At 62.6% G+C, this 56,950-nt stretch carries 51 protein-coding genes (2 of these 51 running past the window's edge); 31 read left to right on the plus strand and 20 right to left on the minus strand.

Annotated elements, in window-relative coordinates; translation table 11 throughout:
- Positions 1-335, plus strand: partial view of an HAD family hydrolase gene (locus FN060_RS21900; protein WP_142590030.1) — the 3' end only. It extends 382 nt beyond the left edge of the window; only the last 335 of its 717 coding nucleotides appear in the window; its start codon lies beyond the left edge, outside the window; it ends in the stop codon at positions 333-335.
- Positions 336-413: 78 nt separating this feature from the next.
- Positions 414-1,475 carry a tetraacyldisaccharide 4'-kinase gene (gene lpxK / locus FN060_RS21905; RefSeq protein WP_142590031.1) on the plus strand — a complete coding sequence of 354 codons (1,062 nt, stop codon included), beginning with the start codon at positions 414-416 and terminating at the stop codon, positions 1,473-1,475.
- Here the strand turns inward: lpxK and FN060_RS21910 are convergent.
- Both FN060_RS21910 and mutL read right to left on the minus strand, forming a co-directional pair.
- On the minus strand, positions 1,466-1,702 hold the full coding sequence (locus FN060_RS21910; protein WP_142590032.1) for a DUF2093 domain-containing protein: 237 nt from the start codon (positions 1,700-1,702) through the stop codon (positions 1,466-1,468). The two genes, lpxK and FN060_RS21910, sit on opposite strands and share 10 nt — an antisense overlap.
- 60 nt (positions 1,703-1,762) lie before the next feature.
- Complete coding sequence (mutL, locus tag FN060_RS21915) at positions 1,763-3,574, minus strand: DNA mismatch repair endonuclease MutL (protein WP_142590033.1); 1,812 nt, start codon at positions 3,572-3,574, stop codon at positions 1,763-1,765.
- Positions 3,575-3,835: 261 nt separating this feature from the next.
- Between mutL and FN060_RS21920 the strand changes: the two genes are divergently transcribed.
- Together FN060_RS21920 and FN060_RS21925 are read left to right on the plus strand one after the other, a co-directional pair.
- On the plus strand, positions 3,836-5,482 hold the full coding sequence (locus FN060_RS21920) for a response regulator (RefSeq protein ID WP_183949849.1): 1,647 nt from the start codon (positions 3,836-3,838) through the stop codon (positions 5,480-5,482).
- Between the two features lie 49 nt (positions 5,483-5,531).
- Positions 5,532-6,884, plus strand: coding sequence for a putative bifunctional diguanylate cyclase/phosphodiesterase (locus FN060_RS21925; protein ID WP_142590035.1), 1,353 nt, complete (start codon positions 5,532-5,534; stop codon positions 6,882-6,884).
- Positions 6,885-6,980: 96 nt separating this feature from the next.
- Here the strand turns inward: FN060_RS21925 and FN060_RS21930 are convergent, their stop codons facing one another.
- Both FN060_RS21930 and FN060_RS21935 read right to left on the minus strand, forming a co-directional pair.
- Complete coding sequence (locus FN060_RS21930; RefSeq protein ID WP_244665909.1) at positions 6,981-7,757, minus strand: PRC-barrel domain-containing protein; 777 nt, start codon at positions 7,755-7,757, stop codon at positions 6,981-6,983.
- Positions 7,758-7,929: 172 nt separating this feature from the next.
- Positions 7,930-8,814: an SMP-30/gluconolactonase/LRE family protein gene (locus tag FN060_RS21935; RefSeq protein WP_244665910.1), complete on the minus strand. Its 885-nt coding sequence runs from the start codon at positions 8,812-8,814 to the stop codon at positions 7,930-7,932.
- Between the two features lie 253 nt (positions 8,815-9,067).
- Here FN060_RS21935 and FN060_RS21940 point away from each other — a divergent pair, with 253 nt between their 5' ends.
- The 8 genes from FN060_RS21940 (at position 9,068) to FN060_RS21975 (ending at position 15,482) form a co-directional block, all read left to right on the plus strand.
- Complete coding sequence (locus tag FN060_RS21940; protein ID WP_142590036.1) at positions 9,068-9,799, plus strand: helix-turn-helix transcriptional regulator; 732 nt, start codon at positions 9,068-9,070, stop codon at positions 9,797-9,799.
- A 313-nt stretch (positions 9,800-10,112) separates the two neighbouring features.
- Positions 10,113-11,252, plus strand: coding sequence for an Mrp/NBP35 family ATP-binding protein (locus FN060_RS21945; protein WP_142590037.1), 1,140 nt, complete (start codon positions 10,113-10,115; stop codon positions 11,250-11,252).
- A 156-nt stretch (positions 11,253-11,408) separates the two neighbouring features.
- On the plus strand, positions 11,409-12,554 hold the full coding sequence (locus tag FN060_RS21950; RefSeq protein ID WP_425312208.1) for a cell wall hydrolase: 1,146 nt from the start codon (positions 11,409-11,411) through the stop codon (positions 12,552-12,554).
- Positions 12,555-12,823: 269 nt separating this feature from the next.
- Positions 12,824-13,177, plus strand: coding sequence for an AtpZ/AtpI family protein (locus tag FN060_RS21955; RefSeq protein ID WP_077548160.1), 354 nt, complete (start codon positions 12,824-12,826; stop codon positions 13,175-13,177).
- A gap of 57 nt (positions 13,178-13,234) precedes the next feature.
- Complete coding sequence (locus tag FN060_RS21960) at positions 13,235-13,987, plus strand: F0F1 ATP synthase subunit A (protein WP_077548159.1); 753 nt, start codon at positions 13,235-13,237, stop codon at positions 13,985-13,987.
- Positions 13,988-14,057: 70 nt separating this feature from the next.
- The gene (locus tag FN060_RS21965) at positions 14,058-14,285 is read left to right on the plus strand and encodes a F0F1 ATP synthase subunit C (RefSeq protein ID WP_010026583.1); all 228 of its coding nucleotides are present in this window, start codon (positions 14,058-14,060) and stop codon (positions 14,283-14,285) included.
- An 81-nt stretch (positions 14,286-14,366) separates the two neighbouring features.
- Positions 14,367-14,993 carry a F0F1 ATP synthase subunit B gene (locus FN060_RS21970; RefSeq protein ID WP_142590039.1) on the plus strand — a complete coding sequence of 209 codons (627 nt, stop codon included), beginning with the start codon at positions 14,367-14,369 and terminating at the stop codon, positions 14,991-14,993.
- A gap of 3 nt (positions 14,994-14,996) precedes the next feature.
- On the plus strand, positions 14,997-15,482 hold the full coding sequence (locus FN060_RS21975) for a F0F1 ATP synthase subunit B (protein WP_142590040.1): 486 nt from the start codon (positions 14,997-14,999) through the stop codon (positions 15,480-15,482).
- Between the two features lie 69 nt (positions 15,483-15,551).
- Here FN060_RS21975 and FN060_RS21980 read toward each other — a convergent pair whose 3' ends face one another.
- Entirely contained in the window at positions 15,552-16,217 is a 666-nt protein-coding gene (locus tag FN060_RS21980; RefSeq protein ID WP_142590041.1) for a ribonuclease HII, read from the minus strand.
- Positions 16,218-16,372: 155 nt separating this feature from the next.
- Positions 16,373-17,530, minus strand: coding sequence for a PA0069 family radical SAM protein (locus FN060_RS21985; protein ID WP_142590042.1), 1,158 nt, complete (start codon positions 17,528-17,530; stop codon positions 16,373-16,375).
- Between the two features lie 129 nt (positions 17,531-17,659).
- Here FN060_RS21985 and FN060_RS21990 point away from each other — a divergent pair, with 129 nt between their 5' ends.
- The gene (locus FN060_RS21990; protein WP_142590043.1) at positions 17,660-18,178 is read left to right on the plus strand and encodes a glycosyltransferase family protein; all 519 of its coding nucleotides are present in this window, start codon (positions 17,660-17,662) and stop codon (positions 18,176-18,178) included.
- A 3-nt stretch (positions 18,179-18,181) separates the two neighbouring features.
- Here FN060_RS21990 and moaB read toward each other — a convergent pair whose 3' ends face one another.
- The 4 genes from moaB to FN060_RS22010 form a co-directional block, all read right to left on the minus strand.
- Positions 18,182-18,730, minus strand: a complete 549-nt coding sequence (gene moaB, locus FN060_RS21995; RefSeq protein WP_142590044.1) for a molybdenum cofactor biosynthesis protein B — start codon at positions 18,728-18,730, stop codon at positions 18,182-18,184.
- A 1-nt stretch (position 18,731) separates the two neighbouring features.
- Positions 18,732-19,625 (minus strand): 4-(cytidine 5'-diphospho)-2-C-methyl-D-erythritol kinase, encoded by an 894-nt coding sequence (locus FN060_RS22000; RefSeq protein WP_244665911.1) that lies wholly within the window; start codon positions 19,623-19,625, stop codon positions 18,732-18,734.
- Positions 19,626-19,642: 17 nt separating this feature from the next.
- Complete coding sequence (locus FN060_RS22005; RefSeq protein ID WP_142590150.1) at positions 19,643-21,466, minus strand: tetratricopeptide repeat protein; 1,824 nt, start codon at positions 21,464-21,466, stop codon at positions 19,643-19,645.
- A 97-nt stretch (positions 21,467-21,563) separates the two neighbouring features.
- Positions 21,564-22,580 (minus strand): polyprenyl synthetase family protein, encoded by a 1,017-nt coding sequence (locus FN060_RS22010; protein ID WP_142590046.1) that lies wholly within the window; start codon positions 22,578-22,580, stop codon positions 21,564-21,566.
- A 98-nt stretch (positions 22,581-22,678) separates the two neighbouring features.
- On the opposite strand from FN060_RS22010, the gene FN060_RS22015 reads away from it, so the two are divergent.
- The 8 genes from FN060_RS22015 to glyS all read left to right on the plus strand — a co-directional run bounded on the left by FN060_RS22015 (position 22,679) and on the right by glyS (position 30,891).
- Positions 22,679-22,909 (plus strand): putative signal transducing protein, encoded by a 231-nt coding sequence (locus FN060_RS22015; RefSeq protein WP_052637155.1) that lies wholly within the window; start codon positions 22,679-22,681, stop codon positions 22,907-22,909.
- Positions 22,906-23,685, plus strand: a complete 780-nt coding sequence (locus tag FN060_RS22020) for a tRNA1(Val) (adenine(37)-N6)-methyltransferase (RefSeq protein WP_142590047.1) — start codon at positions 22,906-22,908, stop codon at positions 23,683-23,685. The genes FN060_RS22015 and FN060_RS22020 overlap by 4 nt, the downstream gene beginning before the upstream one ends.
- 77 nt (positions 23,686-23,762) lie before the next feature.
- Positions 23,763-24,626 carry a S49 family peptidase gene (locus tag FN060_RS22025; protein WP_142590048.1) on the plus strand — a complete coding sequence of 288 codons (864 nt, stop codon included), beginning with the start codon at positions 23,763-23,765 and terminating at the stop codon, positions 24,624-24,626.
- Between the two features lie 21 nt (positions 24,627-24,647).
- Complete coding sequence (locus FN060_RS22030; protein WP_052637158.1) at positions 24,648-24,839, plus strand: hypothetical protein; 192 nt, start codon at positions 24,648-24,650, stop codon at positions 24,837-24,839.
- Between the two features lie 110 nt (positions 24,840-24,949).
- Positions 24,950-25,885: a glycine--tRNA ligase subunit alpha gene (locus tag FN060_RS22035; RefSeq protein WP_142590151.1), complete on the plus strand. Its 936-nt coding sequence runs from the start codon at positions 24,950-24,952 to the stop codon at positions 25,883-25,885.
- A gap of 71 nt (positions 25,886-25,956) precedes the next feature.
- On the plus strand, positions 25,957-26,508 hold the full coding sequence (locus FN060_RS22040; protein WP_142590049.1) for a LemA family protein: 552 nt from the start codon (positions 25,957-25,959) through the stop codon (positions 26,506-26,508).
- A gap of 12 nt (positions 26,509-26,520) precedes the next feature.
- Complete coding sequence (locus FN060_RS22045) at positions 26,521-28,446, plus strand: DUF2207 domain-containing protein (RefSeq protein WP_142590050.1); 1,926 nt, start codon at positions 26,521-26,523, stop codon at positions 28,444-28,446.
- Positions 28,447-28,536: 90 nt separating this feature from the next.
- Positions 28,537-30,891, plus strand: coding sequence for a glycine--tRNA ligase subunit beta (gene glyS, locus FN060_RS22050; RefSeq protein ID WP_142590051.1), 2,355 nt, complete (start codon positions 28,537-28,539; stop codon positions 30,889-30,891).
- Between the two features lie 123 nt (positions 30,892-31,014).
- On the opposite strand, the gene FN060_RS22055 is transcribed toward glyS, so the two are convergent.
- Positions 31,015-31,458 (minus strand): plant virulence effector HPE1-like domain-containing protein, encoded by a 444-nt coding sequence (locus FN060_RS22055; RefSeq protein ID WP_142590052.1) that lies wholly within the window; start codon positions 31,456-31,458, stop codon positions 31,015-31,017.
- A gap of 87 nt (positions 31,459-31,545) precedes the next feature.
- Complete coding sequence (gene purD, locus FN060_RS22060; protein WP_142590053.1) at positions 31,546-32,811, minus strand: phosphoribosylamine--glycine ligase; 1,266 nt, start codon at positions 32,809-32,811, stop codon at positions 31,546-31,548.
- A 146-nt stretch (positions 32,812-32,957) separates the two neighbouring features.
- Between purD and FN060_RS22065 the strand changes: the two genes are divergently transcribed.
- From FN060_RS22065 to ubiA, 3 genes are all read left to right on the plus strand, one after another.
- On the plus strand, positions 32,958-35,264 hold the full coding sequence (locus tag FN060_RS22065) for a Tex family protein (RefSeq protein WP_142590054.1): 2,307 nt from the start codon (positions 32,958-32,960) through the stop codon (positions 35,262-35,264).
- 153 nt (positions 35,265-35,417) lie between these two features.
- Positions 35,418-36,674 carry a cyclopropane fatty acid synthase gene (locus tag FN060_RS22070; RefSeq protein WP_142590055.1) on the plus strand — a complete coding sequence of 419 codons (1,257 nt, stop codon included), beginning with the start codon at positions 35,418-35,420 and terminating at the stop codon, positions 36,672-36,674.
- A 58-nt stretch (positions 36,675-36,732) separates the two neighbouring features.
- Positions 36,733-37,686 carry a 4-hydroxybenzoate octaprenyltransferase gene (gene ubiA, locus FN060_RS22075; RefSeq protein ID WP_142590056.1) on the plus strand — a complete coding sequence of 318 codons (954 nt, stop codon included), beginning with the start codon at positions 36,733-36,735 and terminating at the stop codon, positions 37,684-37,686.
- Positions 37,687-37,746: 60 nt separating this feature from the next.
- Here the strand turns inward: ubiA and FN060_RS22080 are convergent, their stop codons facing one another.
- Entirely contained in the window at positions 37,747-38,313 is a 567-nt protein-coding gene (locus FN060_RS22080; protein ID WP_142590057.1) for a DUF6101 family protein, read from the minus strand.
- 278 nt (positions 38,314-38,591) lie between these two features.
- Between FN060_RS22080 and FN060_RS22085 the strand changes: the two genes are divergently transcribed.
- Complete coding sequence (locus FN060_RS22085) at positions 38,592-40,916, plus strand: DUF1217 domain-containing protein (protein ID WP_142590058.1); 2,325 nt, start codon at positions 38,592-38,594, stop codon at positions 40,914-40,916.
- Between the two features lie 24 nt (positions 40,917-40,940).
- Here FN060_RS22085 and FN060_RS22090 read toward each other — a convergent pair whose 3' ends face one another.
- Genes FN060_RS22090 through FN060_RS22100 form a run of 3 tightly spaced genes read right to left on the minus strand, consistent with a single transcriptional unit; the run spans position 40,941 to position 44,028 of the window.
- Positions 40,941-42,374 carry an FAD-binding oxidoreductase gene (locus FN060_RS22090; protein WP_142590059.1) on the minus strand — a complete coding sequence of 478 codons (1,434 nt, stop codon included), beginning with the start codon at positions 42,372-42,374 and terminating at the stop codon, positions 40,941-40,943.
- A 15-nt stretch (positions 42,375-42,389) separates the two neighbouring features.
- Entirely contained in the window at positions 42,390-43,367 is a 978-nt protein-coding gene (locus FN060_RS22095) for an L-threonylcarbamoyladenylate synthase (RefSeq protein WP_142590060.1), read from the minus strand.
- 52 nt (positions 43,368-43,419) lie between these two features.
- Positions 43,420-44,028 (minus strand): DUF6656 family protein, encoded by a 609-nt coding sequence (locus tag FN060_RS22100; protein WP_142590061.1) that lies wholly within the window; start codon positions 44,026-44,028, stop codon positions 43,420-43,422.
- Between the two features lie 155 nt (positions 44,029-44,183).
- Here FN060_RS22100 and FN060_RS22105 point away from each other — a divergent pair, with 155 nt between their 5' ends.
- The 5 genes from FN060_RS22105 to mcpU all read left to right on the plus strand — a co-directional run bounded on the left by FN060_RS22105 (position 44,184) and on the right by mcpU (position 50,285).
- Positions 44,184-44,660 (plus strand): BA14K family protein, encoded by a 477-nt coding sequence (locus tag FN060_RS22105; RefSeq protein WP_142590062.1) that lies wholly within the window; start codon positions 44,184-44,186, stop codon positions 44,658-44,660.
- Between the two features lie 182 nt (positions 44,661-44,842).
- Entirely contained in the window at positions 44,843-45,292 is a 450-nt protein-coding gene (locus FN060_RS22110; RefSeq protein WP_142590063.1) for a BA14K family protein, read from the plus strand.
- A gap of 182 nt (positions 45,293-45,474) precedes the next feature.
- Positions 45,475-47,256: an acyl-CoA dehydrogenase family protein gene (locus FN060_RS22115; RefSeq protein WP_142590064.1), complete on the plus strand. Its 1,782-nt coding sequence runs from the start codon at positions 45,475-45,477 to the stop codon at positions 47,254-47,256.
- Positions 47,257-47,267: 11 nt separating this feature from the next.
- Entirely contained in the window at positions 47,268-48,023 is a 756-nt protein-coding gene (locus tag FN060_RS22120; protein ID WP_142590065.1) for a crotonase/enoyl-CoA hydratase family protein, read from the plus strand.
- Between the two features lie 171 nt (positions 48,024-48,194).
- Positions 48,195-50,285 carry a methyl-accepting chemotaxis protein McpU gene (gene mcpU / locus FN060_RS22125; protein ID WP_142590066.1) on the plus strand — a complete coding sequence of 697 codons (2,091 nt, stop codon included), beginning with the start codon at positions 48,195-48,197 and terminating at the stop codon, positions 50,283-50,285.
- Between the two features lie 63 nt (positions 50,286-50,348).
- On the opposite strand, the gene FN060_RS22130 is transcribed toward mcpU, so the two are convergent.
- From FN060_RS22130 to FN060_RS22140, 3 genes are all read right to left on the minus strand, one after another.
- Positions 50,349-51,923, minus strand: coding sequence for a peroxidase family protein (locus FN060_RS22130; RefSeq protein ID WP_142590067.1), 1,575 nt, complete (start codon positions 51,921-51,923; stop codon positions 50,349-50,351).
- Between the two features lie 132 nt (positions 51,924-52,055).
- The gene (locus tag FN060_RS22135) at positions 52,056-53,300 is read right to left on the minus strand and encodes a class I SAM-dependent RNA methyltransferase (protein ID WP_142590068.1); all 1,245 of its coding nucleotides are present in this window, start codon (positions 53,298-53,300) and stop codon (positions 52,056-52,058) included.
- Positions 53,297-54,049: a TlyA family RNA methyltransferase gene (locus FN060_RS22140; RefSeq protein WP_142590069.1), complete on the minus strand. Its 753-nt coding sequence runs from the start codon at positions 54,047-54,049 to the stop codon at positions 53,297-53,299. Before FN060_RS22140 ends, FN060_RS22135 begins: the two co-directional genes overlap by 4 nt.
- Positions 54,050-54,251: 202 nt before the next feature.
- On the opposite strand from FN060_RS22140, the gene FN060_RS22145 reads away from it, so the two are divergent.
- Positions 54,252-56,312 (plus strand): methyl-accepting chemotaxis protein, encoded by a 2,061-nt coding sequence (locus FN060_RS22145; protein WP_142590070.1) that lies wholly within the window; start codon positions 54,252-54,254, stop codon positions 56,310-56,312.
- 80 nt (positions 56,313-56,392) lie between these two features.
- Here FN060_RS22145 and dxs read toward each other — a convergent pair whose 3' ends face one another.
- Positions 56,393-56,950, minus strand: the 3' end of a protein-coding gene (gene dxs / locus FN060_RS22150; protein ID WP_142590071.1) for a 1-deoxy-D-xylulose-5-phosphate synthase. 1,362 nt of this gene lie beyond the right edge of the window; only the last 558 of its 1,920 coding nucleotides appear in the window; its start codon lies beyond the right edge, outside the window; its stop codon occupies positions 56,393-56,395.

Below are 56,950 nucleotides of genomic sequence, written 5' to 3' on the forward strand. Positions count from 1 at the left end.
GCATCGCCTCCAGCGATAATGAATCCTCGATCCGGCGCACGGCTGCACGGTTCGAGATCGATGGCTGGGTGGATTTCGTCGCCGGTTACGACAGCGGCTTCGGGACCAAGCCGGAGGCCGGCATGCTGCTCGGCTTTTGCGCTTCCACCGGGCTTGAGCCGCGGCAGGTGGCCATGGTGGGAGACAACGCTCACGACCTCCGCATGGGGCAGGCCGCTGGCGCCGGACTGAAGGTCGGCGTCCTTACCGGAACCGGTACACGTGACACTCTCGCGGCACTTGCCGATATCTGCATCGATGACATCACGGTCCTGCAGAGCCTTCTGCAGGGTTAGCGGTCCGTCGCCGGGCTTGCCTTTTTCCTGCGGTTCCCGTTTCAGTGCCGAGAGACCGTGATACTGGGAGTCTTGCGTATGGTTTCGGAAGCGCCGCCGTTCTGGTGGACCAAGGCGGACTGGCGGGCATGGGCGCTCGCTCCCGTCTCCTATGTCTATGGCCGGGTGGCAGGAAGCCGGATGGCGAACGGGAGCCGGGCGAGTGTGCCGGCACCCGTTCTATGTGTCGGCAACTTCACCGTGGGCGGCGCTGGGAAGACGCCAACTGCGCTCGCACTTGCCGTTGCCGCCCGGGAAAAGGGATATACGCCGGGCTTCCTGAGCCGCGGATATGGTGGTTCGCTGGACGTAACGACCCTTGTCGATATTGAGCATCATAGGGCGGCTGCCGTCGGTGACGAGGCGCTTCTGCTGGCTCGCGTCGCGACGACCGTCGTCTCACGCCGACGCGTTGATGGGGCGCGGAAGCTCATTGCCGAAGGCGTCGATCTCATCATCATGGATGACGGCTTCCAGAGCGCGCGCCTGCGGCTGGATTTCGCCCTTATCGTCATCGACAGCGTGCGTGGCATCGGCAACGGGCATCTGGTCCCCGGCGGTCCCGTTCGTGCTCCCATTGGGGAGCAGATGCGCCACCTTTCGGCGATCCTGAAGGTTGGCAACGGAGACGCCGCCGATCATCTCGTTCGGCAGGCGGCGAGAGCCGGCAAACCCGTCTATGTCGCGGCGCTCAAGCCACGCCCCTTGGCTGAGTTGAAGGACAAGCCGGTGCTTGCCTTCGCCGGCATAGCGGATCCGGAGAAGTTTTACCGTACGGTGGAGGCGCTTCAGGCGCGCATCGTCGTCAGGCAGTCCTTCCCTGACCATCACTATTTCGGCGATGACGAACTGGCCGACCTGCTGCGAGAGGCCGATCAACAGAGCCTGGTTCCGGTGACGACAGCCAAGGATGCCGCGCGGCTTGTCGGTGTGCACGGACCGGCTGAAACCCTACTGAAGAAGGTGCAGATCGTGGAGGTGGACATGACCTTCGATGATCCGAATGCGCCGGGCAAGATCATCGATCTTGCGGTGGCAAATTACCAGCGGAGGCGTTTGCAGGAGAGCCGGCAGAAAGATCAGCAGGCTCCTCAGGCCTGAGGAGCCTGGACCGGCAGCGCGCCGGCGCGCTTGTCCGCTTCCAGCGAGGCTGCGGCGTCCACATATGCCTCCTGACGGGCGATGCTCCAGTAGCGAAGTTCGTCGAGGGGGATGGGCCTGCCCGTCATTGCGCAGACGACGTAGGCGCCGGACCTGAGAATCTGGTAGTCGCCGTCCAGGTAGCGGATCTTCGCCTCCCGGCTCCCGCTTCCTTCGAACCGGTTCATCTTGTGTCTCCTGCGGAACATCATCTCTGCTCTACCGCGCAGATGGGTAAAGCGCCACCCTCAACTGCGCCCAAACAGGCGTTCGATGTCGGATAGCTTGAGCTCGATATAGGTCGGGCGGCCGTGGTTGCACTGGCCGGAGCCTGGGGTGGCCTCCATTTGCCTCAGAAGGGCATTCATCTCTTCCGGTCTCAACCGGCGTCCCGACCGCACGGAACCATGGCAGGCCATCGTCGCGGCGACGTTCTCGAGCTTGCTCCGGAGACCCCCGGCGGTATTCCATTCGGCGATCTCGTCCGCAAGGTCTCGCACCAGATGAGCTGCGTCGATCTCCCCGAGCATGGCCGGTGTCTCCCGCACAGCGACAGCACCGGGGCCGAACCGTTCGATCGTCAGCCCGAACCTGTCGAGGTCGCGTGCGTGAGCCATCAGCCGATCACAATCCTCTTCGGGGAGGTCGACAATTTCCGGAATCAGCAACGCCTGGGAGGCAAGCCGGCCCGCGTCCAGGGCCTTGCGCATTTCTTCGAAAACAAGTCGCTCATGAGCGGCATGCTGGTCCACGATGACGAGCCCATCGTCCGTTTGAGAAACGATGTAGTTCTCGTGAAGCTGCGCCCGGGCCGCGCCCAGCCGGTGATTGGCGAAGGAGATTGGCGAAACCGTGTTTTCTGCGCGAGAAATTGCGTCCGGCTGGTCCGGCGCCTCGGTGCGACCGGAAGGCACGGTCAGGCTGTCGAATGCAGCCTGCTGCCCCTCCGAGAATCCACGGCCCTCCGCGAGCGGTCGCGACGGCGATTGGTCCGCGTGCCAAGGTGCCCTCGCCTGGTCGGTGCCGGTCCTGAATGCCCGCATGAGGCCGTAGCCACCCGTCGTCGATGCGCGGCTGCCTTCTCGTGCGAGCGCCTCGCGGATCGCACCGACGATGAGCCCGCGAACCAGACCCGGGTCACGGAAACGGACGTCTGCCTTGGCCGGATGAACGTTGACGTCCACGAAGGCTGGATCGAGTTGGATCGAAAGAACCGCGACCGGGTATCGGCCAGACGGTACAGTTTCTGCATAGGCGCCGCGGATTGCGGAAAGGATCAGTTTGTCCTGGACTGGTCGACCGTTCACGAACGCGTATTGATGAGCGGAATTGCCGCGGTTGAACGTCGGCACGCCGACGAAGCCCTTCAGTGATACGTCCTCGCGCTCCGCGTCGATCTCGATTGCATTGTCGCGGAATTCGGGGCCGAGGATCTGCGCGATGCGGGCCAGTTGGTCGTCGCCCGTCGCAGACAGCTCGAGGGTCGAGCGATCCGGTCCGGAGAGGACGAAACGGATCGATGGAAATGCGATCGCCATCCGCTTTACCATTTCGGTAATCGCCGCTGCCTCGGCACGTTCCGATTTCAGGAACTTGAGGCGGGCGGGTGTCGCAAAGAACAGGTCGCGAACCTCGACCACCGTGCCGGTATTGGCTGCGGCCGGTCGTACCGGTGACATCCGTCCTCCTGCGACCGTCACCTGCGCGCCTTCGGGATCGCCCTGCCGGCGGCTGGTGATCGTGAGCTTGGCAACCGAGCCGATGGACGGAAGCGCCTCTCCGCGAAAGCCGAGCGTGCGGATCTCGTCGAGCGTGTCGCTGATCTTCGAGGTACAGTGGCGCCTTACCGCCAGGTCAAGATCCGCGGTATCCATGCCGCATCCATTGTCGGTGATGCGCACGAGGCTCTTTCCACCGCCGGCAGTAGCGATCTCGATACGGGTCGCACCGGCGTCGATGGCGTTTTCGATCAGTTCCTTCGCTGCGCTGGCGGGACGTTCGATGACTTCGCCTGCAGCGATCTGGTTGATCAGTGTTTCTGGAAGCTGTTTGACGGGCATTGCCCCATAATCCCGGATTCGGTGAAGCTTGAGAAGCCCCAACACCCCTATGATTAAACGGGCCTTAAGCTTATCGCCGTAAAATAAACCCGGCTGCAGAAAGCTCCAGGGATGTCAGGCGACGGAGGCGTGGAGATCGCCGAAAAGCAGGGAGCCCCTAAAGCCGCAAGGCTCAAAAGGACTATGAGGAAGACCCGGGCTGGTGGAGACACAGGACAGAGAAGATCGGCAGGGACTGAGCCAGACCCGGCGAGAGAGCCGATGACGCATAGCGGCATCCTGACAGATCCCACCATTGCAGACCTCGCTATCGATCTTCTGTGCGACGGCCTGCAGGCGGCGATACTCGTCTACGACCGTAGCGACCAGCTTGTCTACGCCGGTGGCCAGTTGCAGCTGCTTGCTCCCCTGCCTGCCAGTTCATTGACGCCGGGCGCCCGCCTTCGGGATCTCGTGGCGGCTCTTTTCGATGCGGGGGGCGAGGCCGGCAGCCATGCCTATGGCCAGTCAAGCTCCCTGCGTGAAAGCTGGATCGCCGACAAGATTGCCTCCCTGTGGCGCGAGCGCGCCGAACATGTCGAGCAAAGGGGGCCGGATCGCTGGCTGCACTATTCCAAACGCCGTTTCCCCAACGGCTACGGCGTCTGCGTCGTTCGGGACGTTTCGGAACAGAAGAAGCGCGAGGAGCAGTGGAGGGCAGTCGGTGAGCGAATGGAACTGGCCGAACAGGTTCTCGACAAGCTCCCGTTTCCGGTGTCCATCAAGTCGAGCGACATGATCTATGTCGCCGTCAACCAGTCGTTCTGCAGAATTCTCGGACGTTCTCCCGAGGAACTGCTTGGCCGTAAAGCATGTGAGGTGTTCGACCCGGTGATCGCCGGCCGCATCGGCGCCGCCGATCGGCAGATCATCAGGAACGGCATTTCCGTGACCTCGCCGGAACTCCTCATCGGCAAGGACGGCGACCACGTGAAGACGATCGTCAGGAAGTTCAGGATTGGGAAGCCGGGTCGGTATCAGGTGGTAGCGGCATTGGAGGACCTGTCGGGGCTAGTGCCGGAGAGGCTCGGATCCACGGTGAGGAAACCTGTCCGCAAGGTTCAGCTTGGCCAGCACGGCATGTCTCTGCAGGATCTGAGGGGGCGAAACGTACTGGTCGTGACAACCGAACAAGATGCGTCCGACCTGCTGCCGCAGTCGATTGCGAAGCTGGGCGCCGAGGCTGTGGTCGTCGGAAGCGCTGAGGAGCTCGAACTTTTCCTCTCTTTCTCCGATGAACTTGGCGTTGTTGTCGATCTCGTCCTGGTTCTGGCCGAGAAGAGCCTGCTGGCTGCATGTACGATGCTGACCGAGGCGTTTCAGGTTCCGCTCGTGGTGCTGGATCGTAGCCGTACAGGCCGAGGTCTGCATGCATTGGTTACCGAAGTTTTCGCGCGGGAAGCTGACGACGAAGTGGTCGAGGACGCTCAAACCGGAGCGGCCACGGGCTTGCTCGACGTGCTTGTTGCCGAGGACAATGCCGTCAACCAGATCGTATTTTCGCAGATACTTGAAGGGCTGGGCTATCGCTACAGCATCGCGGCGGATGGTGAGGAGGCGGTCCGGCTATGGAAGGAACATAAGCCGCGGCTGGTACTGATGGACATTACGCTGCCGAAGATCAACGGCTTCGATGCCTGCCGGCAGATCCGCGAGGTTGAGGGACGCGGTAGTCCCACTCCCATCATTGGAGTTCTGACGCAGCCATTCGATCATGACCGCGACCAATGCTTTCTGTCTGGAATGGACGACGTGATCCTGAAGCCCATCAGTCCGGAAATGCTGGAGTCGGTTCTTCTCACGTATTTGCAGGAACGCGACGTGACCGAGAGGCGGAAATCTGCACCTGAAGGAAGGCAGGTTTGTTAAGGTTTCTGTCGCATCTTGCCCGAATGTATACAGAGTATCGGTTTTTCGCATGACGTCGGCCGGCAAACTGTTGCCGCAGGTCACCCAGAATGAACTGCAGGCGATGGCATACAGCGATCCGCTTACAGGCCTCGGCAACCGCTACCGGTTGCGCGACAAGGTCCGGTTGCTTGCTGCCGAACGTGCTCAGGATCCCGCTCCCTTCACCATCTGCATCGCAAATCTCGACGGGTTCAAGCCGATCAACGACCTGTTTGGCGTCGCTGCGGGAGACGAAATTCTCTGCCAGGTGGCCCATCGCCTGAAGGCATGTATTCCCGACGGTGCAACGGTCACCCGTCATGACGGGGACGAGTTTGCTTTCGTCCTGCCGTTGGTCTTCGAGAGGGTGGGCGCTGAACGGATCGGGCAGATGATCAAGGACGTGCTCTCCGCACCCTACGATCTGGGCGACCGAAACGTACGTCTATCGGCCTCCTTCGGTTTTGCCATCTATCCTTTTGCCGGTGAGGAGTTCGAGGATCTTCTGAAGAGTGCGGAGACCGCCCTCTATCGGTCCAAGCGCCGGGGCAGGGGGCAAATCACAGTCTACTCCCGCGAGATCGCCCTGGAGATGAAGCGGGCGACACAACTGGAGCAGGCGCTGCGAACGGCGGTCATTGCCGATGCCGTGGACGCCTATTTCCAGCCAATCGTGCGGCTCGGCGACGGCGCTGTGCTGGGCTTCGAGGCACTGGCGCGTTGGATCGATGCTGACCTCGGTTTCGTCTCGCCGTCCGTTTTCGTGCCTCTCGCCGAAGAACGCGGCTTCATCGACGCGCTTTCCGAGACATTGTTGCGCAAGGCGGCGGAGGCCGCGGTCTCATGGCCGCGGGAGCTCTTCCTTTCGTTCAACCTGTCATCGGTCCAGTTGATGGACCCTGGAACCACGGACACCATCCTGTCGATCCTTGACCGCGTGGGCCTTGATCCGCACCGGCTTGAACTCGAGATCACGGAAACCGCCATGATGACGTCGGCGGAGACGGCGCACCGGATTATTACCGATCTGCGTGCCGAAGGCGTGAAGATCTCGCTCGACGACTTCGGGACGGGGCAGTCCAGCCTTGGCCGGCTGCGTGAGTTCACGTTCGACAAGGTGAAGATCGACCGGGCATTCGTATCGCAGATCACCACTGACCGAGCGTCCGAACACATCGTCAAAGCGATCATCGCGATGTGCGACGGGCTGGATCTGCAGGTGGTGGCGGAGGGTATCGAGGATTATGCCGACGCCCAGAAGCTGAAAGCCCTGGGATGTGGGATGGGGCAAGGCTACTACTACGGCAAGCCGGCCGACACCGTCGCAACGGGACGCTATCTGCGGGAGCAGGAGCGAAGACTTCTGGTTGCTCACCTCTGATCCAGAGGCACGCCTTACCTAGTCCGGCCGCTAAGAAAAAGGCGGCGCCGCAGCGCCGCCCCTTCAAGATGCCTTAATGCGTCACACGCTCCGGGCTTAGTTGTTACCTTCAGCCGTCGGCGGGGTAGTGGCATTCGGCATCGGTGTCGCAGCACCGGTGGACGAAGTTGTCGTGGTGTCGGTGGTCGCCGCATCAGCGGCTGCCTGCTGGTCTTCGAGCGTCATGAACTCAGGAGCCGCATTGAGCGAATCCTTCGTTTCAGTCGTCGTCAGACGGATCTCATTGTTGTTTTCCATGTCGCGGGTCATGGAGATGTTTTCCATCGGAACTGCGACATCCTTCTCACCGATACCGAGGAAGCCGCCGACGCCGATCACGGCTGCGACGATGCCGCCATCTTTCTCAAGAATCAGGTCGTTGATGTCGCCAACGCTTTCATCTTCAGCGTTATAAACCGACTTGCCGATGTAGTCGTTGGCGCTGACCTGCGTCTCCGACTGTTCGGTCAGGTAAGAGCCCGAAGCGGCAGCAGTATCTGTCGAAGCATCCGCGCTTGGGGTGGCTGCAGTGTCCGTGGTCGCATCGGTTTCCGGAGTGGCAGCAGTATCCGTGGAAGCGTCAGCGCCTGGAGTTGCCGGAGTAGCGGCAGTGTCGGTCGAAGTATCGGTTTCGGGAGCGGCAGCGTTGTCGGTCGACGAGGCGCCTGCGGCGGGTGCGCCGTCGGTGCCGGTCATCGGCTTCATTGCGGGATCTGCAGGAGCAGCCGGAGACGCCGGTGCGGCCGGATCGCTAGTCTGGGCCATGGCCGGTGCGATTGCAGTGGAGGCCATCAGGACGGCTGCGGCCGCCATTGTGCTGAAAGTCTTCTTCATGTCGAACCTACCTTCCTAGTGTTCTCGATGTGAACGCGCGACGTTCAATCGCGCCGGTTCGCGCAGACAATGGATCGACCTGGGGTTTAGTTCCCCCTCAATGCCGAAATTATAGGCCGGTGCCGTGCCAACTGCCGGTTGGCGAGCGGAGAACTCAAGGAGGTTGGAAGGCTCAGACGCGGAAGCTCGGCTCCGGCGTGCCGGCGGCACCGGCGGTGAAGGCGAACATTCGGCCGGCAAGAGGGTCGCTCTCCCGCTGGTCAGGGCTCAGTCCTTCCCAGGCCGACGTGACCCCGATGTTTGTCAGGCCGGGTCCGAAGAAGACGGGACAAGTCGTCTGCCGCGCCGGCAGCGTGTGCCTCGTCACCAGGGTACCGTCCGGAGAATAACAGTCCACCGCTCCGGCGCCCCACCGCGCATTCCAGATGTTGCCGTCCCGGTCACAGATCGAGCCGTCCATACCGCCCGGCTGATCGCTGGTATCGATGAGCACGGTGGGCTCGCCGACAGGCAGTCCCGTAGAGGAGTCGAGGCTGACCCGCATCAGGAGGTTCTTCGTGGTGTCGACGAAATAGCCAGTGGAGCCGTCCGGCGAAAAGCAGATTCCGTTTGGGATGCTGATATTGCGGAAGAGCCGGGTCACGGTCTTCCGTGCCACATGGTAGATGACTCCGGCCCCTTCCTCGGCTCCTTTCCCCATTGTCCCGATCCAGAGACTGCCACTCGGATGAAGGCGCCCGTCATTGGAGCGGTTGCCGGCATTCCCAGCCTCCAGCTCGCAATAGAGGCTGAGCCCACCGTCCCGGCGGTTGCGGATGTAAAGCCCCTCTTCGGTTGCCAGAAGCTGTCGTTCCGCATCGATGCGGGCGATGACGCTCGCCATGAATGGCAGCGGGTGATGTCGCTCCTCACCGGTGGAGAGGTTCCTTTCGTGAAGCAGCTTCCCCAGGATGTCGAACCACCAAAGCGTGTTGGTTTCCGGTTCGAAGCTTGGCCCCTCTCCGAGCTCGGAAACGGTGTTGGACAAGGTCGCAGGCTCGGATTTTGCGTCGTGCACGATGAACTCCGGGAAGTGAATCTTGCACCATCGCTTGGACGCTGCAAATGTCTCCGCCAATATGACTTCCTGTCAGATTGGCGATTGCTATTGCGGAATTTTCGACATACCTGTCTATAATCTTTCTCTGTAAAGGCAAGATTGCATCGACCGGGGCGTAGGTGTCGGACAACTCCGTTCCTGGGCCTGAATTGCTCTCCATCCGACCATTTCGGTCAGTCGCGTCAAACCAGGAAATCGAGAACTCCGCCCCATGCCGCCTTTGGAAAAGAGCATCGCGAACGAATCGACCGAGGATCAGATCCTGGAGATCAAGGGACTGAAGACGCAGTTCGACGTATTCCGGTTCATGAAGCGCATAACCGAATTCTATGGCGCTCGCGCTTTCATGGTAGTGAACATGCCGGGACCGACCTCCCTCACTCTTTCCGCCCATAGCGTCATCACCAACTGGCCTGCGGAGCTCATTACTCATTTCGACCGCGAGGGACTTCTCTCCTCCAGCCCAATCCTGAAGCAGTTGCGTGAATCGTTCATTCCCACCCAATATGACCTGGAGGCGGTGAACCTTGTGCGCGGCAATACGGTTTCGACCGACCTGTTCGGCCCTTACCGTCTGGTGCGAGGCGCCTATTTCCCGGTTCACGACAGTACTGGGATGCGCGGCGCCGTATCGCTCGCCGGTGATGGTGCTCCCTTCACGCATCAGCAGATGATGGAATTGAGCTATCTCGCGATCCACGTCTATGAACGGCTCGGCCAGATACGCAGCATGACCACCCGCACCGTCGAGACGCTGACCGAACGCGAGCTGGACTGCATCACCTGGACGGCAGCTGGAAAGACAAGCGCAGAGATTGCCGAGATCCTCGGGCTATCCGAACATACGGTCAATCACTACCTCAACCGAGCCGCCAAGAAGCTGGACAGCGTCAATCGCACCCAGGCCGTTGCGACCGCGTTCCGTCTAGGACTGATTTGCTGACCGTCGCATGATTCGCGCTGCTCACAAAATGAGCACGCCGCCTCCGCGGAACTTTGTTGCATCCGGTCAGGCGACGCCACTGCCACATCCCCCGCGACGTTCGCCATCTGGCACGGTCCGTGCATTCCACGGGAAGGGTCCAGAGGGGACCGACAGCGTCCGAAAGAGACGTAATGAGAAACGATGCTGCCTGGCGATTCATGAGCTTGCGTCGGGCAGCATCGCCATTGCGTGTTGCAGCATCGGGCGGCCAACTCCTATAAGGACTCCTGACCAGTCGCCCCGCGACTGTCGCGCGACAGGAGTTTGATCGATGACGGACGTGACCAAGGAACAGGTTCTGGCGGCGCTTTCAAAGGTCCGGGGCCCTGACCTCACCGATGACATCGTATCACTGAAGATGGTCTCCGATGTCTTTATCTCCGACAACAAGGTGTACTTCTCGATCACCGTGCCCGCCGACCGGGCCGAGCAATTGGAGCCGCTGCGGGCAGCCGCCGAGCGATCGGTCAAGGCCGTTCCAGGCGTCAAAGGTGCCCTGGTAACGCTGACGGCGGATCGAAAGGCTGGTGCCACGTCCTCTGCCCCGCCACGTCGCCCGCAGCCTGCAGCCCCGCCGCACGCGCACGGGTCTTCGGCGCGCCCGGAAAAGGCGGGCGTACCGGGGGTGGGCGCGATCATAGCGGTCGCGTCCGGGAAGGGGGGAGTGGGGAAGTCCACGACCGCTGTCAATCTTGCCCTCGGCCTGCAGGCCATCGGGATGAAGGTCGGAATACTCGACGCCGATATCTACGGTCCCTCTATTCCGCGGCTCCTGAAGATATCCGGGCGACCGCAGCAGATCGAAAACCGCATCATCCGTCCGATGGAGAACTATGGCCTTAAAGCGATGTCCATGGGTTTCTTGGTCGACGAAGAGACCGCGATGATCTGGCGCGGCCCGATGGTTCAGTCGGCGCTTCTGCAGATGCTGCGGGAGGTGGCCTGGGGCGAGCTCGACGTCCTGGTTGTCGACATGCCTCCCGGCACCGGCGACGTGCAACTCACCATGGCCCAGCAGGTGCCTCTTGCTGGCGCAGTGATCGTCTCTACCCCGCAGGACTTGGCGCTGATCGACGCACGCAAGGCCATCACCATGTTCCGCAAGGTGGAAGTGCCGCTGCTCGGCATCATAGAGAACATGAGCTATTTCGTGGCGCCCGATACCGGTGCGCGCTACGACATCTTCGGCCATGGCGGCGCACAGGCAGAAGCCGCTCGGATCGGCGTCCCCTTCCTGGGTGAAGTGCCGCTGACGATCGATATCCGCGAGAAGTCCGATAGTGGAACGCCGGTTGTTGCAGCGGATCCTGAGGGGCTCGCCGGGCAGATCTACCGGGACATCGCGCTACGGGTGCGCGGGGCGTTGGAGGGGCGGGTTGAAAGACCGGCTCCTACGATCGTCTTCGAATAGGCTTCAGAACCGTCGCACATCTATGCCGGTTCGCTAAATTGTCAGCCTGTTCAAGCTTTTCCCGATGAGCCGTTAACGCCTCGTCAAGGTTAATGATTGATCCTTCGCGGGTTGCCGTAGCCCGTGGAGTCCCTCGTTTTGCGTTCGAATGTTCTTTTGAGTCGCAACTGCCGTGCCCGCCTGAATGCCTGGAGCGCTCCTACGCTATTCGGCCTTGTCGCGTGGCTGGCCTTTCCCTCTACGGCGTCCCATGGGGATCTTTCCGCTCTTCTGAATGGGCTCGATGCAGGTCAGCGATGGCGGACCGTGTTGACCCATTCTCCGGCCGGATCCATTCATTCTTCCGAGCTCGCCTTCCCCGGCGCGGAGCGCATGCTTCCCTCCGATGCAGGTCTGGCTCTGCCGGATGGCAGCAAGATCGCCTTTGTCGGTGGTGGCAGCAAGGGCGACGCTACCCCGGACGAGGACCGCGTCAACCGGAAGGCGAAGAAGGGGCGGATCGTGGCGGTGGAGCCGATGCAGCCTCCCAAGGCCTTCAGTGCCGGCTCGATCCTTCAACGGACCAGTGCGCTGACATTGCCGCTACAAGACGGACAGGAATTGGCCGGGTTCGCCAAGCCCGGGAAGAAGGTCAAGGAGTTCGAACTGGCGTCCTTCTACTTCCGCAAGGAGGAGAAGCCGGCTGCGGGGGTGTCGCCGATGATCGCTAGCCTCGTGACCAATGACAAGGCCGATGTCCTGGCAACAGCCTACGCGCCTCCAGAGCCGGATTTCGCCCGGGAATCGCCGTTCGACGCTATCCTCAAGAAGCCCGGAGCCGGGCGCTTCATCCCGCCGATCGGGCGTGATGATCATGCATGGGCCGCGACGCCGCTTCCGGCGGAAACATTTTCGGCCCGTGAGCAGCAATGCCTCGCGTCCGGCATCTACTTCGAAGCACGTGGCGAATCGGCGCGCGGGCAGGCGGCCGTGGCGCAGGTCATCCTCAACCGCGTACGCAATCCTGCCTATCCGGATACGATCTGCGGCGTCGTTTACCAGAACGAGGATTGGCGCAACCGCTGCCAGTTCTCCTTTGCCTGCGACAACATCCGGGACCGCATCCGCTCGCAATATCACTGGAAGATGGCTCGCGAGGTCGCCATGGCGGTCACCGCCGGGAAGATCTGGCTAAACGAGGTGGGCTCATCGACCCACTACCACGCGGTATACGTCCGCCCGAAGTGGGCGCGGTCTATGAAGAAGGTCGGGCGCATCGGCCTGCATATCTTCTATCGCACCTATGGCGGCGGCTGGAGCTGAATGCGGCCTGACGCCGCTGCCTCGTGATTCCGCTCAAGAAGTTTAGGCCGATAGTAGTGCTTCTGCCGTAAATGCTTGAAAAATAGAATCAATTGGCTTGGATCCCATCTCGTCCCCATGCCTTGACTATGCAGGCGCTCAAAACTATGTTGCGCCCGACTTGAAAACGGGCCGGAAGGCGCGAAATCCCTAGCAGTCAGCATGTTTCGCACACGGATCGGACGGTCGATGCACCGTAGGATGCGGGAAGACGGCAAGGGAGGATGCGGATGACGGATAATCGGGACGAGAGTCTGGAGCAGCGCCGCAGGCGTCTTTCTGCCGCCTTGGCGGAGCGGGACGCGGAAGAAGCGGCTGAAGCGAAGAGGGATGCGCAGAGCGAGGAAAGCCGTCGTGGGATGGCTCTCGGTCTGAAGATCTCCTCGGAATTCATCGCCGCAATCGCGGTGGGCGCCATGCTCGGCTATCTTCTCGACCGTTTTGCCGGTACAGGGCCCTGGGGCATGATCATCCTGCTCCTCCTTGGCTTCTGCGCCGGTATACTGAATGTCCTGCGGGCCGTGGGGATGGTTGCAATGCCGCCATCCTTGGCTGGTGGCCGGGATAAGAAGCGAAAGCCTTGACGGGCGCATGAGTGGCGACCGTCGGCGAGGCGAGTGAAGGAAGAAAGAAGGTAGACGGTGGCCAACGATCCGACCCATCAGTTCCAGATCAGCAAGATCGTTCCGATCGAAATCGGCGGCATGGATTTCTCCTTCACCAATGCATCCCTGTTCATGGTCGCCACGGTCGCCTGCGCCGCCGGCTTCCTTTATTTCGCCACTTCGCAACGCGGACTGATCCCCGGCCGGGCGCAGTCGGTCGCCGAGATGTCCTACGAGTTCATTGCCGGCATGCTGCGTGAGGGCGCCGGAAATTCTGGGATGAAGTTCTTCCCACTTGTCTTCACGCTGTTCATGTTCGTTCTGACGGCGAACATGCTGGGCATGTTCCCCTACTTCTTCACCGTGACCAGCCAGATCATCGTGACTTTCGCGCTTGCGCTCTTGGTCATCGGCACGGTTCTCGTCTACGGCTTTTACAAGCACGGATTTCACTTCCTGAGCGTGTTTGTGCCGAGCGGCGTTCCCGGCGTGCTTCTGCCGCTCGTCGTCGCGATCGAGATCATTTCCTTCCTGTCCCGTCCGATCTCGCTGTCGGTGCGTCTCTTCGCCAACATGCTGGCGGGGCACATCACGCTGAAGGTCTTTTCGGGCTTCGTTGCCTCGATGGGTGCGCTTGGCGCACTCGGAATCGGCGGCGCCATCCTGCCTCTCATCATGACCGTCGCCCTGACGGGTCTCGAGTTCCTCGTCGCCTTTCTACAGGCCTATGTCTTCGCGGTACTGACTTGCATGTACCTGAATGACGCGGTCCATCCGGGCGGGCACTAAGGAATAACCACATTGGCGCCCCGCAGGCGCCAGTCATCCGCCGCAACAACCATTTCGAAGGAGTTCATTCATGGAAGCGGAAGCAGCAAAGTTCATCGGCGCAGGTCTCGCTTGCTTTGGTATGGCCGGTACGGCTCTCGGTCTCGGCAACATCTTCGGCAACTACCTGTCGGGCGCCCTGCGCAACCCGTCCGCCGCTGACAGCCAGTTCGGCCGTCTGGTATTCGGCTTCGCCGTTACGGAAGCTCTGGGCATCTTCTCGCTGCTCGTTGCTCTCCTTCTCCTGTTCGCCGTCTAATAGCGGCATCGGGTTACGGGATCACGGCCGTCCTGACGATGGCCGTGATCCTTCGCATTCGAATTCCACCTGGAGGTGATGATGTTCGTGACTTCGGCATTTGCGCAGACCGCGCCGGAAGCCACAGAGACGCAAGAAGCGCCGGGCGCAGCGCCTGCAGGCGAACTGCACACGGAAACCGGTGTCGTTCACGACGACGCGCATGCCACGGGCGTATTCCCGCCCTTCGATGCTTCGACTTATCCGTCGCAGCTTCTCTGGCTCGTCATCACCTTCGGTCTCTTCTACCTTCTGATGAAGAAGGTTATCGTGCCGCGCTTGGGTGGAATTCTCGAGCAGCGCCACGACCGCATCGCCCAGGATCTCGACGAGGCGTCCCGCCTGAAGTCGGAAGCCGATGCGGCTGTCGAAACCTATGAAAGCGAACTCGCTGCGGCGCGCTCCAAGGCGCACACGATCGGCGAGACGGCTCGTGAGGCCGCCAAGACAAAGGCTGCCGCCGACCGCGCCGCCATCGAGGCAGAGCTTGCAGAGAAGCTCTCGGCCGCCGAAGCCCGCATCAGCGACATCAAGGCTCAGGCCTTCGCCCAGGTTGGAGCTATCGCCGAAGAAACGGCATCAGCCATCGTCGATCAGTTGATCGGCGCCAAGGCCAACGCCGATGAAATCAAGGCTGCCGTTGCCGCAGCATCTCCGAAGGGGGCCTGATCCATGGCTTTCGACGCTACTTTCTTTGCCCTCGTCGGCCTTATCCTCTTCTTCGTGCTTCTGGCCTACCTGAAGGTTCCGGGAATGCTCGCAAAGTCGCTCGACGAGCGCGCGGAGAACATCCGCAACGAGCTTGCCGAAGCCAAGCGCCTTCGCGAGGAAGCGCAGCAGCTTCTGGCCGAATACCAGCGCAAGCGCAAGGAAGCCGAGGCCGACGCCGCTCAGATCGTCGCTGCCGCTGAACGGGAAGCAGCCATGCTGACCGAAGAGGCCAAACAGAAGACGGAGGAATTTGTTGCCCGCCGCAATGCCCTGTCGGAGCAGAAGATCAGGCAGGCCGAGGCTGACGCCATTGCTGCAGTTCGCTCCGCTGCCGTCGATCTCGCAATTGCCGCTGCTGAAAAGGTGATTGCGAGCAAGGCCGATGCCGGTACGCAGGAAACGCTGTTCAAAGACTCGCTCGGAAAAGTCCAGTCGCGACTGAACTGACTATCGGTAGCTGAATCGAAAAAGGGCCGTGCATTGCGCGGCCCTTTTTCGTTGCTCTGTCTGGGCAGGCTAGTCCGCAGCCTCATCCTTGCGGAGGGGGCGGAAGCTCATCCTGTGCAGCAGGCAGGGTCCGTGGGCTTCGATCCCCGCGCGATGCTGTGGCGTCGCATAGCCGGCATGGCTGTTGAACCCGTAGAGCGGGAAAACCTGGTGTGCCCGCGTCATCATCCGGTCTCGCGTGACCTTGGCGATGATCGACGCGGCTGCGATCGATACCGATCGGGCATCCCCCTGGATGACTGCACGTCCGGGGCAGCAGAGACCCTGTGGTACGTCCCGACCGTCTGCAAGAACATAGGCCGGTAGGATCGAAAGGCCGGCCACGGCCCGGCGCATCGCATCAAGGCTCGCGCGCAGGATGTTTCGCTCGTCGATGTGCCGGGGTCCCGAAGCGGCGATCGAGACATCGGCAGTGGCCATGATCGCTTCAAAGAGTTCCTCGCGCCGCGCAGCGGTCAGCTGCTTGGAATCATTGAGACCGTCGGGAATGTTGTTGGGATCGAGGATGACGGCTGCTGCGACAACAGGGCCTGCCAATGGGCCGCGGCCGGCTTCGTCCGTTCCTGCCACTGGCCAGTGGCCGGCATTGCGGGCGACAAGTTCCAGGCTGAAGTCCGGGACGAGCGGGACGTCATCGAACAGCATCGGAGAATCGGGGGACGTGCGAGCCAACATGGCGGCAGACTCGCACGCCCACCCGACCTCCTGCAAGCCCCGGCCGGTGTGATGCGGCACACTGTCCCGCCACGGGGAGGCGGGGCCGGGGTGTTTCGGATACGGAGGAGGCGGCATCCGCACCGAAATCTGGAGCAATCAAGAACCTTCGTTCGTCAGAGCAGCGACAGCTGGATCCCACCTCCATCCGGGCGGATGAAGAGATCATCGCGTAGCGGCAGGCCACGACGCCCCATGCCGAGCCGCTTCGTCGTCATGTCGAACCGGCGACCAATTTGCCACGCATAGGGGCCGGAGCCCTTCATCCGCTTGCCAAAGTCGGCGTCGTAATCCTTGCCGCCGCGCATCGAGCGCACCAGCGACATGACGTGCCGGTAGCGGTCGGGATAGTTGCGAAGCAGCCAGTCGCGAAACAGCGGGCTTACCTCCAACGGCAGGCGCAGAAGGACGTAGCTCGCTTCCCGGGCACCCGCCGCGTGCCCCGCGTCCAGGATGCGCTCGATCTCGTGGTCGTTCAGCGCCGGAATGATCGGAGCAACCATGACGGCGGTCGGAACACCCGCATCGTTCAATGCCCTGATCGCCTCTAGACGCTTGGTGGGCGTCGATGCGCGTGGCTCCATCGTCCGCGCCAGCTTCCTGTCGAGGGTGGTGACTGAAATGCCGACCTTCGCCAATCCTTTCGCGGCCATGTCCGAGAGGATGTCGAGGTCGCGCGCGATTAGCGCGGACTTCGTGACGATCGCAACCGGATGATTGGCCTTGTGAAGAACCTCCAGGATCTGACGCATGATCCGCCATTCGCGCTCGATCGGCTGGTAGGGATCGGTATTCGTGCCGATTGCGATGGCGCGGACCTTGTAGTCCGGGCGGCTGAGCTCGCGCTCCAGTAGCTTCGGCACGTCCGGCTTGGCGAAGAGCTTCGCCTCGAAGTCCAGCCCGGCGGACAATCCCATGAAGCTGTGGGTCGGGCGTGCAAAGCAATAGATGCAGCCGTGCTCGCAACCGCGATAGGGATTGATGGAGCGGTCGAAGGAGATATCGGGTGAATCGTTCCGCGTGATTGCCGTGCGGGGCTTTTCCACCTGCACGTCCGTCGTGAACGGTGCCAGTTCCTCAAGCGACTGCCACCCGTCGTCGAACGCCTCGCGCCGTTCCTGCTCGAACCGGCCGCTCGGATTCAGCCCGGCGCCGCGGCCGCGCCGCCGGTCGATCTCGATGCGAAGGCCTGAGGATTTCACCAGGCAATCGGCAATATCTGCCGTATGGGCAGGTGCGAAGGCATCCTGCCGCAGATGGGTCAGCTCATTCATGTGACGCTCCGAAGGGCCTTTCTGCTTGCCCGCCTGATTAAATTCCTAAGGCAGAAATGAGAACAATGCAAGAACAAACTTGGAGGAGTGGATGTGGAAAAGACGATGATGATACGATAGAAGCAGTCCATGCTGACTGTCTTGATGGAATGCAGGGACCATGAAGCCGAACTCGCCCAGACCCTTTCCGGTCTGGTTTCGGGTGCGGTGGAGGGGCTTGTCAGCGATGTAGCAGTCCTCGATCTAGGGTCCTCCGACGGCTCGGCAAGGGTCGCCGATGCGGCGGGATGCAGGTTTTACCGCGAGTGGGTTCTTTCCGATGTCCTGCTGGCTGCCCGAGGTGAATGGTTGCTCTTCATCGAGCCGGGTGCGCGTCTGCAGAAGGGATGGATCGACGAGGTGATGGAGTACATCGCGTCGGGCAGCAGGCCAGCCCGCTTCTCCCTTGCCCGCCATTGCCGCCGTCCGTTCCTGAAGCGACTCGTCGGGAGGGCGCAGCCGCTCGAGCACGGCGTCCTGCTGACGAAGCGGCAGGCGCTGAGCAACGTCGCGCCAGGAATGGACGTCAAAGCTCTGGTGAACGGGCTCAAGGCGGTCAGGCTGTCCAGCGAACTGATTCCCGCCCGCTCGCTGCGTGCGGCGGGTTGAGCCTCAGCCGGCCCCTCGCTTCAGGTGCTCGTCGAGGCGCGGCATGATCTCTATGAAGTTGCAGGGCATGTGCCTGTAGTCGAGCTGGGCCTCCAGGATGCCGTCCCAGGCGTCCTTGCAAGCACCGGGCGACCCTGGCAGGACAAAGATGAAGGTGGCGTTCGCCACCCCGCCGGTGGCCCTGGACTGGATGGTCGAGGTCCCGATCTTGTCATAGGAAATGCGGTGAAACACTTCCGAAAAGCCATCCATCCGCTTCTCGAACAGGGGCTCCAGCGCCTCCGGCGTGACATCCCGCCCCGTAAATCCGGTTCCGCCGGTCGTGATGACGACGTCGATCTGGGGATCGAGCGCCCATGTGCGCACCTGGGCGGCGATCTTCTCCTTGTCGTCGGTGACGATGGCGCGGGCCTTCAACACGTGCCCAGCCTTCTCGATCCGGGCGACGAGTGTATCCCCGGAACGGTCGTCATTCGGCGTGCGGGTATCGGAGACGGTCAGGACGGCAATGCCGACGGGGATGAAGGGACGGCTCTCGTCGATACGGTTCATGTCACGATCCGGCAATGGTTTCTGTCGAGGCAAAGTACCAGTCGGGCATTGCGGCCTGCAACATGCCCACGGCGTGATCGGCGCTTGGCCGGGAATCGAATATACCGAAGCACGTGGCGCCGGATCCTGACATGCGCGTCAGCACCGCACCTCGGCTTCGCAGGAGATCGCATAGTTCCCCAATCTCCGGCACCAGTTCGCTGGCAGGACCCTGGAGGTCATTCCGCGCGGCCGCGAGGCTCGATATCCAGTCGCATGGATCATTCAAGACCAGCCCCGGGTTCTGGCTGGACGCGAGGCGAGAGAACACCTCCGGCGTGGAGATGCCTCGCAGAGGATTGGCGAGCGCCATGGCAAAGCGCGGCATGGCCGTCAAAGGCGACAGCTTCTCGCCTATGCCGCTTGCGATCAAAGGTCTGCCTGCCAGGCACATGGGGACGTCCGCCCCGATCGACAGCGCCAGGGCCTCGATCTCGTCAGTGCCGACGCCGCCTGCGCTCCAGAGCCGCAAGAGCCCTCTCAGCGTCGCTGCCGCGTCAGCGGAACCGCCACCGATCCCGGATGCGACCGGCAGGTTCTTTTCGAGATGGATGGCGACGGCCGGGGCCTCGAAGCCTCTGGCTTGCAGCAGACGACGCAGTCCATCGCGCGCGCGGGCCACTAGATTGTCGGGGCCACCGGTGATGGCAGGGGCGAAGGGCCCCGACAGGCTCAGGCGATCCTCGTCGGCGAGCGAGAAGGTCAGATGATCGCCGATATCGGCAAAGGTAACGATGCTCTCTATCAGGTGATAGCCGTCCGGCCGCTGCCCGGTCACGTGAAGCGCCAGGTTGATCTTTGCCGGCGCAAGTTCGGTGACCGGGAGGTTTACCAGCTCCGCACCAGAACCATGCAAGGAGGGCCGCATGGCTGTCAGGATTTGTTGTCTGCCGGCGCGGGTGCAGGGGTCGCAGGCTCCTCCGGACGCTTGTCGGCGGTTGTCGCGGTTGGATCGAGCGGCGGCAGGCCCTTGTCGATCTTCTCCTTGATCTGGTCACGGTTGACGTCGTCGCCCTCGGAGATCAGTGCCCGGTTCCACTGGTAGACGGCTTCGAGCTTCCGGCCGACCCGCCAGTAGGCATCGCCCAGGTGGTCGTTGATCGTGGCGTCTCCGGCCCGCAACTGTACGGCCCGTTCCAGTTCCGCTACCGCATCCTCGAAACGACCCATGCGATAATAAGCCCAGCCGAGCGAATCGACGATATAGCCGTCGTCAGGACGAAGCTCGACCGCGCGGCGGATCATGTCGAGGCCCTCCTCGAGATTGCGGTTCATGTCGACCCAGGAGTAGCCGAGATAATTGAGGACCTGCGGCTGTTCCGGGTTCAGCTCCAGCGCCTTCTTGAAGTTTGGCTCTGCCTGATCCCATTTCTTCAGGCGCTCATAGGCAATTCCGCGCTGGAAGAAGATGGTCCAGTCACCCTGCTTGGGAACGGGTCCGATCACCTCTACGGCCTTGTCGTAGTTCGCCGCCATTTCCTTGTAGTCCTTGGCGTCGGACAGCACGCTGCCATAGGCGAGGTAGCTACGGAGGTCGGACGGGTCGGCAGCGATCAGCGCCTTGAGGTGCTGACGCGCCTCCTCGACCTTTTCGGAGCCGGCAAGGGCGAGCCCAAGCTGGAGTTCGGAAATCCGCCGCATGGGAGAATTGGCAGGCACCTTCTCGTAATAGCTGATCGCCTGCTCCGGCTTCTCAAGCTTCTCGGCGATCCCGCCGAGGAGGATCAGTGTGTCGGCGCTTTCCGGATCAAGCGCGTGCGAAACCTGCAGGTAGAGCGACACCATGTCCTCGGCGCCCTGGCGATTGAGCGCAGCGCCGATGGAAAACAGCACGGAGGCAGCGCCCTGCGAGGCGTCCGTTATCTGCTGGGCGGGCTTCTCGCCACTCTCGATGCTTTCGCGCAGGGCCTTTAGCGGCGCGTAGTTGCTGATCATCCCGTCACCGACGGAGATCGCATCGAGTCCCTTCTGCTTGTTGCCGGCGGCAGCCTCCAGCCGCGCAAGTGCCATGACGGCGCGCATGAACGTATCCGGCGCGGTTGCAACCGCTTCTTCGTTGGTGATGGCAGCCGTCAGGTGCGTCCTCGCGGCGTTCGTGTCGCCCGAGACGAGCGCCATCGTCCCCAGCTGGTAGTCGGTGAACACCTTGAACCAGTCCGGCCCCGTCATGTCACGAACGGTCTTGAGCGCTTTGCCTTCTTCCCCGGCGCCGACGTCAGCCCAAGCACTGATCAGGGTATGTGTCAGCTTGTCGAGGTCGTTCGGGCCGTTGTAAGCAAGCATCTTCTTCGCTTCGCCGAAACGGCCGTCGCGGATTGCGTCGAGGCCGCGCACGATCGTCGTAATCCGCTCGACCGCCTCGTCGTCCTTCAAAGCTTCTGCCTCGGCGAGCCCTTCCTCGAACTGCCCGTCTAGGAAGAGGGCGATCATCAGCCGCTCGCGGATCTCCAGATTGGCGGGGTCGAACTCAAGCGCCTTGCGGTAGAGGGTGATGGCGGTCGGGTAGTCATGATCGACATCGGCCGTCCGCGCGGCAAGGAACGCGCCTGCGAACGACTGCACCTTGGCAGGCTCGAAACTGGCCGCCTCTTCGGCGGGCTTCCCTTCGGGCGTCGCCGCATTCGGCGCGGCCGCAAGGAACAGGGCTGTCACCAGCGCTGTACCGCAAAGCAGGGAAAGCTTGGAAATCTGCCGCATCGAGGTGCCTTTCATCAGTATCCTGCACCGAGTGATTCACCGACAGCATGGCTTTTTTGGTACAGGACCGCAAGAAAGCCTGTTTTGTGCATGCGGTTCAGTTTACGCGCTGGATGGAGAAATCGATCACTTCCAGAAGCGCCGCCTTGTAGGGCGAGGCGGGCAGGGGAGCGAGTGCATCGCGGGCAATCGTGCCGTAATGGATGGCGCGCCCGATCGTATCGTTCAGCGCATCGTATTTCCGGATGAGGTCCAGCGCGTGCTGGAGGTTTTGCTCCGAACTGTCGCCTGCCTCGATGGCATTGCGCCAGAAATCCCGCTCTTCGGTGGTGCCGCGACGATAGGAAAGGATGACCGGCAGCGTGATCTTGCCCTCGCGGAAATCGTCACCGACATTCTTGCCGAGATCGGCGGCGGTCCCGCCATAGTCCAGCGCATCGTCCACCAGCTGGAAGGCAAGGCCAAGGTTCATCCCGTAGGACTTCAGCGCATTGCGGCCAGCCTTGTCGGCCTGCGCGATGATGGGGCCGACCTCGGCTGCGGCCGCAAACAGGGCTGCGGTCTTGGCGCGGATGACGGAGAGATAGTCATCCTCCGTCGTTTCCATGTTCTTGGCGACCGAAAGCTGCAAGACCTCGCCTTCTGCGATCACGGAGGCGGCCGTAGACAAGACGTCGAGTGCATCGAGCGAGCCGACATCGACCATCATCCGGAAGGCCTGTCCGAGGAGGAAATCCCCCACCAGCACGCTCGCCTGGTTGCCCCAGATCGTCCGCGCCGTGGACTTTCCGCGGCGGAGATCGCTTTCGTCCACCACGTCGTCATGCAGCAGCGTCGCGGTGTGCATGAACTCCACGCTGGTTGCGAGTTTGACATGGCTGTCGCCCTTATAGCCAAACATGGATGCCGCGGCGAGTGTAAGCATCGGACGCAGGCGCTTGCCACCGGAAGAGATCAGGTGGTTGGCCACTTCGGGGATCATCTGTACATCGGAACCGGCCTTGGACAGGATCAACTGGTTGACCCGCTCCATGTCGGCTTTCGTCAGGTCGACGAGGGGTTTGACGGAAGCCGGCTTCTTCTTTCCTTCTTCAAGCGGTACGACGACGCCCAAGGTTCCGGTCTCCTGTTCAAATTCACCCACGATCTGTAGAAGTGGCCTATACCGTCCCCGGCACGAATTGCCAAACATTGAAATGTGAACAGGGATCCATGCAGGAACTCATACGCACCAACGATGCCGTGCTTCTCTCCTACGCCGAAAGCCTGATCCGCGACGCAGGTATCCACTGCATGATCGCGGATCAGACTATGAGCATCCTTGAAGGCTCGCTCGGTCTTCTGCCGCGCCGCTTTCTCGTGGAGGATGACCGGGCGGACGAGGCGCGGCAGATTCTCAACGATGCGGGTCTCGGCGGGGAGCTGCGGGAGGCGCAGGCATGATCGAAACGGTCGATGCATTTCATCGCGGCCGTTTCCATGTGGTGCAGCCCAAGGGCGTGGGTCACCGGTCGGGGGTCGATGCCATGCTGCTGGCCTCGCTGGTGAATGCGAACGGCCCGGTCAGTGTGGCGGATTTCGGCGCCGGTGCGGGTGCTGCGGGCCTGGCCGTGGCCTCGAGGCTTTCTCAAGCGAGCGTGCTGCTGGTCGAGCGCTCGTCGGTGATGGCGGATTGCGCGAGGAAGACATTGTCGTTGCCGGAGAATGTCGCACTCGCCCCACGGGTGACCGTGCTGGAGGCGGACGTGACGAGCCGGGGGAAGGCTAGACTTGCCGCCGGGCTTGCGGACGATGTTCACGATCATGTCATCATGAACCCGCCGTTCAACGACCCTGCGGACCGCACCACGCCCGACGTCCTGAAGGCCGAGGCGCATGCAATGGCTGATGGTTTGTTCGAGGAATGGATCAGAACGGCCGGCGCCGTTCTGAAGCCGGGCGGCCAACTGTCCCTCATCGCGCGGCCGCAATCCGTCGCCGAGATCATCGCCGCCTGCGGTCGGCGCTTTGGGGGGCTGGAGATCACCGTCGTGCATCCGCGGCCGGCGGCGGATGCGACGAGGCTTCTTCTGACGGCGGTGAAGGGTTCTCGTGCCCGCCTGCTCTTCCGTCCTCCGCTTTTCCTCCACGGAGGAGACGGCCACGCCTTCACGCCCGAAGCAGACGCTCTGAACAACGGCCGCAGTGCAATCATCCGCCGAGGCTCGCCGAGACGCTGAAATGGCGGCGCTGCCATTGTGTTTCGCCCAACCGGTCATACATCTGCGGCAGTATTGTCGTGAACGAAGGGTTTGAGATGGCTGGTCTGTTGTCGCGTGTGTTGCCGAAGCGATTCCGCAAGGAGGGGACGGCGATCCCCGTGGTCCGGCTGCATGGTGTCATCATGACAGGCGGCAGCCAGTTCCGCCCGACCCTGAACATTGCGACCGTCGCTCCGGCGCTCGAGAAGGCTTTCTCGAAGAAGGATGCCCCGGCCGTGGCGATATCGATCAATTCGCCGGGCGGCTCGCCTGTCCAGTCTCGGCTGATCTACCAGCGCATCCGGGCGCTCGCCGAAGAGAAGAACAAGAAGGTCCTGATGTTCGTCGAGGACGTCGCGGCATCGGGCGGCTACATGATCGCGCTTGCGGGCGACGAGATATTCGTCGATCCGACCTCCATCGTCGGCTCGATCGGTGTCGTCTCCGGCGGCTTCGGCTTTCCCGAACTCCTGCGCAAGATCGGCGTAGAGCGGCGAGTTTACACGGCGGGCGAAAACAAGGTGATCCTCGATCCCTTCCAGCCCGAGAAGGAAGGCGACGTCGAATACCTGAAGACGCTGCAACTGGAGATCCACAAGGTCTTCATCGACATGGTGAAGGCGCGCCGCGGCAGCCGCCTGGCGGATGACGAGACGATCTTCTCCGGCCTGTTCTGGACCGGAGTCCGGGGCCTGGAACTGGGGCTCGTGGATGGTATGGGTGAAATGCGCGATACGCTGAAACGTCGCTTTGGCCCCAAGACACGGCTGGAGCTGGTCGGCGGTGCCCGCAACATCTTCGGCCGGCGTCTGCCCGGTGTGGTGCGCGGCAGTGCCGCAGGAGATATCGGTGCCGGCGCCGTAGCGGGCCTTGCCGAGACGCTGGAGGAGAAGGCATTGTGGGGTCGCTACGGAATGTAGGGTAAGGGGCGAGGCGGACCCATGGTACAACTGATCTTCTTCATACTGATCGTCGGCGGAGGTTGGCTGCTTTACAAGCGGTTCGTCGCCGATGCGGAGAAGCTCACATCGCGTTCCCGGGAACGTCGAAAGGAACAGGAGACGGGCGCGTTGGGTACGCTCGTGAAAGATCCGGAGACGGGCGAGTATCGGGTCAAGCGCGATGACGAGTGATGGCGGCTGCCCGCGCGGCATAAATCCTTGACCCTTGCGGCTCTGCGTGGCACTCGTCCGCATCATTTGTAGAGATGCCGGCTGTATTCATGACCGATCTTCCCGACCACATGTCCCCGACCCGCTCCTTCCAGGGGCTGATCCTCGCGCTGCACAACTACTGGGCCGACAAGGGCTGCGCCGTGCTGCAGCCCTACGACATGGAGGTTGGTGCCGGCACCTTCCATCCCGCGACCACACTTAGAGCACTTGGGCCGAAACCGTGGAAGGCAGCCTACGTCCAGCCATCGCGGCGTCCCTCGGATGGCCGCTACGGTGAGAACCCTAACCGGCTGCAGCACTATTACCAGTACCAGGTCATCCTGAAGCCAAACCCGTCCAACCTGCAGGAGCTCTATCTGGGCTCGCTGAAGGCGATCGGTCTCGACCCACTGCTGCACGACGTGCGCTTCGTCGAGGACGACTGGGAAAGCCCGACGCTTGGAGCCTGGGGCCTCGGCTGGGAATGCTGGTGCGATGGCATGGAGGTGTCGCAGTTCACCTATTTCCAGCAGGTCTGCGGGATCGAGTGCTCGCCGGTTGCGGGAGAACTGACCTACGGTCTCGAACGCCTCGCCATGTACGTCCAGGGCGTCGACAATGTCTACGACCTGAACTTCAACGGCCGCGAGGGCGAGGAGAAGATTTCCTACGGCGACGTTTTCCTCCAGGCGGAGCAGGAGTACTCCCGGCACAATTTCGAATATGCCGATACGGCCATGCTGCACCGTCACTTCATCGACGCCGAGAAGGAATGCCAGGCGCTGCTCGCTGCCGGAGCTCCCGGTGCGAATGCCAACCAGATGCTGCACAAGTGCGTCTTCCCCGCCTATGACCAGTGCATCAAGGCAAGCCACGTCTTCAACCTGCTGGATGCCCGCGGCGTGATCTCCGTTACCGAACGCCAGAGCTATATCCTGCGCGTCCGCACCCTCGCCAAGGCCTGCGGCGAAGCCTTCCTGCTGACCGAAGCTGGCGGCGCACAAACCGGCCGAGAGGCAGCCTGACACCAGCGTTTGACGCTATTGGAAAAGCTTTCTAGTGTCCGCCCGAGCTTACTGTCTCGGGGGACACTCGGATGTATATCCTGCTTGCCATCGTCGTACTCGTCGTTCTGTACGGCATCTTTCTCTACAACAGCCTCGTCAAGTCGCGGCAGATGGCGGAGGAAGCCTGGTCCGGCATCGACGTCCAGCTCAAGCGTCGCGCCGACCTGATCCCCAACCTGATAGAGACGGTGAAGGGCTATGCGGCCCATGAGAAATCCACCTTCGAGGAGGTCGTGGAACTGCGCAACCGCGCCCAGGCGGTCCCTGCGGGTGATGTAGCGGCGCGCGCCCAGGCGGAAGGCCTTCTATCGCAGGCGCTCGGCAAGCTCTTCGCACTCGCCGAGGCCTATCCGGACCTCAAGGCGAACCAGAACTTCCTGGAATTGCAGAACTCGCTGGAAACGATCGAGCACGAGATCCAGATGTCGCGCCGCTACTACAATGGTGCTGCACGTAACCTCAACGTAAAGGTCGAAAGCGTGCCGTCCAACATCATTGCGAACCAGTTCGGCTTCTCCAAGCGAGAGTATTTCGAGATAGAAGACCCCGCCGATCGCGCCGTACCCGCCGTCAAGTTCTGAGGCTTGCCGATCATGTTGCGCCTGCTCCTGCCGGTTCTCATCTGGTTCGCGACGACCCTGTCGGCGGGCGCGGCGGAGTTCATCCGCTCCTACCATTCCGACATCCAGGTTGCCGCAGATGGTGGGCTGACCGTTTCCGAGACCATTACCGTGAATGCCGAGGGCGATGACATTCGCCGCGGGATCTTCCGCGACTTTCCGCTGACCATGGAGGATGATGAGGGACGGACGATCCGCGTTGGCTTCGACGTCATCTCCGTCACCCGCGATGGAGAGCCGGAAGACTGGCATACGGAATCCATCTCCGGCGGCATCCGTATCTATACCGGCTCACAGGACGTCTTCCTCGACCACGGCGAACACACCTACGTCATCACCTACCGCACCGACCGCCAGATCCGTTATTTCGGCGATCACGACGAGCTCTACTGGAACGTCACCGGCAATGGCTGGATGTTCCGCATCGATCAGGCTTCGGCGCGTGTAACGCTTCCGGACGGCGCAGCGGTGACGGAAACCGTTGCCTATACCGGGCCCCTGGGTGCCGCCGACACGGACGCCAACATGCGGGTGAACGGCAACACCGCCGTCTTCTCGACCACCAAACCGCTCGCGCCGAACGAGGGCCTCACGATCGTTGTTGGAATTCCGAAGGGCGTGATTGCACCGCCTTCAGCCGCCGACCAGCGAAGCTGGTGGCTGCGCGACAACATCAACGCAATCCTCGGCTTCGGCGGCCTGGCGCTCGTTGCGCTCTACTATGCCCGCAACTGGAGCCGGGTGGGACGAGACCCCGCCGGCGGCGTCATGGTGCCGCGCTGGGACCCGCCTGAGGGCCTTTCACCGGCGCTGGTGAACTACGTCGACAACAAGGGCTTCTCCGGCGGCGGCTGGACGGCACTCTCCGCCAGCGCCATCGATCTTGCCGTTAAGGGCTATGTGACGCTGGAGGACCTCAAGGACTCCATCACGATCCGCAGGACTGACAAGAGGACGCAGGGGCCTCTGCCTGCGGGGCAGGCAGCGCTGTTGAAGAATATCGGCGCCCCTGGCGAGCAGCTGATCATCGACAAGGCGAACGGTACCGAAGTTCAGACGGTCGGGACGAATTTTCGCCGCGCCATCGAGAAGGAGCATCGCGGCAAGTATTACCGCGCCAACACCGGCTACGTCATCGGCGGCATCGCGCTCAGCGTGGCAGCCCTGGTTCTCCTGTTCCTGTTCGGCGACATCGAGCCCGACCTGATCTTCGTCTTCATGGTCCCAGTGTTCTTTGCCGTCTTCTTCGGTGGCTTCGCGGTCAGCCTCGGCAAGAACCTCCGGCGCGGCAGTTCCATATTCTCCAAGATCATCGCTGTCGTGATTCTCGGCTTCATCGGTCTCGTTGCGATTTCTGCCATTTCGACCGTCCTTGTCGTGACACTCGCTGATCTGTCAGGCAGCGGCCACTGGCCGCTTCTGGTGTCCGTCGGCGGCATCGTGCTGATCAACGTTATCTTCTTCTTTCTGCTGGGCGCGCCGACGCCGCTCGGCCGCCGGTTGATGGACGGGATCGAGGGACTGCGCACCTATCTGACCCTCGCGGAGAAGGATCGGATGAACATGGCCGGCGCCCCTGAGATGTCGCCGCAGCATTTCGAGACGCTTCTGCCCTATGCCGTAGCGCTCGGCGTGGAAAAGCCGTGGAGCCGTGCCTTCGAGACGTGGCTGGCAACGGCCGCCGCGGGGGCGGCAGCCGCATCCTATTCGCCGGCCTGGTATGAAGGCCAGGGCATCGGCCATTTCGGAGATCGCATTGGCGGTTTCTCGTCGTCCATGGCCTCGACCATCGCCTCCACGATCCCCGCCCCGAAATCCAGTTCCTCGTCATCGGGCTTCTCCTCCGGCGGTGGCTTTTCCGGCGGTGGCGGCGGCGGTGGTGGCGGCGGCGGCTGGTAGTTCCGGACCGGTTTGCCCAAGACCAATGATGACATTTCCGGGCAGGCTTGCTAAGTCCGCCCGACCCTTTCAAGCGCAAAGACAATCATCATGCCCGATCTGCTTCTTGAACTCCGTTCCGAGGAAATTCCGGCCCGCATGCAGCGTAAGGCGGCGGGCGACCTCAAGAAACTCGTGACCGATGCGCTGGTGGAGGCAGGACTGACCTATGAGGGTGCGCGCGAGTACTGGACGCCGCGCCGGCTGGCGCTCGACATTCGCGGCCTGACGGCGCGTTCGGCGGATCAGCGCGAGGAGATCAAGGGACCCTCCACCAAGGCGCCGGAACAGGCGGTGCAGGGCTTTCTGCGCAAGGCGGGCCTTTCGTCGGTCTCCGAAGCACAGGTCGTCAGCGATCCCAAGAAGGGCGACTTCTACGTCGCGGTCCTTTCGAAACCCGGCCGTGCCGCCGAAGAGATCATCGCCGATGTGATGCCCGGCATCATCCGCAACTTCCCCTGGCCGAAGTCCATGCGCTGGGGAGCGGCCTCCATGCCGAAGGGCGCGCGCTTCGCCGGCACCGAGGGCAAAGGATCGGAAAGCCTGCGCTGGGTGCGCCCGCTGCAGTCGATCGTCTGCGTCTTTGGGCCGGAGCACGATGAAACGCAGGTCATCCCCTTCGAGATCGACGGGCTGGTGGCTGGCAATGTCACCTACGGCCACCGCTTCCATGCGCCGGGCGCCATTACCGTGCGCCGGTTCGATGATTACGTCAGAAGCCTTGAGAAGGCCAAGGTGATGCTCGATGCGGAGCGGCGAAAGGACGTGATCCTGCACGACGCCCGCGATGTTGCTTTCGCGAACGGTCTTGAACTGGTCGAGGACGAGGGGCTGCTCGAAGAAGTGTCCGGCCTCGTCGAATGGCCGCATGTTCTGATGGGCGAGTTCGAGCAGGAATATCTGGAGATCCCGGCGGAGATCATCCGCCTGACGATCAAGACGAACCAGAAGTGCTTCGTCACCCGCCGCCAAGGCGGGGAGGGGCTCTCCAACCGCTTCATCCTCGTCTCCAATATCGAGGCAAAGGATGGCGGCAGGGAGATCATCCACGGCAACGGCAAGGTCGTCCGCGCCCGCCTCTCGGACGCCAAGCATTTCTGGACGCGCGACCAGGGCGACCTTCCGGATCTTCAGGACCTGAAGCCTTCGGCCGAGAAGTTCGGCCTCGACCTGAAGAAGCCGCTCGACCAGCGCATGGCGAAGCTCGATGCGCTGAACGTCACCTTCCATGCCAAGCTCGGCACGCAAGGAGAGCGTGTAAGCCGCATCCGCGCGCTGGCGAAGGAACTGGCGGCGGTCACTGGCGCCGACGCAGCGCTGGTCGATCGCGCGGTCGTGCTGGCCAAGGCCGACCTGCGGACTGAAGCTGTGGGAGAGTTCCCGGAGCTGCAGGGACTGATGGGCCGCCGCTATGCTGCGCTGCAGGGGGAACATGCCTCTGTCGCTGCCGCCATCGAGGATCATTACAAGCCACAAGGCCCTTCCGACCGCGTGCCGGACGACAAGGTGGCGATCGCAGCGGCACTGGCCGACAAGCTCGACACGCTGGTCGGCTTCTGGGCGATCGATGAGAAACCCACGGGTTCGAAGGATCCGTATGCGCTGCGCCGCGCTGCACTGGGCGTTGTGCGCATCCTGCTGGAGCGGAATGTTCGACTCCGATTGATCCAGCCGTTGGTTCGATCTGGCCGGTATATTATGGCGCAACTATTGCACGCTGAAGCCAGCAAAGTAGAGACACAGATGCTTGCCCCGATGCGCATGATGGAAGAGTTGTCCGGAACCGGGTTGCTCAGCAAGCTGACCGAGTTATCGCAAAATGCTTCTAATCTCATGCTTAGCGCATCTGACGAGATACCGCCTCAGTCTTGGGAGATCAGTCGTACTTTAGACCTCCTCACCTTCTTCCACGATCGCCTCAAGGTCTACCTTCGCGACCAAGGCGCCCGCCACGACATCATCGATTCGGTGCTGACGCCGGAGGCAGACGACCTGCTGATGGTTGCGCGCCGCGCCGAGGCGCTGACGGCTTTCATCACTTCGGAGGACGGAAAGAACCTGCTGGCCGGCACCAAGCGCGCCACGCAGCTTCTCGCGGCCGAAGAGAAGAAGGGAACCGTGGTCGCCGATGGCGTCTCGGGAGAACTCCTGCGCCTCGACGCCGAAAAGGCGTTGTGGAGCGCGATCACGTCGGCCTCCAGTGAGGCTTCGCAAGCCGTCGAGCGCCAAGACTTCCGCTCTGCCATGCAGGCCCTGTCGAAGCTGCGGGCGCCGGTCGACCGGTTCTTCGAGGACGTGCTGGTGAATGACGGAGACACGGCCATCCGCGCCAACCGGCTGGCGCTCTTGAAGGCCATCCGCGAAGCGACCGGAACGGTCGCAGATTTCTCAAAGATCGCTGGCTGACGAACTCCGAGAATGAACAAAGCCGCCGGCGGTCCGGCGGCTTGCCGTCTGATGGGAGACTGACCGAAATCCCGCTAGGCGTGACGCGGCTCTTTGCCTGTCAAACGCCAGTTCCGACGTTTGTCAGCGTGCGCTGAGCCGTAGCGTGAATGCGTCGAGATCGATCGCCGCTGCCGAGGCCGTCATGCCGGCTTCGACCGCACCGACGGTTGCGGTATGGTCAATGCCATCCTGTCCCGCAGCGCCGGCAACGGCGGTGCCGCCCCGTTCGATCATCCAATCCCGCATCTTGCTGACATGCACGACCGGCGAGCCGCCGAGCCATGCATCTGTGCGGACGATCTTCTTCTCGCCGTCGATCTCGACGATCTCGATCTTCTGCGGTCCGGTTTCAAGAACCGGCACACGGTAGCGGGATTGTTCTTCCTTCGAGGCCGGAGGCGGGCAGCCAGTGCAGCTCTTCGTGATGACGCTTCCGCGTTCGCCATGGACGCTGAGCGGCGTGATCGAAGAGGCTAGCGCCTGTGCACTCGCCAGGATCAGGGCACTCGTCAGCAGAAAACGCATGGCACGACTCCTCTCATGTCAGAGGAGGTCTACCGCCTTAGGATTGCGATCCCGTCAGCAAAACTGGTTAAGCTTCTGTAAAGAGATCTATCGGCGATCGATGGCTCGCCAACCGATGTCGCGGCGGCAGAAGCCATTGTCCCAGGGGACTTGGTCCACTAGCGCATAGGCCTTCGCCTGCGCTTCGGCGACGGTCCTGCCCGTGGCGGTCACATTCAATACCCGTCCGCCGGTTGCAACCAGTCCGCCGTCCTTCAGTGCCGTTCCGGCATGGAAGATCTTCGCGTCGTCGCCTGTCTTGGGAAGTGGACCGATCGGCGTGTTCTTCTCGTAGGACCCGGGATAACCCTTCGATGCCATCACCACGGTGAGCGCAACGTCGTCCGACCACTCGGCAGAAACCTGGTCGAGTGTGCCGGTCGCTGCCGCATGAAGGAGGGGCAGGAGGTCGCTCTTCAGCCGCATCATCAGCACTTGGCATTCCGGGTCGCCGAAGCGGACATTGTATTCGATGAGTTCGGGCCCCTTCTCGGTGATCATCAGCCCCGCGAAGAAGACGCCGGTAAAGGGGTGGCCCATCTCGGCCATGCCGCGGATGGTCGGCTCGATGATCTCCTTCATCGCCCGCTCCACCATATCGGATGTCATTACCGGAGCGGGCGAATAGGCGCCCATCCCACCGGTATTGGGCCCGGTGTCTCCATCGCCGACCCGTTTGTGGTCTTGTGCAGTCGCAAGCGCTAGCGCCGTCTTGCCGTCCGACAGGCAGAAGAAGCTCGCCTCCTCGCCGTCGAGGAATGCTTCGACCACCACTTCGGCACCAGCCGCTCCGAACGCGCCGGAGAAGCAGTCGTCGATAGCAGCGATGGCCTCATCGATCGTCATCGCCACGGTGACGCCCTTGCCGGCGGCAAGCCCATCGGCCTTGATGACGATGGGAGCACCCTGGTCCCGGACATAGGCCTTGGCCGCATCCGCATCGGTAAAGCGCTCGTAGGCGCCGGTCGGGATGCCGTAGCGGGCGCAGAGGTCCTTGGTGAAGCCCTTGGAACCTTCCAGTTGCGCGGCGGCTGCGGAGGGGCCGAAGGTCGCGATCCCGGCATCCCGCAGTCGATCGGCAAGCCCGGCGACCAGTGGCGCCTCCGGCCCGACGACGACGAAACCGATGCCTTCGCTGCGGCAGAAATCCACGACCGCAGTCTGATCGTCTACATCGAGCGTAACGAGTTCCGCATGTTCGCCAATCCCCGGATTGCCGGGCGCGGCAAAGAGCTTGGTGAGCTTGGGCGACTGGGTAAGCTTCCAGGCCAGCGCATGTTCGCGTCCACCGGAGCCGATCAGCAGAACCTTCATCTCTCGCCCTCTCTTGATGCCTCACCGGGCGGTTAAGGGGAGGGGGGCGAAAGGTCAAGCGCATCCTGTGGAATCCCGCCTCGTCACGTTGCCATGCCGCAAAGTTTGGATATGGTCGCGCCTCCCTTGAACCAGTGAGACCTGCCATGGCCGCCGACATCCGTTTCCTCGCCGCCGCGATCGCCGCCGAAATCAATGCCAGGCCAGACCAGGTCACCGCTGCCATCGGCCTGATCGATGAAGGTGCGACGATCCCGTTCATTGCCCGCTACCGGAAGGAGGTGACCGGCGGTCTCGACGACACGCAGCTGCGCACCCTGTCGGAGCGGCTTGTCTATTTGCGGGAGCTGGAAGCGCGCCGCACCTCGGTGATCGAGTCGATCGCCTCGCAGGGCAAGATGACGGAGGAGCTGGCAGCACGGCTGGCGAAGGCCGCCACAAAGGCCGAGCTGGAAGACCTCTATCTTCCCTACAAGCCGAAACGGCGCACCCGCGCCGAGATCGCCCGCGAACGAGGCTTGGGCCCGCTTGCGGAAGCGATCTGGGCCGATCGCGCAGCCGATCCGGCGAAGCTTGCGGAACCCTATATCGCTGGAGAGGTGACCGACGTGAAGATGGCGCTGGAAGGTGCCCGCGACATCGTCGCCGAAACGATCTCGGAGAATGCGGATCTCCTCGGCCGACTTCGCCAGCACATGCGCGACCGGGCGCTGTTGCGGGCAAAGGTTGTTGACGGCAAGCAGGAGGCAGGCGCAAAGTTCGCAGACTATTTCGACCATTCCGAACGTTGGGCGACCGCCCCCGGGCACCGGGCGCTCGCCATGCTGCGCGGCTGGAACGAGGAAGTGCTGACACTGGCGATCGAGGTCGACCAGGACGATCCGTCGCCCGTGAAGCCGGCCCAGCGCATCATCGCCGCTGCCTTCGAGATCGGCGAAAGGGGGCCGGCGGACCGCTGGCTGATGGAGGCCGCCGGCTGGACCTGGCGCGTCAAGCTTTCCACCTCACTGTCCCTCGACCTGATGCGCGAGCTGCGCGAACGGGCGGAGGAGGAGGCGATCCACGTCTTCGCCCGTAACCTAAAGGACCTGCTTCTTGCAGCCCCCGCCGGTTCGCGCGCCACCATGGGCCTCGATCCGGGCATCCGCACCGGCGTGAAGGTCGCCGTGGTCGATGGCACCGGCAAGCTCCTCGAAACGACTACGGTCTACCCCTTCCCGCCGCGGAACGACATCCGTGGCACCCAGGCGGAGCTTGCGTCGATGATCCGCAAGCACGGCGTCGAACTCATCGCCATAGGCAACGGCACCGGCAGCCGCGAGACGGAGAAGCTGGTGGCAGACATGCTCGCAAGCCTGCCGGCGCCGAAGCCGACAAAGGTCATCGTATCGGAAGCGGGTGCCTCGGTTTATTCCGCCTCCGAGACCGCTGCAGCCGAATTCCCAACTCTTGATGTCTCGCTCCGCGGCGCCGTTTCCATCGCTCGGCGCCTGCAGGACCCGCTGGCGGAACTCGTGAAGATCGAGCCGAAGTCGATCGGTGTCGGCCAGTATCAGCACGATGTGGACCAGGGGAAGCTGTCGCGCTCGCTGGATGCGGTCGTGGAAGACGCGGTGAATGCCGTCGGCGTCGACCTCAATACGGCGTCCGCACCGCTGCTCTCGCGCGTCTCCGGCCTCAGCCGTTCGATCGCCGAGGCTATCGTCCTGCATCGTGACCAGAACGGACCCTTCGGGAGCCGCAAGGACCTGCTGAAGGTCGCCCGTCTCGGCAACCGCACCTTCGAGCAGGCCGCCGGCTTCCTGCGCATCCCGAATGGCAAGGAGCCGCTGGATGCATCCGCCGTCCATCCGGAAGCCTATGGCGTGGCGAAGAAGATCGTTGCCGCCTGCGGTCGCGACCTGCGCACGCTGATGGGCGACAGCGCCACCTTGAAGAAGCTCGATCCGCGGCAGTTCATCGACGAGCAGTTCGGCCTGCCGACCGTGAAGGACATCCTTGCGGAACTGGAGAAACCGGGACGCGATCCGCGCCCGAGCTTCAAGACCGCAACTTTTGCAGAGGGCGTCGATGAGATCACCGACCTCAAGCCCGGCATGCTCCTGGAGGGCACGGTGACCAATGTTGCCGCCTTCGGCGCCTTCGTCGATATCGGGGTTCACCAGGACGGGTTGGTTCACGTGTCCCAGCTGGCCGATCGCTTCGTGAAGGACCCGCATGAAGTCGTGAAGGCCGGCGATGTCGTAAAGGTGCGCGTGGTCGAGGTGGACGTGAAGCGCAAAAGGATCGCGCTCACCATGCGCAAGGACGGAGGGGAGGCGGCGCCCGCCACGCGTGGTGCCGACCGGAACGTGCAGCGTCCTAGCCCGGCGAAGATGAAAGCGGAACCGAAGGGCGTTTCCTCACAGGGCGCCCTTGGCGCCGCCTTGGCAGAGGCTCTGAAGCGCCGTTAGCAACTTGTTCATGCGTATGAAAGGATGCCGTTCAACCGCGTTGGACGGCATCTGTTTTTGTGTCATCTTTTTTGGCGTTCCTGTGCTTGTAACTCGGGTGAAAGAAATTACTCCTTTTTAAACTGCAAGATAGACTTCGTTCGGAGGTGAATTATGGCCTCGTCCCTGCGTCGACTTCTCGCCAAGATCATCAAGAAGGGCAGGCTGACCGTCAGCGGCCCCGCCGGCTCGCAGGTATTCGGTGACGGAGGCGGGCGAACGGTCGCAATCCGCTTCATCGATACGGAGGCGGAAGAAGAGATCGCCTCGGACCCGCAGCTGAAGCTCGCGGAAGTCTATATGGATGGCCGTCTTCTGTTCGAGGAGGGCGACATCTACGAGCTGCTCGCGATCGTCAAGGACAACACGCTGAGCGAGGTGCTGACACCTGGCATGATATGGCGCGGGCTTCTCCGCATCGCCGGGGCTCGCATAAGGCACGGGGTGCCGATCAACCGCAACCAGCGCAACGTCGCCCACCACTACGACCTCAGCGCGAAGCTCTTCAATCTCTTCCTCGACGAGGACTGGCAGTATTCCTGCGGCTACTTCAATCCGACGGGCATCAGCCTGTACGAGGCGCAGGTCGCCAAGAAGCGGCACATCGCAGCAAAGCTGCTCGCTGAACCGGGGCAGAAGGTTCTCGAGATAGGCTCGGGATGGGGCGGAATGGCCATGTACCTTGCGGAATCCTCCGGCGTCGACGTCACCGGCATCACCTTGAGCCAGGAGCAGCTACGCGTGTCCCGCGACCGGGCCCGGAAGCGCGGGCTTTCGGACCGGGTGCGCTTCGAGCTGCAGGACTATTACTACCTCTCTCCGGGTACGAAATACGACCGCATCGTTTCCGTCGGCATGTTCGAGCATGTGGGCCGACTGAATTTCGGGCGCTACTTCCGAAAGGCGTTCGAGGTCCTGGATGAAGACGGAGTGATGGTCTTGCATTCCATCGGCCAGCCTTACCCCGCCCGCTACAACAGCCCCTTCATCGAGAAATACATCTTCCCGGGGGGCTATATCCCATCGCTGGCGGAAGTGATGCCTGCCGTCGAACGCTCGGGCCTGCTGGTGTCGGACATCGAGATCCTGCCGATGCACTATGCCCATACGTTGCGCCATTGGCGGGAGCGTTTCCTGGCACGGCGCGAGGAGGCGGCTTCGATCTATGACGAGCGCTTCGTGCGGATGTGGGAGTTCTATCTGGCGGGGTCCGAGATGGCCTTTACCCACGAGAACTTCTTCATCTTCCAGATGCAGCTCACCAGGAAGCGCATGACCGTTCCGGACAACCGGGACTACATCGCTGAGCGGGAGGAGCGCCTCAAGTCGTTCGATGCGACCCGTCCGCCGCTTGAACCGGTTACCTTCTAGGGGCGGTCCGGGTCCGTCCCGCCTTGCGGCAGGTCCCGAGGCGGGCTACGACCATTGCATGATGAAGACGGATGATCTCAATGGCCGCGTCTACGACGCGCCTTCCGACAACTGGGTCTATCGCGTCCTGCCGAGGCCGGCATGGCCCTATGCGCAGCTTGCGCGCTGGGACAGGCCGATAGGCTGGCAATTGCTGATGTGGCCTTGCTTCTGGTCGTCGGCGCTCGCCGCCAACGTGGCCGCACGCGGCGAGGAGCTGTCGCTCGGCCTCTTCGTCTTCCATCTGTTCCTGTTCTTCCTGGGATCGGTCGCCATGCGTGGCGCCGGATGCACCTATAACGACCTCGTCGATCATGAGATCGACAATGCGGTTGCCCGGACGCGCTCGCGGCCGCTCCCCTCGGGGCGGGTGAGCCGTTTCGAGGCCAAGGTCTTCCTCGTCCTACAGGCGCTGGTCGGGTTGCTTGTGCTGCTTCAGTTCAACGGCTTCGCGATCCTGCTGGGCATCCTGTCGCTGGCAGTCGTCGCGATCTACCCGTTTGCCAAGCGATTTACCGACTGGCCGCAGTTCTTCCTGGGGCTCGCCTTTTCCTGGGGCGCGCTGATGGGATGGGCCGGCTTGTTCGGGAGCCTGTCCTGGGCGCCGGTCCTGCTCTACCTGGGGTCGGTCGCCTGGACGATTGGCTACGACACGATCTATGCGCACCAGGACAAGGAAGACGACGCACTCGTCGGAGTACGCTCCACCGCGCGTTTGTTCGGCGCCAACACGAAAGCCTGGCTGGCCGGCCTCTACGGACTGACGCTGGTGCTCCTGCTTGCCGCATATGCCGGAGCAAATGTCGGCTTCATCGCCTACCTGGGCCTGTTCGTGGCTGCGGTCATGTTCGCCTGGCAGATCCTCGTCCTCGATATCGACAATCCGGACCAGTGCCTGCAGCTCTTCAAGTTCAACACGCGGGTCGGCGCGGTCATTTTCACCGGCCTCGTTCTGGCGCTGCCGTTCGCCTGAAACGCAGGAACCCGGCTTGTGGCCGGGCACCAGCATCAGCGCGGGGCGGCGGTGGATCGGCTAGCGTCGCGCGATGATCTCCTTGCCCTCGATCTTCATCGTCACGCCGAGCTTTCCCGTGGAGCGACGAACCAGGAAGCGCGGACGGCGGGCAGCGAAATAGGAATGACGGCGGCGAGGCCTTGCCTCATGCGTCCGCACTTCGCCCAGATGGTTTTCGAGCGGCCGGGCGATGCCGTCTGCCTCGACCATCAGCATCGGAATGCGGAAGGCCTCGGACCAACTGCGCCAGTCGGCCGCGATGTCGCAGAGGTCATGGGCGACGAGAAGCGGAATGCAGAGTTCCGGATCTTCGTGATGCAGTTCCAGCGTGACGGTGACCTCTCCGTCGCCGTGGTCGATGGCGCGTGCGGCGACACCCTTGAAGGCGCGGGCGGGAAGGGCGAATGAAAGGGGCAGTCCGCTCGATGGCAGCGTCTTGCGCAGGACTGCCCCCCGCGAGTCGATGGTGATCACGACATCGCCGGAGGTGTCGCGCAGGGCATAGGTGACTTGCTGCGGAAAGCGCGAGGGGTCGAGCCTGAGCGTGGAGCCTGCCCAGGCAGGCTTCAGAACCGTGTTTGTCATCGTGTATGCTACCCTTGTTTTACCTGAGAGCCGTTTCCGGTTTCTCCTGCGGGACTTTTGTCCTCTGATGGGCAAACCATACGGGCCGCTCTGTGCGAGACGGCTTAAAAATCGCGGTTAAGGAAGTTTTGCCTCGGCGAATGGTTATCAAACGCCAATCCTGCTCGGTTTCCAGAAGGTGAACACGTTCTCTTGCGTGCACGTCGGGACGCAAAAGCCCCGGGCAAGCAAGGTCGGGCATGCTGCTGTCGGCAATATTGCGACCGGAGTGCCCGTCCATGGTTTCGACATATCTCAGCTACGACCTCGTCAACCGCGACATGTTCAAGACCCTGCAGCGTGTCGCAAGTCAGGACATGGTGGCGCGGGACGCGGCTTATTATGCGGAAAACATTGGGAAGGTGACGTCGATCGATGAATTTCTCGACGACTACCGGCTGTTCTCCTACGCCATGAAGGCCCATGGCCTCGAGGAGATGACCTATGCCAAGGCCTTCATGAAGAAGGTGCTGGAAAGCGACCTCAGCGACCCGAACAGCTACGCCAATCTGCTCACTGACGACCGGTACAAGAAATTCGCAGCCGCCTTCAATTTCTCCTCAAGCGACACGGCGATTGCGCAGTCGGCCGCGCAGCAGGAGGAGATACTCGGCCTTTACGACCAGAGCATCATCGCTACCCAGGACAAGGTGGCGGAGGAGACGCGCTACTACACGGCCATGATGGCGCAGGTCGATCATGTGGATGACATCCTGAGCAATGACAGGCTGCGCCGATACCTCTTCGAGTCGCTGGGAATAGATGACAGCGTCTATTCGTATCAGGTCGTCCGGAGCGCCATGAGCAGCGACAAGGATGATCCTGCCAGCTACACCAACACCGTGCTCAAGGATCAGATGACCTATCTGACGGCCAAGCTGTCGACGGCCCAGGCGGAACTCGCTGCCCTTGGTACCAATTCCAAGGAGCATGTGGACAAGAAGGCATCCCTCAAGCTGGAGATCGCCGGCTACCAGAAGGTCATCAAGTCAACCCAGGCCCACATCGATCTCGCTGGAGCGTTCGAATTTGCCGTCGACGGCACATCGGCGAAGGGTTCTGCACAGACCGAACAACAGCTGGAGGCGATCACCGACCTCTACCTGCTCAGCCGGCCGCGCCAGACGCAGGCCTCGGCGCTTCGCGAACGGGATTATTTCGAGGAGAAGATCCCGACGGTCACCAGTGTCGATGGTCTGCTGGACGATCCGCGACTTTACGATTACGTCCGCAAGGCGTTCGACCTCAACGAGCTTTTCGTGGTCAAGTCGACGCTGGAGCAGATCCTGACCAGCGACCTATCGGATCCGAACAGCTATGCCAATCTCTACGGCAAGGATCGGCCTCAGTACCTGGAGCTTGCGAACGCCTTCAACTTCAACACCGATGGCAGCCTCGATGGACTGGTCGCACAGACCGCCGCGCAGACGTCGCTGACGTCGAACCATTACTTCAGCCGCTATGACGACAAGCAGGAAGAGGCGGACGAAAAGGCGATCAAGCTCTACAAGTCGGAGATGGCGGCGGTGAAGTCTGTTGAGGATTTCCTGTCGGACAAGGCGATCTATGGCTTTGCCCTGCAGGCTGTGGGACTGGATCCAGACTCGGTCTCTCTGCTGACGCTCAAGAACGTGCTCAAGAGCGACCTTTCCGACCCCAAGAGCTACGTCTACCGCCTGAAGGACGAACGCTACCTGACTCTGGCGCAGGCCTTCAATTTCACCAGGGACGGCGGAATCACTGCTCCGGTCCAGGCTCAGTCGATGGCAACCATCACCGAGACTGCCAAGGCCTACATCGTCGAGCAGACCCGCTTTCTTCGCGACGACGAGAAGGAGGCGGCGCGCAAGAAGGCGGACGCCGAATCGAGCTACTACACGCAGACAATGGCCAGCATAAAGACGCTCAGCGAATTCCTGGGCGATCGCCGCCTGGTCGATTTCGTGCTGACGGCGAAGGGGATCGACCCATCAACCGCGACGGACGACTTCCTCAAGCAGATATTCACGTCGGACCTGAACGATCCCAAGAGCTTCGTGAATCAGTATCCCGACAGGAGTTATGCGGAGCTTCTGGGCTCCTTCAACTTCGACGAGAACGGGAATCTTGATCGCGACTTGCATACGACCGTGCAAGGGCGAGGCAAGGTGCTGGAAACGCAGAACCTCTATCTTCGGCAAACCCTCGAAATTGAACGAGGCGAGGAGAACGCCGGGGTGCGGCTTGCTCTCTACTTCGAGCGGATGGTCGATACAGTCACCGACGCCTACAGTATCCTGGGTGACGAGGCCCTGATGGAGTTCTTCAGGGTAACCTTCAGCCTGCCCAGCGAAATCGGTGCCATGGACATTGATCAGCAGGCGAAGATCGTCGAGAAGAACCTCGACCTGAACGACCTCAAGGATCCGGACAAGGTTCGCAAGATGATCCAGCGTTTCACCATCATGTATGACCTCGAGAACGGCGTGACCGGGCCCTCGCCGGTCGACATACTGACGGGAAGCGGCGCCTATACCGGCATCAGCGCCGATACATTGTGGGCCTTGTCTCAGGTTCGTCGCTAGGACCGCAACAACACGCCGCCCATGTCATTCGATTGCGATGACCTTGCCAGGATTCATGATGTTGGCGGGGTCGAAGGCGCGCTTGATGCGACGCATCAGATCTATCTCGATTGCTGGGCGGATTCGGGCCAGCTCATCGCGTTTCAATTGACCGATGCCGTGTTCGGCAGAGATCGAGCCATTGAGCGATAACACGATCCCGTGGACGATCTCGTTGATCTCGTGCCACCGGGCCAGGAAGGCACCCTTGTCGGCACCGACGGGCTGGGAGATGTTGTAGTGAATGTTGCCGTCGCCCAGATGGCCGAACGCGCAGATGCGGGCGCCTGGGATGGCGCCCATGACCGCCGCGTCCGCCGCCTCCATGAAGCGCGGGATGCTCGAGACCGGAACGGAGACATCGTGCTTGATCGACCCCCCCTCTGGTTTCTGCGCATCCGACATGCTCTCGCGCATGTGCCAGAGCGCCTTCTGCTGCGCTACAGAGTTGGCGATAACGGCATCCCGCACGAGCCCCGTCTCCAGGCCCCATTCCAGCAGTGCATGGACCATGGTTTCGGCAGTCTCGGCCGAGTCGGATGTGGAGATGTCGATCAGCGCGTACCAGGGATGCGGCTCCGAGAGGGGATCGCGAACGCCTTCGATATGACGCGTGGTGAACTCGACCCCGAGACGGGGCATGAGTTCGAACCCGGTCAACGATGTCCCGCAGAGGTTCGATGCCTTCTCGAAGAGGTGCAGAGCATCGGCTGGTGAAGTCAGGCCGGCGAGCGCGACCTGCCGGCCGACCGGCTGCGGGAAGAGCTTCAACACGGCGCCGGTAATGATGCCGAGTGTTCCTTCTGCGCCGATAAAGAGGTCGCGGAGGTCGTAACCGGTATTGTCCTTCTTCAGCCGCCGCATGCCGTCCCAGATTTCGCCCGTCGGCAGCACCACTTCGAGACCGAGGCAAAGCTGGCGCATGTTGCCATAGGCGAGGACGGCCGTGCCGCCGGCATTTGTGGAGAGATTGCCGCCGATGCGGCAGGAGCCCTCCGACCCGAGCGAAAGCGGAAAGAGGCGCTGGACGGATTCGGCCGCGTGCTGGACCTCCGCAAGGATGGCACCGCCCTCCGCGGCAAGAACATTTGCCACGGGATCGACATCCAGGATGCGGTTCATGCGCTCGAGGGAAAGGATCAGGTCAGTCCCGCTCTCGCGTGGCACCTGTCCTCCGACAAGGCCGGTATTGCCGGTCTGGGGAACGATCGGCGTCCGAGTCTCGGTAGCTAGCTGGAGAATATCGGCGACTTCGCGGGTAGAGCCCGGTTTGAGGATCATCGGGGAGGCGCCCCGGTACAGGCCGCGGTTCTCGACGAGGCGAGGCGCAATGTCCTCCGCGCTGCGCAGCACGTTGGCCGGCCCGACGACCGCCGCAAAGCGGCTAAGAATGTCCGAAGAAATGCCGGGCAAGTCCATACGCGCGCTCCCTGGCTAGCTTCGTGGCGCGGCGGCGCGCGCGAGCCGATCGTTGATGGCCTCGCCCAGACCTTCGTTCGGGACTGCTGCGACGGCGATGCCGCGCGGCCTGATCGCATCTGCCTTCTTCAGATAGTCGAAGAGGTTGGCTGCGGCTTCCGCCAGGTCACCTGCGGGGCTGAGGTCGAAGAGGGCGGCGGCCTCGTTCTGCCCGGCAACCTCTTGGTTGCCGAAGCAGATCAGTGCTTCATCTGGCCCTACGGCGACCGCATTCAGCCTGACCGGCGCGCCGGGGGCGTAATGCGAAGCCAGCATCCCGGGCGCCTCGATCGTCGCGGTCGGCGCTTCCTGGCGAACGATCGGCAGCCTGGTCACGGCTTCGATCTGCTCGGCGGAGACCCCGCCTGGGCGCAGAAGCCGGACCGTGTTTCCCTCGACGCAGAGGATGGTTGATTCAACGCCGACAGGTGCTGCCCCACCGTCGATGATCAGTGCCAGCTTCTCACCCAGGTCCTCTGCGACGTGCTGCGCGCTCGTAGGGCTCACCTTCCCGGATGTGTTGGCGCTCGGGGCAGCAAGGGGCCTGCCGAGCCGGCGGATCACCGAGCCCGCAAAACCAACCGGAACCCGCACGCCCACCGTAGCGAGACCGGCGGTCGCCAGCGGGTGGATGGGCGTCCCCTCCTTCAGGGGCAGGATCAATGTCAGTGGGCCGGGCCAGAAATGCTCGGCGAGGCGTTGGGAGACCGGGTCGAACAGCGCGTGCTGCTCGGCCATGGCGAAATCCGCCATGTGGCAGATCAGCGGATTGAAACGGGGGCGCCCCTTGGTTTCGTAGATCCGTGTCAGGGCGAGCGGATTGGTCGCGTCCGCCGCAAGGCCATAGACGGTCTCCGTAGGAAGGGCCACGGGCAGACCTTCGCGCAGCGTGTCCACAGCCGCGTGCAGGGCGTCTTCCTCATCGCTTCGCAGATGGATGATCCTGGCCGTCATGTGCGTGTCCTAACGCGTAATCGCCCGCGTCGGCAATGCAAAAGCTCGGGGCCTAGAGCTTTTTGATCATCGTCCGGAGTGACTGGCTTGGGGCCCCGAGAAGAAGAAGGTTCTTCATGGCTTCGCGGGGATTTGCGGTACGGAACAGGAGACCATCCTTCCGCATCGATCGATCTATGCGGAGTGTGTCGCCCGCCGCCTTTTCATAGGCGACGGCGAAATACATCCGCACATTACCGCTACGGATATTCTCGAAGAAGGGATAGCTCTCGCTAATGTCGGAGGAGAAATTGGCGATGTAGAAGGACCAGTGGACAGGCCCTCTCTGCGCAAATCGGGTGCTCGCCGTCGTGACATGGCAATAGCCGAGATGAGGGATTTCCTCGAACGCCCTGGAGAATATAACCTTTGGGAAGCGTATCGCTTCATGGAAGGCGTTGAGCCTCTCATGGGTCGTCTCGCCCGCCCGCACCAGCTTCCTGTTGGTTCTTTCGGCGACTTCCTCGAAGCTCAGGTAGCGCTTTGTCTCGCGATCCCAGGTCGGCGCGGTACGATCGATCCTGCCCGTCCGCAGGAACTCGGAATGATGTGCCGCGCTGGTCGCGGAAAGGCGCCGCGGCGCCTGGTTCTGGTAGTAACGCCGCTTCGCACTTGCCTGCACCGTTTGCTTCCCTCGGTCTTGCGTCGGCGCAGATGGTAGCGAGCTATGGTTAATCATGCGTATCGGAGCGCTGGAACCCTGCCGGACCGCACGGGAACGAACAGGCGCTTCCTCCGTTTTTCCGCCGATCGAAGGAAAAGAGGAGACAGCCAACCATGGGTAAGTTCAAGTTTCGCCTGACGACGATGGTAGCGGCGCTTGCCGTGACCGTGACCACCTATGTGCCGGTCCAGGCGATGCCGTTGCCGGCCGCCCCGGCCGCGAGCGCGCAGGGACTCGTCACCGACGTGCAGTACCGTGACCGCTGGGAACGCCGCTACGATCGCCGATGGGACCGCCGGGAGGCTCGCCGCGACTACCGCCGCGGCTATCGGGCGGGCTACTATAACGGATACCGCGGCTATCGGGAGCGTCGACCGGGATACCGCTACTACAACGGCTTCTGGTTCCCGCTGGCCGCCTTCACCGCAGGTGCGATCATCGGCGGTGGGGCTCAGGCCCGGCCGAGTGGTGGCCACAGCGCGCGCCATTACCAGTGGTGCGAAAGCCGCTATCGCTCCTATCGCGCCTCCGACAACACGTTTCAGCCGTATAACGGGCCGCGTCGCCAATGCAACTCGCCCTACTCCTGATATAGTTGCGTATGCCACGATGAGCCGCTCCCTTGGGGGCGGCTTGTCTCGTTTGACAGGTTTAACTGTGCTTGGCGTTAACTCGGGGTTCAGCTTGCCTTCACTATGAGTTTGCTGATCCATGGATACCCGGCAGCCGTGCTGGTCGACGGGAGCGGAATTCAACTTCAACGGAGAAGAAGATGAAAGAGCTGTTCAGAAAAGTCGCGATCGCCGCCCTCGCGGCAGCTGTCGTCGGTACGGGTTTCATGCCCGCCCAGGCCGCCATGCCAAGTGTGGCAAACCCGGCGGCAAAGATAGAAGCGAAATCGGATGTAACCGAAGTCCGCCACCGCGGTTACCGTCGCGGCTATTACCATGGGCATCGCGGCTACCGGCATCATCGCCCCGGCTACCGCTACCATGACGGCTACTGGTTTCCCCTCGCAGCGTTCGGTGCAGGCGCCCTGATCGGCGGCGCTATCGCGGCACAGCCCCGCTATGTCGAGCCGGCTCCGGCGTACCGCGCCAGCGGCCTGAACCCGCGCCACTATGACTGGTGCCATGCCCGGTACCGGTCCTATGACGCCTATTCCAATACCTTTCAGCCCTATCATGGCCCGCGCCAGACCTGCTACTCGCCCTATTACTGAGCTGGCAAGCTGATCCTGCTCAGAGAAGAAGAAGCCCGTCCGGCGTCCGCCCGACGGGCTTTTTGCTGTCTGTTTCTGCGTAGCTAGGAGCCAGCTCCATTGACAATCAGATTTACGTTTACGTAAAAAGCAGGGAGTTTCTTGCCGGGCCCGCCCCCGGCCGTCCATGAGGAGGATGCAGCATGTACAAGGCTCCGGTCGAGGAGATTTCCTTCACCCTGAATCATGTCGTCGGACTTTCGGGAGCGATCGACGCAGGCAGGCTCGGTGATCTCTCGCAGGATCTGGTTGATGCCATCCTTGAAGAGGCCGGCCGCTTTGCTACCAACGAGATGGCACCTCTCGGCGAGGTCGGCGACCGGCAGGGAGCCCGCATCTCCGATGGTGCGGTCACCACACCGGACGGCTGGGCCGATCTCTACCGCAATTGGCGGGAAGGTGGCTGGAACGGCCTTACCGGTCCGGAAGCCTATGGCGGCCAGAATCTGCCGCACATGCTGAACGTTGCCGCGCTGGAGATGTGGAACTCGGCCTCCATGGCCTTCGCCCTCGCACCGACCCTCACCATGGGCGCCATTGAGGCGCTCGACAAGCACGGCAGCGACGAACTCAAGGCAATCTATCTTGAGAAGCTTGTCTCCGGCGAATGGACCGGGACCATGAATCTGACGGAGCCGCATGCCGGTTCCGACCTCGGTGTGCTCAAGACCCGCGCCGAACGCCGCGACGATGGAAGCTACCGGATCTTCGGCCAGAAGATCTACATCACCTGGGGCGAGCACGACGCGGCGGATAACATCATCCATCTGGTGCTGGCGCGCCTTCCGGATGCGCCCGCCGGCACGCGCGGCATATCGCTTTTCCTGGTGCCGAAGTTCCTCGTCAACGAGGATGGCTCGCTCGGCGCCCGCAACGACGTCTTCTGCCACTCGATCGAACACAAGCTTGGCATCCACGGCTCGCCGACCTGTACGATGATCTACGGCGATGGCAAGTTCGGTGAAGAGAAGGGCGCGATCGGCTGGCTGGTTGGCGAGGAGAACAAGGGCCTCGCCTGCATGTTCACCATGATGAACAACGCCCGTCTCGCCGTCGGCATGCAGGGTGTCGCAATCGCCGAGGCGGCCACCCAGAAGGCCATTGAATATGCCCGGGAGCGCACTCAGGGCAAGGCGCCCGGCTGGACGGGAAGCGGCATGAGCCCGATCATCGAGCATCCCGACGTGGCGCGCATGCTGCTGACGATGAAGGCGCTGACCCAGGGCTCCCGCGCCATCTGCTACGCCTGTGCCCACGCCATCGACATGGCCCATCATAGCCAGGGCGACGAGGCCAAGGCCTGGAGCGAGCGCGCCGCACTCCTGACGCCGATCGCCAAGTCCTTCGCCACCGATGCGGGCGTGGACGTCGCGTCCCTCGGGATTCAGGTGCATGGGGGAATGGGTTTCATCGAGGAAACCGGCGCCGCCCGCTATCTTCGGGATGCGCGGATCGCTCCGATCTATGAGGGCACCAACGGTATCCAGGCGATCGACCTCGTGACCCGCAAGCTGCCGCTCTCTGGCGGTGGCCAGGTCGGCGGCTTCATCGCCGAGTTGAAAGAAGTCGCTGAGCGCGTCGCCTCGTCCAACGAACCAGCCTTCGGCAGGACGGCTGAGGGCCTGCAGGCGGCGATCAGCGATCTGGAGGCGGCGACGGAATGGCTCTTGAAGGCGCAGGCAGAAGGCCGCGTGGCCGAGGCGCTCGCAGGTGCCACGCCGTATCAGCGCCTCTTTGGCCTGGTGCTGACCGGCGTCTATCTCGCAAAGGGGGCTCTTGCGCCTGCGGAGGATGGCAAGGGGGCACACCGCATTGCACTCTGCCGCTTTGCTGTGGAGAACCTGCTGCCTGAAACGGCGGCGCTGAACCGCCAGGTCATCGAAGGGGCTGCCAGCCTCGAAGCGGCCCGCGGCGTTCTGGCCTGAGGAGAGATGCCATGAGTGACAACCATATTCTCGTCGAGCGGCCCGACACGCAGCCGGGCGTTCTCCTCATCCGCCTCAACCGGCCGGAGAAGAAGAACGCCATCACCACGGCCATGTATGCCCGCATGACAGAAGCCCTACATGAGGCGGACAATGACGCCGAGATCCGCGCGGTTGCCTTCCTCGGGACCGACAACTGCTTTTCAGCCGGCAATGACATGGCAGATTTCCTCACCTATGCCATGGGTGGCGGCGGTAGGCCATCGGCCGCCGATTTCCTCCAGGCACTCGCCACCTGCGACAAGCCCATGGTCTCCGGCGTCGACGGCCTAGCCATCGGCATTGGTACGACAATTCACCTGCACTGTGACATGACGATCGCCTCCAATCGCAGCCTCTTCCGCACGCCGTTCGTCGACCTCGCGCTGGTGCCGGAGGCTGCCTCTAGTCTCATCGCGCCGCGGGTGATGGGATACCAGCGAGCCTTCGCACTGCTCGCCGCAGGCGAGAGCTTTTCCGCTGAACAGGCCCGCGAGGCCGGCATAGTCTGGAAGATCGTCTCATCGGACGCTGTCGAGGCCGAGACGCTTGCGCTGGCCGCAAACCTCGCCGCCAAGCCTCCCCATGCCATGAAGATCGCCCGCAACCTCATCCGCGGCAATGGCGACGATGTGCTGGCGCGCATGGACGAGGAACTGGTGCACTTCACGGCGCAGCTCCGCAGCGCCGAGGCCCGGGCAGCTTTCGAGGCATTCATGCGCCGCTAAAGCCGGCGCACCGGCTTAATTTTAGGCTATTCTTAATATCATTGTTCCTAACTGGGCGCAGGGCATGGGAGGTGCCCTTGCGCATGATGCGCCGTTCCCATCATTCAGAATGGCCGGACGCTGCAGCTTTTGCTTCCGCAGGCGTTGCCGGCGCGCATCCAAGGACCAGTCATGGCAAAAAGAGCCAATCTCATGACCCGCATCCTCGTCGCGGCCTCCGTGGTCGTCGTCGTCGCACTCGCCGGGTTCTCCTTCCACATCAATTCCATCCAGCACGCCTCAGTGACCAAGTCGGTCGAGGACAGCATCTCCTCTGCCGGCGGGCAGGCGTCGCAGGCGCTTGCCAACTGGATGAACGGTCGCGTCGTGCTGACCAACATGGTCGCCGATGCCGTGAGCCGGAATCCGGATGCGGTCACCGCAGTCTTGGATAACCAGGTGCTGACCAAGGAGTTTTCGAGCACCTATTTCGGTGATACCGCCGGCACGTTCACCATGTGGCCGAACCTGCCGATGCCGGCCGACTATGATCCGCGCCAGCGGCCCTGGTACAAAGATGCGGTGGCCTCCGGCAGCGTCGTCCTCACGGAGCCCTATGTCGATGCCTCCAGTGGAGACCTCGTGGTCAGCGCCGCCGTGCCCGTGAACCGTGAGGGCGCCCTGGCCGGCGTCGTCGGTAGCGACTTCTCGTTGCAGAGCATCGTTGCGATGGTCAAGTCGATCGATCTTGGCGTCCCAGCCACCGCCTTCCTGGTAAACAAGGCAGGGACCGTGCTCATTCATCCGGAGGCCTCCCTTGTCATGAAGACGCTGGCTGATGTCTTCCCGCAGGACACGCCGGCCACCGGAGCGACGATGGTGGAGGCCACCTTCGGCGGCCGCAACGTCCTGGTCAGTTTCGTTCCGGTCGCCGGTCTTCCCTCCGTGGAGTGGTATCTAGGCTTCGCCGTCGATGCCGAAGCGGCCTATGCGTCGCTAACAGCCTTCCAGACGGCTGCGGTCATTGCCACAGTGCTCGCGGTCGCCTTGATGATAGGCGCCATGGCCTGGATGTTGAGCCGTCTCGTGGTGCGTCCGGTGACAGACATGACCCATGCCATGGAACGTCTTGCCGCTGGAGATCTGACGGTCGCCATCCCTGGCGAAGATCGTCGTGACCAGATCGGCGCCATGGCTGCCGCGGTGTCCGTCTTCCGCACCAACGCTCTGGAGCGGGAACGCCTGGAAGGCGAGGCCGAAGAGGGGCGTCGCCTCAGCGATGCCGAGCGCCGCGAGCGGGAAGCGCAGAAGGCGCATGATCAGGCCGAGGCGGAGCGGGCGGTGAAGGCACTTGCCGAAGCGCTCGGCGCTCTTGCAGATGGCAATCTTTCCCATCGCATCGAAGTGCCCTTCGCTGCTCACATCGACCGTCTCCGCACCGACTACAACGCGGCCGTCACGCAGTTGCAGTCAGCCTTGCAGGCGGTCGGCTCGAATGCCCGGACGATTGATGCCGGCGCCGAGGAGATCCGTGTTGCCGCCGATGGTCTCGCCCGCCGGACCGAACAGCAGGCGGCCTCCGTCGAGGAGACTGCAGCGGCTCTGGAAGAGATCACCACCACCGTGCGCGACACGGCGCATCGCGCCGAAGAGGTTGGCACGCTGGTATCCCGCGCACGCGATGGCGCCGAACATTCCGGTGCAGTCGTCTCCAAGGCGGTTGCGGCGATGACGGAGATCGAGGACTCTTCCGGCAAGATCTCCAACATCATTGGCGTCATCGACGACATCGCCTTCCAGACCAACCTTCTGGCACTCAACGCCGGCGTCGAAGCGGCACGTGCAGGCGAGGCCGGCAAAGGGTTCGCTGTCGTTGCCCAGGAGGTCCGTGAACTCGCCCAGCGTTCTGCCCAGGCAGCAAAGGAAATCGAGGCGCTCATCACGGCCTCGAACACCCAGGTGCGTTCGGGCGTGACGCTGGTGGCCCAGACGGGAGACGCCTTGCAGGCGATCGTTTCGCAGGTCCAGGAAATCAGCCGCCATGTCGGCGCGATCGTAACGGCGACGCGCGAACAGTCGACCGGTCTGTTGGAGATCAACAACGCGGTCAATGCCATGGATCAGGGCACGCAGCAGAATGCCGCGATGGTCGAGGAACAGACGGCCGCCAGCCATAGCCTTGCGGCAGAAGCCGCCAAGCTGATGGAACTGCTCGCCCGCTTCAACCTCGGGATGACGGCCCAGGCCGGCACATCGACGCATGGCAGGCGCAGGGCGGCGTAATTTTCCGCCACGCATGGAATCCGGAAAGGCCGCGGCAGGAAGGACTGCCGCGGCCTGTCGCATTCATGAGCCGAGAGGGTTGATGTCTCCGACGAAGCGGATGAGGTCTGCCATGGTGAAATGACCCTCCTGTTCGCAGGTCAGTTCCGGCTTCCAGTTTGAGCGCTTCCAGAGGAAGGATTCCTCGTCGCCATGGACCATGCCGAGAAAGGTCTCGGCGATGATGGTAGACGCCATGGGCCCCAGTCGCCTGCCGTCATGATGGTGCTGTGCTTCCTTGAGCACATAGTACCAGAGCGGCGTTGCCTCATGCAGGCCGTGCTCCCTCGCAACTTCGCCGTCCGGCCCGGTGGCGATCTCCTCCGGTGACATCGGCTCGATCTGCATCGCCCGACAGACGTCCTGTCCGGACGGCAGGCCGATCTGGACGCCGCGCCGCAGGTTGCGGAAGGCAAGATTCGCATCCCGTCTTTGCTGCTCCGTCGGATCCTCCCGCAGGCCCGGCAGCGTGTGGAGCGACGGTGCAATGAAGGGATCGAGTTTGCGCGAGAAGTTGAAGGCGAAATCCTCACCACCCTGGCCTGCCACGTCGAAGAACCGCCGCCAGTCGATCACCCAGTTCGAGGGCAGCATATGCTGGGGATTGGGTGGAAAGGCTTCCGCGTCCGGAGCCAGTTCTCCGACGATCTTGCCGGACTTGCCGGTAAAGAAGAACAGAGCCTGCAGCGTTCCGTTTGCGATACTCGGGCTGCCCGGATGGAAGGCGCGATTGTGGCTGTAGGTTTCGCGAACCATGGAATGGCCCAACCGGTAGCAGGCCGCCGCAAACTCCGCCGGCATGTAGGGGCGCTTCTTGAACCGGTAGAAGCGCCGCCCCTCCCTCTTGATGCGGGTGATCAGGCCCGGCTCCGTCAGCCGCTCGACGAAGTCGAAGAGGACGATCCACTGGTAATGCCATGTTACGATCCGGCGGGCCTCATGGAAAAGCGCCATCCCCTGAAGCGAGGGCTGCCTCTCCTTCAACCAGTAGACGACAGCGTTGTGAAACCTCAGCATCAGCAGATGCGTCTGTGACACGAGAAGGTTTTCGTCGTTGCGCTCGTCGAAGATCAGCGCATGGCCGACCTGGTTGCGCGGCAGGTCATGCCGGAGCGACTGGATCGGTTCGTTCTTCTCATTGTTTGACGCACCCGTATGCCCGATGAGGAACGTTTGAGTGATCTCGAATGTCGTGGGATCCCGCTGGTAAAGGTAGGGGTGGATACCGGGTCCATCTCCGTAGAGTGAGTCGAGATCGAGCGCGGGCGTCCGGAAATTGTCCGTAGCCTTGGGATCGGCCTTCTGCTGGTCGAGTGGCGTCGTGTCCAGCGTGATGTCGTGGTCGATGAATTGGCCGAGATAGGTATAGCCGGCGGGTATAGCCTCGTTGTCACCGGCGGGATCCGGATCCACTCCCACGTCGCCGTGGTCGCGCATCGCCTGGGCGAGTTCAAACAGCGCGTCGTCGCCGACGTGGAGCGGCAACAGGTCCGGAAACATCACCCCGAATTTGCCGGGGTCGCCGATCCCGTTGAAGGAGTGCAACGCCTCTCGCTTCATGCCCCGCACACCATGTCCATGCATCGCAATGTCAGTCATGATTTCCCCTCCTTCTGCAATCTCCGATTTTCCGGGTTCTGGAATAATCGCCATGATTGCATTGAGGGGTCTCGGATACAACCAACCGCATGTTCAATCTGCGGATGCGTGAAGTTGTGAGGCTTGCGGTATTCAGCGGTGCAGAAGCGCGACTGCTTCCACATGAGGTGACCAGAGGAACTGGTCTACGGGGGTTACCGATCGGATCTCGTAGCCTTGATCGACTAGTAGCCTGAGGTCGCGCGCCAAGGTGAGGGGATTGCAGCTCACCGCCGCCACCTTCTTCACGCCGGCGCGCGCCAGTTCGCTGACCTGCGCCTCGGCACCCGCCCGTGGCGGATCGAAGACGACGGCATCATAGACCTTCAGCTCCTGCGCCGTGAGCGGCCGGCGGAAGAGGTCGCGCTTCTCCACGGTCACGGGCTTGAGGCCCTGGGTGGTGCGGGCTGCGAGGTCGAGCGCCCTGAGTGGCTTGTCCTCGCTCTCGACGGCATGCACCCGCGCCGTCCGCGCCAGGCGCAGAGCAAATGTCCCGGAACCCGCGAACAGGTCGAGCACGCGCTTCGCCTTGCCGACATGGGCAAGCACGAGAGCGGCCATCGCATCCTCCGCCTCCTTCGTCGCCTGCATGAAAGCCCCGGGCGGCGGCGTCACCAGCGCGCCGCCGAAGTCGACCAGCGGTTTGTGGGGCTCGACGAGGATCTCGCCGTTGACCGAGACACGGGCGATGGCGCTGAGCCGCATCACCGTCTCGATTGCCGCACGCCGTCGTTTCTCGTCGAGGGGCTTCACGCCCTCGGCCGCCACATCCAGACCGGCAAGGGTTTCCAGCACGGTCAGGCGAAAGCTCTCCGAACCACCGGTAAGGGCAGCTGCAATCGAGCGCAGGGCATCCAGTTGCGCCATGATCGCAGGGGCTGCAACGGGACACTCCTCAACGGAGACTATGTGGTTCGTCTCGACGCGATTGAAGCCGAGCAGGAGACCCTTGTCCGTCCGGCGGGCTGAGAACACCGTTCGGCGGCGCTGCCCGAGATCACAGGTGACGAGCGGCTCGACATGCGGCGTAAGGCCCTTGCTTCGCAACGCCTCCACCACGAGATTGCGTTTGAACTCGCGGTAGGGTTGCTTTGCAAGATGCTGCAACGAGCAACCGCCGCAGGCGTCGCGGTCAGGATCGAAGTGGCGACAGAGGGGCGCAACCCGATCCCGGGATGAGATCGCTGTCGAAAGAAGTGTTCCATGGCTGCCGTTGCGGGCAATCGCTACCGTCTCGCCCGGCAGGGCATGTGGCACGTAGACCGGTCCTTCGGCCGTGTTGGCTATCCCGTGTCCGTGGGCGCCGAGCCGATTGATGGTTACCGTCAGCGTACTCATGTCTCTTTCGTCCCTGCCAGCAGGTATTCCTGATTGCCGTCACCGCCGGCGATGGGGGAGGGGATGAGCCCGAGGCTCCGCCAGCCGATCTCTTCCGTCAGCCAGGTCTCCAGCGTTGCAGCGACCGCGGGGCCGCTATCGGGCTCCTTCAGGAGGCCGCCCTTGCCGATCGCCTCGCGACCGGCCTCGAACTGCGGCTTGACCAGAAGCACGCATATGGCCTTCGGCTCCGCCAGTTTCAATGCCGGCGGCAGTGCGAGCCTGAGCGAAATGAAGGAAACGTCGGAGACGATGAAGTCGATCGGTCGTCGGTCCAGATCATCGGCACAAAGCGCACGGGCGTTGAGGCCTTCGATGTTCGTCACTCGCGGATCGTCCGCAAGGGAGGGGTGCATCTGGCCGTGCCCGACATCGATCGCCGTCACATGCGCTGCCCCCCGCTGCAGCAGAACCTGCGTGAACCCTCCAGTCGAGGCGCCGACGTCGAGACAGCTGCGGCCGGCGGGATCGAGGCGGAAGTGATCCAGTGCTGCCACCAGCTTCAGGGCCGCCCGGGAAACGTAGTCCTGCGCGGGGTCGTCGATCTCGACCGCCGCATCTTCGGGAAAAGTCTGACCAGGCTTGCTGACGATCTGGCCGTTCACCTTCACTGTGCCGCGCACGATCGCGTCCCGGGCACGGGAACGGCTGCAGAACAGGCCGAGAGATAGAAGAAGTTGATCGAGCCGTTGCGGCGGATGACTGGGCATGCCTCCTCCTTGGGACCCTTTCGCGCGCGATGCAAGCGGTGCGACCGCCCGCGGCGTCAAAGGTCGCACGAAATATCAATCGAATTTTAAGCCGCATCCGGTTGAGTGTTGGGAGCGCCATCCTCCGGCGCTGCTGTCTCCCGACTGCCCGAAATGACTTCGGCTCGTTCGAATTCGTTACATACTCACGCACGGGAAGCCCATGTCGCTCAAGAATCTGTCCCTCAACAAGAAGCTCATCGGCACATTCTTCGCGGTGATGTCCGTCTGCCTGCTCGCTTCTGCGGTCGTGTTCTGGCAGGTCGTGAAATCCACGCGCGCCTCCGAAGACCAGGCGCAGGCGCAGGAAATCCTGCATCACGTCGACAACGCTCTCGAAGCCATGCTTGAGCAGGCCGTCAACCAGCGCGGCTTCCTGCTTTTCCGCAGCGACAGCACCTATAACGAAGTCTTCGCCCAGCGCGACAAGATGATCGCCGCAATCGACGAGGCCAAGAAGGCAGCCGTCGGACAACCGGGCCTGATCGCATCGCTCGACCAGATGAGGGCAGCCGCGGACGTTTTCCACGCGCAACTGAGCGAGCCGCAGCTTGCCGCGCGCAAGAGCACCGAGGCGCCGATCGAGGAGATCATCGAGATCGGCAGGAACCAGTCGAGGGGCCAGCTCGATGCGTTCCGGGAAAGCGCTGCCAAGATCAAGCAGGATGCCGGCGCGCTGGTCGCGTCTCTGCAGGCGAACCAGAAGAGCGCCCAGTGGGACATCATGCTGGCGCTGCTCTTCGGTGGCGCCGCGGCAGGTCTGATCGCAACCGGGCTGGTATGGGCCCTGTCGCGGGCGATCGTCACCCCTATCGTTGGCATGACCCGGGCGATGACCCAGCTCGCCGCGGGCAACAACAATATCGAGGTGCCAGCGCTTGGACGCGGTGACGAGGTCGGCGAAATGGCCGATGCCGTTGCCGTCTTCAAGGATGCGGCCATCGAGAAGATCCGTCTCGAGCAGGAAAGCGAAGCAATACGGGCGGCTGCCGATCGCGAACGGATAAGCAATGACGAGATCAAGGCGCAGGAATCCGGACAACTGGAGTTTGCGGTGAACACCCTTGCGGCAGGGCTTTCCAGCCTGGCCAACGGCGACGTGGCTTATCGTATCGACACGCCCTTCACCGGCAATCTCGATCGCCTGCGTGTGGACTTCAACGAGGCTGTCTCCAAGCTTCAGGCAGCGCTGCAGTCGGTTGGCGCCAATGCCGCCGCAATCAATGCTGGCGCCGAGGAAGTGCGCACGGCCGCCGATGATCTGGCGCGCCGCACCGAACAGCAGGCGGCTTCCGTCGAGGAAACGGCAGCGGCTCTGGAAGAGGTTACCACGACCGTCAAGGATGCCGCAAAGCGCGCCGAGGATGTGGGCCAACGCGTGGAGCGCGCCCGCGTTGGCGCCGAGAAGTCCGGCGAAGTCGTTCGCAAGGCGGTCTCCGCCATGGAGCAAATCTCCAAATCTTCCAGCGAGATCATCAACATCATCAGCGTTATCGACGACATCGCCTTCCAGACCAACCTGCTCGCGCTCAATGCCGGCGTCGAGGCTGCCCGGGCTGGAGACGCTGGCAAGGGTTTCGCGGTCGTGGCGCAGGAAGTCCGTGAACTCGCCCAGCGCTCTGCCAATGCGGCGAAGGAGATCAAGTCGCTGATCACCACATCGGGCGAGCACGTGGACTCGGGCGTCGCCCTGGTTGGCGAGACCGGCAAGGCGCTGGAGGCGATCGTCGGCGAGGTTCAGGAGATCAACGAGCACATCAAGGCGATCGTCATCTCCACTCGCGAGCAGTCCACTGGTCTCCAGGAGATCAATGTCGCCGTCAACACGATGGACCAGGGCACGCAGCAGAATGCTGCCATGGTGGAGCAGCAGACGGCAGCCAGCCATTCGCTGGCGAGTGAGGCGGAGTCCCTGAACTCGCTGCTGCGTCAGTTCAACCTCGGCGGGCAGGTGACGGGTCGCTCTGCGGGCGGTGCGGCGACTACGTCGTCCAGACCGACAGCCCCGAAACCGGCTGTTTCGACGGCCGCTCCTCAGCGCGTCGTTCCAGCAGCTACCAAGCCAACGGTTCAGTCGGTCCCGGGCCGAAAGCCTGCTGCCGCGACACCGGCCTCGCGTCCCGCTCCCTCGCCGGCCAGCGCCCTGCACGGGAAGCTTTCGGCAGCCTTTGGCGGCGGCTCCGCTGCAGCGAAGCCCAGCGAGGACAACTGGGAGGAGTTCTGACGCCTCGCGGGCAGTCGGAAAAAAGAAACGGCCGGGTCATCCCGGCCGTTTTCGTTTTAACGAAAGGGAAGAGCGCAATGTCACCCGGCAGCGCCAAGTCCCAGTCCCTTTTGCCCGAGGGCGTTGAAGACGGTGGTGACGATCCCGGCGCGATCGAGTCCTGCCTTTGCATACATCGCGTCCGGGCTCGCCTGCTCCATCCACACATCCGGCAGCACCATCGGCCTGACCTTGAGCCCCTGGTCAAGCAGCCCTTCCGTGGCCAGGAAGTGCAGGACATGGGCGCCGAAGCCGCCGAGGGCCCCCTCTTCGATGGTGATAAGCACGTCATGATGGCGCGCAAGTTGGCGGATGAGGTCGTGATCGAGCGGCTTGGCGAAGCGGGCGTCCGCCACGGTTGTCGACAGGCCGGCCGCATCGAGGTCCTCGGCCGCCAGCAGACAGTCTTTCAGACGCGTTCCGAAGCAAAGCAGCGCGACCTTGGAGCCTTCCTTGACGATCCGGCCCTTGCCGATCTCCAGGATCTGGCCCCGTTCCGGTAGCTCGACGCCGACGCCTTCGCCGCGCGGGTAACGGAAGGAGATCGGCCCCTCGTCATAGGCCGCAGCTGTCCGCACCATGTGCTTGAGCTCCGCCTC

This window comes from Pseudorhizobium halotolerans, from assembly GCF_902153235.2.
In the GTDB taxonomy this organism is placed as follows: Bacteria; Pseudomonadota; Alphaproteobacteria; order Rhizobiales; family Rhizobiaceae; genus Neorhizobium; species Neorhizobium flavum.

Excerpts from the sequence above, each read along its gene's own strand:
- lpxK (WP_142590031.1), top strand. The coding sequence starts at position 414 with ATGGTTTCGGAAGCGCCGCCGTTCTGGTGGACCAAGGCGGACTGGCGG.
- FN060_RS21910 (WP_142590032.1), bottom strand. The coding sequence starts at position 1,702 with ATGAACCGGTTCGAAGGAAGCGGGAGCCGGGAGGCGAAGATCCGCTAC.
- mutL (WP_142590033.1), bottom strand. The coding sequence starts at position 3,574 with ATGCCCGTCAAACAGCTTCCAGAAACACTGATCAACCAGATCGCTGCA.
- FN060_RS21920 (WP_183949849.1), top strand. The coding sequence starts at position 3,836 with ATGACGCATAGCGGCATCCTGACAGATCCCACCATTGCAGACCTCGCT.
- FN060_RS21925 (WP_142590035.1), top strand. The coding sequence starts at position 5,532 with ATGACGTCGGCCGGCAAACTGTTGCCGCAGGTCACCCAGAATGAACTG.
- FN060_RS21930 (WP_244665909.1), bottom strand. The coding sequence starts at position 7,757 with ATGAAGAAGACTTTCAGCACAATGGCGGCCGCAGCCGTCCTGATGGCC.
- FN060_RS21940 (WP_142590036.1), top strand. The coding sequence starts at position 9,068 with ATGCCGCCTTTGGAAAAGAGCATCGCGAACGAATCGACCGAGGATCAG.
- FN060_RS21945 (WP_142590037.1), top strand. The coding sequence starts at position 10,113 with ATGACGGACGTGACCAAGGAACAGGTTCTGGCGGCGCTTTCAAAGGTC.
- FN060_RS21955 (WP_077548160.1), top strand. The coding sequence starts at position 12,824 with ATGACGGATAATCGGGACGAGAGTCTGGAGCAGCGCCGCAGGCGTCTT.
- FN060_RS21965 (WP_010026583.1), top strand. The coding sequence starts at position 14,058 with ATGGAAGCGGAAGCAGCAAAGTTCATCGGCGCAGGTCTCGCTTGCTTT.
- FN060_RS21970 (WP_142590039.1), top strand. The coding sequence starts at position 14,367 with ATGTTCGTGACTTCGGCATTTGCGCAGACCGCGCCGGAAGCCACAGAG.
- FN060_RS21975 (WP_142590040.1), top strand. The coding sequence starts at position 14,997 with ATGGCTTTCGACGCTACTTTCTTTGCCCTCGTCGGCCTTATCCTCTTC.
- FN060_RS21980 (WP_142590041.1), bottom strand. The coding sequence starts at position 16,217 with ATGTTGGCTCGCACGTCCCCCGATTCTCCGATGCTGTTCGATGACGTC.
- FN060_RS21985 (WP_142590042.1), bottom strand. The coding sequence starts at position 17,530 with ATGAATGAGCTGACCCATCTGCGGCAGGATGCCTTCGCACCTGCCCAT.
- FN060_RS21990 (WP_142590043.1), top strand. The coding sequence starts at position 17,660 with ATGCTGACTGTCTTGATGGAATGCAGGGACCATGAAGCCGAACTCGCC.
- moaB (WP_142590044.1), bottom strand. The coding sequence starts at position 18,730 with ATGAACCGTATCGACGAGAGCCGTCCCTTCATCCCCGTCGGCATTGCC.
- FN060_RS22005 (WP_142590150.1), bottom strand. The coding sequence starts at position 21,466 with ATGCGGCAGATTTCCAAGCTTTCCCTGCTTTGCGGTACAGCGCTGGTG.
- FN060_RS22015 (WP_052637155.1), top strand. The coding sequence starts at position 22,679 with ATGCAGGAACTCATACGCACCAACGATGCCGTGCTTCTCTCCTACGCC.
- FN060_RS22020 (WP_142590047.1), top strand. The coding sequence starts at position 22,906 with ATGATCGAAACGGTCGATGCATTTCATCGCGGCCGTTTCCATGTGGTG.
- FN060_RS22025 (WP_142590048.1), top strand. The coding sequence starts at position 23,763 with ATGGCTGGTCTGTTGTCGCGTGTGTTGCCGAAGCGATTCCGCAAGGAG.
- FN060_RS22030 (WP_052637158.1), top strand. The coding sequence starts at position 24,648 with ATGGTACAACTGATCTTCTTCATACTGATCGTCGGCGGAGGTTGGCTG.
- FN060_RS22035 (WP_142590151.1), top strand. The coding sequence starts at position 24,950 with ATGTCCCCGACCCGCTCCTTCCAGGGGCTGATCCTCGCGCTGCACAAC.
- FN060_RS22040 (WP_142590049.1), top strand. The coding sequence starts at position 25,957 with ATGTATATCCTGCTTGCCATCGTCGTACTCGTCGTTCTGTACGGCATC.
- FN060_RS22045 (WP_142590050.1), top strand. The coding sequence starts at position 26,521 with ATGTTGCGCCTGCTCCTGCCGGTTCTCATCTGGTTCGCGACGACCCTG.
- glyS (WP_142590051.1), top strand. The coding sequence starts at position 28,537 with ATGCCCGATCTGCTTCTTGAACTCCGTTCCGAGGAAATTCCGGCCCGC.
- FN060_RS22055 (WP_142590052.1), bottom strand. The coding sequence starts at position 31,458 with ATGCGTTTTCTGCTGACGAGTGCCCTGATCCTGGCGAGTGCACAGGCG.
- purD (WP_142590053.1), bottom strand. The coding sequence starts at position 32,811 with ATGAAGGTTCTGCTGATCGGCTCCGGTGGACGCGAACATGCGCTGGCC.
- FN060_RS22065 (WP_142590054.1), top strand. The coding sequence starts at position 32,958 with ATGGCCGCCGACATCCGTTTCCTCGCCGCCGCGATCGCCGCCGAAATC.
- FN060_RS22070 (WP_142590055.1), top strand. The coding sequence starts at position 35,418 with ATGGCCTCGTCCCTGCGTCGACTTCTCGCCAAGATCATCAAGAAGGGC.
- ubiA (WP_142590056.1), top strand. The coding sequence starts at position 36,733 with ATGATGAAGACGGATGATCTCAATGGCCGCGTCTACGACGCGCCTTCC.
- FN060_RS22080 (WP_142590057.1), bottom strand. The coding sequence starts at position 38,313 with ATGACAAACACGGTTCTGAAGCCTGCCTGGGCAGGCTCCACGCTCAGG.
- FN060_RS22085 (WP_142590058.1), top strand. The coding sequence starts at position 38,592 with ATGGTTTCGACATATCTCAGCTACGACCTCGTCAACCGCGACATGTTC.
- FN060_RS22090 (WP_142590059.1), bottom strand. The coding sequence starts at position 42,374 with ATGGACTTGCCCGGCATTTCTTCGGACATTCTTAGCCGCTTTGCGGCG.
- FN060_RS22095 (WP_142590060.1), bottom strand. The coding sequence starts at position 43,367 with ATGACGGCCAGGATCATCCATCTGCGAAGCGATGAGGAAGACGCCCTG.
- FN060_RS22105 (WP_142590062.1), top strand. The coding sequence starts at position 44,184 with ATGGGTAAGTTCAAGTTTCGCCTGACGACGATGGTAGCGGCGCTTGCC.
- FN060_RS22110 (WP_142590063.1), top strand. The coding sequence starts at position 44,843 with ATGAAAGAGCTGTTCAGAAAAGTCGCGATCGCCGCCCTCGCGGCAGCT.
- FN060_RS22115 (WP_142590064.1), top strand. The coding sequence starts at position 45,475 with ATGTACAAGGCTCCGGTCGAGGAGATTTCCTTCACCCTGAATCATGTC.
- FN060_RS22120 (WP_142590065.1), top strand. The coding sequence starts at position 47,268 with ATGAGTGACAACCATATTCTCGTCGAGCGGCCCGACACGCAGCCGGGC.
- mcpU (WP_142590066.1), top strand. The coding sequence starts at position 48,195 with ATGGCAAAAAGAGCCAATCTCATGACCCGCATCCTCGTCGCGGCCTCC.
- FN060_RS22130 (WP_142590067.1), bottom strand. The coding sequence starts at position 51,923 with ATGACTGACATTGCGATGCATGGACATGGTGTGCGGGGCATGAAGCGA.
- FN060_RS22135 (WP_142590068.1), bottom strand. The coding sequence starts at position 53,300 with ATGAGTACGCTGACGGTAACCATCAATCGGCTCGGCGCCCACGGACAC.
- FN060_RS22140 (WP_142590069.1), bottom strand. The coding sequence starts at position 54,049 with ATGCCCAGTCATCCGCCGCAACGGCTCGATCAACTTCTTCTATCTCTC.
- FN060_RS22145 (WP_142590070.1), top strand. The coding sequence starts at position 54,252 with ATGTCGCTCAAGAATCTGTCCCTCAACAAGAAGCTCATCGGCACATTC.